The sequence below is a fragment of the Burkholderia sp. Bp9016 genome (genome assembly GCF_003857765.1).
GTDB lineage: Bacteria > Pseudomonadota > Gammaproteobacteria > Burkholderiales > Burkholderiaceae > Burkholderia.
Genome location: NZ_QTPY01000011.1, coordinates 165,645 through 214,698, shown reverse-complemented (window position 1 = coordinate 214,698; position 49,054 = coordinate 165,645). Strand labels below are relative to the sequence as shown.

At 65.5% G+C, this 49,054-nt stretch carries 40 protein-coding genes and 1 pseudogene; 23 read left to right on the top strand and 18 right to left on the bottom strand.

The window, feature by feature from the left end; translation table 11 throughout:
- The 15 genes and pseudogenes from DIE13_RS16010 to DIE13_RS15940 all read left to right on the top strand — a co-directional run.
- Positions 1-237 (top strand): annotated as a pseudogene (locus DIE13_RS16010) (glucose-1-phosphate thymidylyltransferase); the annotation flags it as partial.
- Complete coding sequence (rfbC, locus tag DIE13_RS16005; RefSeq protein WP_124828084.1) at positions 222-773, top strand: dTDP-4-dehydrorhamnose 3,5-epimerase; 552 nt, start codon at positions 222-224, stop codon at positions 771-773. The pseudogene DIE13_RS16010 and the gene rfbC, both read left to right, overlap by 16 nt.
- Positions 766-1,662, top strand: coding sequence for a dTDP-4-dehydrorhamnose reductase (gene rfbD, locus DIE13_RS16000; protein ID WP_124828083.1), 897 nt, complete (start codon positions 766-768; stop codon positions 1,660-1,662). Before rfbC ends, rfbD begins: the two co-directional genes overlap by 8 nt.
- A gap of 73 nt (positions 1,663-1,735) precedes the next feature.
- On the top strand, positions 1,736-2,941 hold the full coding sequence (locus tag DIE13_RS15995) for a sulfotransferase family 2 domain-containing protein (protein ID WP_175751268.1): 1,206 nt from the start codon (positions 1,736-1,738) through the stop codon (positions 2,939-2,941).
- Between the two features lie 255 nt (positions 2,942-3,196).
- The gene (locus DIE13_RS15990; protein ID WP_124828081.1) at positions 3,197-4,642 is read left to right on the top strand and encodes a mannose-1-phosphate guanylyltransferase/mannose-6-phosphate isomerase; all 1,446 of its coding nucleotides are present in this window, start codon (positions 3,197-3,199) and stop codon (positions 4,640-4,642) included.
- Complete coding sequence (locus DIE13_RS15985; RefSeq protein ID WP_124828080.1) at positions 4,642-5,436, top strand: ABC transporter permease; 795 nt, start codon at positions 4,642-4,644, stop codon at positions 5,434-5,436. Before DIE13_RS15990 ends, DIE13_RS15985 begins: the two co-directional genes overlap by 1 nt.
- On the top strand, positions 5,436-6,656 hold the full coding sequence (locus DIE13_RS15980) for an ABC transporter ATP-binding protein (protein ID WP_124828079.1): 1,221 nt from the start codon (positions 5,436-5,438) through the stop codon (positions 6,654-6,656). The genes DIE13_RS15985 and DIE13_RS15980 overlap by 1 nt, the downstream gene beginning before the upstream one ends.
- Complete coding sequence (locus tag DIE13_RS15975) at positions 6,656-8,113, top strand: bifunctional 2-polyprenyl-6-hydroxyphenol methylase/3-demethylubiquinol 3-O-methyltransferase UbiG (RefSeq protein WP_124828078.1); 1,458 nt, start codon at positions 6,656-6,658, stop codon at positions 8,111-8,113. The genes DIE13_RS15980 and DIE13_RS15975 overlap by 1 nt, the downstream gene beginning before the upstream one ends.
- Positions 8,113-11,757: a glycosyltransferase family 1 protein gene (locus DIE13_RS15970; RefSeq protein ID WP_124828077.1), complete on the top strand. Its 3,645-nt coding sequence runs from the start codon at positions 8,113-8,115 to the stop codon at positions 11,755-11,757. Before DIE13_RS15975 ends, DIE13_RS15970 begins: the two co-directional genes overlap by 1 nt.
- A gap of 101 nt (positions 11,758-11,858) precedes the next feature.
- Positions 11,859-12,893 (top strand): GDP-mannose 4,6-dehydratase, encoded by a 1,035-nt coding sequence (gmd, locus tag DIE13_RS15965; protein WP_124828089.1) that lies wholly within the window; start codon positions 11,859-11,861, stop codon positions 12,891-12,893.
- Entirely contained in the window at positions 12,871-13,788 is a 918-nt protein-coding gene (locus tag DIE13_RS15960) for an NAD-dependent epimerase/dehydratase family protein (protein ID WP_096503411.1), read from the top strand. The genes gmd and DIE13_RS15960 overlap by 23 nt, the downstream gene beginning before the upstream one ends.
- On the top strand, positions 13,785-14,936 hold the full coding sequence (locus DIE13_RS15955) for a glycosyltransferase family 1 protein (RefSeq protein ID WP_124828076.1): 1,152 nt from the start codon (positions 13,785-13,787) through the stop codon (positions 14,934-14,936). Before DIE13_RS15960 ends, DIE13_RS15955 begins: the two co-directional genes overlap by 4 nt.
- Before the next feature lie 25 nt (positions 14,937-14,961).
- Positions 14,962-16,038 (top strand): glycosyltransferase family 4 protein, encoded by a 1,077-nt coding sequence (locus DIE13_RS15950; RefSeq protein ID WP_124828075.1) that lies wholly within the window; start codon positions 14,962-14,964, stop codon positions 16,036-16,038.
- Positions 16,035-17,243, top strand: coding sequence for a glycosyltransferase (locus DIE13_RS15945; RefSeq protein ID WP_124828074.1), 1,209 nt, complete (start codon positions 16,035-16,037; stop codon positions 17,241-17,243). The genes DIE13_RS15950 and DIE13_RS15945 overlap by 4 nt, the downstream gene beginning before the upstream one ends.
- A gap of 63 nt (positions 17,244-17,306) precedes the next feature.
- On the top strand, positions 17,307-18,428 hold the full coding sequence (locus DIE13_RS15940) for a hypothetical protein (RefSeq protein WP_124828073.1): 1,122 nt from the start codon (positions 17,307-17,309) through the stop codon (positions 18,426-18,428).
- 153 nt (positions 18,429-18,581) lie between these two features.
- On the opposite strand, the gene DIE13_RS15935 is transcribed toward DIE13_RS15940, so the two are convergent.
- The 7 genes from DIE13_RS15935 to DIE13_RS15905 all read right to left on the bottom strand — a co-directional run bounded on the left by DIE13_RS15935 (position 18,582) and on the right by DIE13_RS15905 (position 26,845).
- Complete coding sequence (locus tag DIE13_RS15935) at positions 18,582-19,016, bottom strand: GtrA family protein (RefSeq protein ID WP_096503419.1); 435 nt, start codon at positions 19,014-19,016, stop codon at positions 18,582-18,584.
- Positions 19,013-20,296: an NAD(P)/FAD-dependent oxidoreductase gene (locus tag DIE13_RS15930; RefSeq protein ID WP_124828072.1), complete on the bottom strand. Its 1,284-nt coding sequence runs from the start codon at positions 20,294-20,296 to the stop codon at positions 19,013-19,015. The genes DIE13_RS15935 and DIE13_RS15930 overlap by 4 nt, the downstream gene beginning before the upstream one ends.
- 4 nt (positions 20,297-20,300) lie before the next feature.
- Positions 20,301-21,239: an NAD(P)-dependent oxidoreductase gene (locus DIE13_RS15925; RefSeq protein ID WP_098552681.1), complete on the bottom strand. Its 939-nt coding sequence runs from the start codon at positions 21,237-21,239 to the stop codon at positions 20,301-20,303.
- Positions 21,240-21,282: 43 nt separating this feature from the next.
- Positions 21,283-22,035: an SDR family oxidoreductase gene (locus tag DIE13_RS15920; RefSeq protein WP_124828071.1), complete on the bottom strand. Its 753-nt coding sequence runs from the start codon at positions 22,033-22,035 to the stop codon at positions 21,283-21,285.
- Entirely contained in the window at positions 22,032-23,348 is a 1,317-nt protein-coding gene (locus DIE13_RS15915; RefSeq protein WP_124828070.1) for an FAD-binding oxidoreductase, read from the bottom strand. The genes DIE13_RS15920 and DIE13_RS15915 overlap by 4 nt, the downstream gene beginning before the upstream one ends.
- Positions 23,349-23,351: 3 nt before the next feature.
- Entirely contained in the window at positions 23,352-24,776 is a 1,425-nt protein-coding gene (locus DIE13_RS15910) for a UbiA family prenyltransferase (protein ID WP_124828069.1), read from the bottom strand.
- 71 nt (positions 24,777-24,847) lie between these two features.
- Entirely contained in the window at positions 24,848-26,845 is a 1,998-nt protein-coding gene (locus DIE13_RS15905; RefSeq protein ID WP_124828068.1) for a hypothetical protein, read from the bottom strand.
- Between the two features lie 390 nt (positions 26,846-27,235).
- Here DIE13_RS15905 and DIE13_RS15900 point away from each other — a divergent pair, with 390 nt between their 5' ends.
- From DIE13_RS15900 to DIE13_RS15885, 4 genes are all read left to right on the top strand, one after another.
- A complete protein-coding gene (locus DIE13_RS15900; protein WP_124828067.1) occupies positions 27,236-28,201 on the top strand; it encodes a UDP-glucose 4-epimerase family protein in 966 nt (321 codons plus the stop codon).
- The gene (locus tag DIE13_RS15895; RefSeq protein WP_124828066.1) at positions 28,171-29,223 is read left to right on the top strand and encodes a glycosyltransferase family 4 protein; all 1,053 of its coding nucleotides are present in this window, start codon (positions 28,171-28,173) and stop codon (positions 29,221-29,223) included. Before DIE13_RS15900 ends, DIE13_RS15895 begins: the two co-directional genes overlap by 31 nt.
- A 12-nt stretch (positions 29,224-29,235) precedes the next feature.
- A complete protein-coding gene (locus DIE13_RS15890; protein WP_124828065.1) occupies positions 29,236-31,119 on the top strand; it encodes a nucleoside-diphosphate sugar epimerase/dehydratase in 1,884 nt (627 codons plus the stop codon).
- Positions 31,120-31,509: 390 nt separating this feature from the next.
- Complete coding sequence (locus DIE13_RS15885) at positions 31,510-33,873, top strand: protease pro-enzyme activation domain-containing protein (protein ID WP_124828064.1); 2,364 nt, start codon at positions 31,510-31,512, stop codon at positions 33,871-33,873.
- A gap of 14 nt (positions 33,874-33,887) precedes the next feature.
- On the opposite strand, the gene DIE13_RS15880 is transcribed toward DIE13_RS15885, so the two are convergent.
- Genes DIE13_RS15880 through DIE13_RS15860 form a run of 5 tightly spaced genes read right to left on the bottom strand, consistent with a single transcriptional unit; the run spans position 33,888 to position 39,317 of the window.
- Complete coding sequence (locus DIE13_RS15880; RefSeq protein ID WP_124828063.1) at positions 33,888-34,994, bottom strand: MraY family glycosyltransferase; 1,107 nt, start codon at positions 34,992-34,994, stop codon at positions 33,888-33,890.
- A 27-nt stretch (positions 34,995-35,021) separates the two neighbouring features.
- On the bottom strand, positions 35,022-36,044 hold the full coding sequence (gene galE / locus DIE13_RS15875) for a UDP-glucose 4-epimerase GalE (RefSeq protein ID WP_124828062.1): 1,023 nt from the start codon (positions 36,042-36,044) through the stop codon (positions 35,022-35,024).
- A gap of 15 nt (positions 36,045-36,059) precedes the next feature.
- A complete protein-coding gene (locus DIE13_RS15870; RefSeq protein ID WP_124828061.1) occupies positions 36,060-37,196 on the bottom strand; it encodes a glycosyltransferase family 4 protein in 1,137 nt (378 codons plus the stop codon).
- A 43-nt stretch (positions 37,197-37,239) separates the two neighbouring features.
- On the bottom strand, positions 37,240-38,064 hold the full coding sequence (locus DIE13_RS15865; RefSeq protein ID WP_124828060.1) for a glycosyltransferase: 825 nt from the start codon (positions 38,062-38,064) through the stop codon (positions 37,240-37,242).
- Positions 38,061-39,317 (bottom strand): lipopolysaccharide biosynthesis protein, encoded by a 1,257-nt coding sequence (locus DIE13_RS15860; RefSeq protein WP_124828059.1) that lies wholly within the window; start codon positions 39,315-39,317, stop codon positions 38,061-38,063. The genes DIE13_RS15865 and DIE13_RS15860 overlap by 4 nt, the downstream gene beginning before the upstream one ends.
- A gap of 242 nt (positions 39,318-39,559) precedes the next feature.
- On the opposite strand from DIE13_RS15860, the gene DIE13_RS15855 reads away from it, so the two are divergent.
- The 4 genes from DIE13_RS15855 to waaA all read left to right on the top strand — a co-directional run bounded on the left by DIE13_RS15855 (position 39,560) and on the right by waaA (position 44,455).
- Positions 39,560-40,954, top strand: a complete 1,395-nt coding sequence (locus DIE13_RS15855; protein WP_124828058.1) for a phosphomannomutase/phosphoglucomutase — start codon at positions 39,560-39,562, stop codon at positions 40,952-40,954.
- Positions 40,955-41,141: 187 nt separating this feature from the next.
- The gene (gene waaC / locus DIE13_RS15850; protein WP_124828057.1) at positions 41,142-42,137 is read left to right on the top strand and encodes a lipopolysaccharide heptosyltransferase I; all 996 of its coding nucleotides are present in this window, start codon (positions 41,142-41,144) and stop codon (positions 42,135-42,137) included.
- 43 nt (positions 42,138-42,180) lie between these two features.
- Positions 42,181-43,065, top strand: coding sequence for a Kdo hydroxylase family protein (locus tag DIE13_RS15845; RefSeq protein ID WP_124828056.1), 885 nt, complete (start codon positions 42,181-42,183; stop codon positions 43,063-43,065).
- Between the two features lie 34 nt (positions 43,066-43,099).
- Positions 43,100-44,455, top strand: coding sequence for a lipid IV(A) 3-deoxy-D-manno-octulosonic acid transferase (gene waaA, locus DIE13_RS15840; RefSeq protein ID WP_124828055.1), 1,356 nt, complete (start codon positions 43,100-43,102; stop codon positions 44,453-44,455).
- 67 nt (positions 44,456-44,522) lie between these two features.
- Here the strand turns inward: waaA and ureG are convergent, their stop codons facing one another.
- The 6 genes from ureG to ureA are packed head-to-tail and all read right to left on the bottom strand — an operon-like array spanning position 44,523 to position 48,841.
- Positions 44,523-45,170: an urease accessory protein UreG gene (gene ureG, locus DIE13_RS15835; protein ID WP_124828054.1), complete on the bottom strand. Its 648-nt coding sequence runs from the start codon at positions 45,168-45,170 to the stop codon at positions 44,523-44,525.
- Between the two features lie 14 nt (positions 45,171-45,184).
- Positions 45,185-45,865 carry an urease accessory protein UreF gene (locus DIE13_RS15830; protein ID WP_124828053.1) on the bottom strand — a complete coding sequence of 227 codons (681 nt, stop codon included), beginning with the start codon at positions 45,863-45,865 and terminating at the stop codon, positions 45,185-45,187.
- On the bottom strand, positions 45,852-46,466 hold the full coding sequence (gene ureE, locus DIE13_RS15825; RefSeq protein WP_124828052.1) for an urease accessory protein UreE: 615 nt from the start codon (positions 46,464-46,466) through the stop codon (positions 45,852-45,854). The genes DIE13_RS15830 and ureE overlap by 14 nt, the downstream gene beginning before the upstream one ends.
- Positions 46,467-46,483: 17 nt before the next feature.
- Positions 46,484-48,190, bottom strand: coding sequence for an urease subunit alpha (gene ureC / locus DIE13_RS15820; RefSeq protein ID WP_124828051.1), 1,707 nt, complete (start codon positions 48,188-48,190; stop codon positions 46,484-46,486).
- A 29-nt stretch (positions 48,191-48,219) separates the two neighbouring features.
- Positions 48,220-48,525: an urease subunit beta gene (locus DIE13_RS15815; RefSeq protein WP_124828050.1), complete on the bottom strand. Its 306-nt coding sequence runs from the start codon at positions 48,523-48,525 to the stop codon at positions 48,220-48,222.
- Positions 48,526-48,538: 13 nt separating this feature from the next.
- Complete coding sequence (gene ureA, locus DIE13_RS15810; protein WP_006406310.1) at positions 48,539-48,841, bottom strand: urease subunit gamma; 303 nt, start codon at positions 48,839-48,841, stop codon at positions 48,539-48,541.
- Between the last annotated feature and the right edge of the window lie 213 nt (positions 48,842-49,054).

The following is a 49,054-nucleotide window of genomic DNA, read 5'->3' as shown; positions in this document are numbered from 1 at the left end:
GGCTATGCATGGCTCGACACGGGCACGCACGATTCGCTGATCGAGGCGGCAAGCTTCATCGCGACGCTGCAGAAGCGGCAGGGGCTCATGGTCGCGTGTCCCGAGGAGATTGCGTACCGCAAGCGCTGGATCGACGAAGAGCAGGTGCTGAAGCTCGCGCAGCCGCTGTCGAAGAACGCTTACGGGCAGTATCTCCGGAACCTTCTCACGAATCAGGTCGCATGGTTATCCAGGTAACGGCAACGGCGCTTCCTGAAGTCAGGGTCATCGAGCCGAAGGTGTTCGGCGATGCGCGCGGCTATTTCTACGAGAGCTTCAACGGCCGCGAATTCGCGGAACTCGTCGAGACCGGCGTCGAATTCGTGCAGGACAACCATTCGCGTTCGGCGAAGGGCGTGCTGCGCGGGCTGCACTACCAGATCGAACACGCGCAGGGCAAGCTCGTGCGCGTGGTCGAAGGCGAAGTGTTCGACGTCGCGGTCGACATCCGGCGCAGTTCGCCGAATTTCGGCAAGTGGGTCGGCGTGACGCTGTCGGCCGACAACCACCGTCAGCTGTGGGTGCCGCCGGGCTTCGCGCACGGCTTCGTGGTGCTGTCCGAGTCCGCGCAATTCCTGTACAAGACGACCGACTACTGGTTCCCGGAACACGAGCGCAGCCTGCTGTGGAACGATCCGGAGATCGGCATTCAATGGCCGTTCGACGGCGAGCCGGTGCTGGCGGCGAAGGACGCGGCAGGCAAGCGGCTGAACGAGGCCGAAGTCTATGCGTGACGGCGGCCATCGTCAGCCGACGATCCTCGTGACGGGGGTAAGCGGCCAGGTCGGATTCGAGTTGCTGCGTACGCTGCAGGGGCTCGGCCGCGTGGTGCCGTGCGACAGGTCGATGCTCGACCTGTCCGATCTCGATCGCGTGCGGGCCGTCGTGCGCGAGCTGAAGCCGTCGCTGATCGTGAACCCGGCGGCGTATACCGCGGTGGACAAGGCCGAGACCGACATCGACGCCGCGCGGAGGCTGAATGCCGACGTGCCGCGCGTGTTCGCGGAAGAACTGGCGCGCATCGGCGGTACGCTGATTCATTACTCGACCGATTACGTGTTCGACGGCACGCAGGCGAGCCCGTACACGGAAAGAGACGCGACGAATCCCGTGAACGTGTACGGCGCGACGAAACTGGAAGGCGAGCAGGCGATCGCGGCCACCGGCTGCGCGCATCTGATTCTGCGCACGAGCTGGGTGTACGGCCGGCGCGGCAGGAATTTCCTGCAGACGATGCTCAAGCTCGGCGCCGAGCGCCCGGCGTTGAGCATCGTCGCCGATCAGGTCGGTGCACCGACCTGGGCGAACACCATTGCCGCCGCCACGGCACACATCGTCGCGCAGGGCGCGGCGACAGCCGACGCGCACTGGTGGGCGCATCGCACGGGCGTATATCACCTCACGTCGGCCGGCGCGACTTCGTGGTGCGGCTTTGCCGACGCGATCTTCGCGACCGCGATGGCCGGACGCGTGCCGACGGTTGTGCCGATTGCGTCGAGCGACTACCCGGCGCCGGCGAAGCGACCGGCCAATTCGAGGCTGGCGCTGGACAAGCTGACCGCAACGTTCGGTCTGCGGATGCCGGACTGGCGCGATGCGCTGCAACTGTGTCTGGCCGAGTGATTCAAGGGTTGGGGGTGTACGAGGGGCGCGGGTTGGGCGGTTTTGCCGCGACTCTCATTTTCGATTGGTGACAATGCATACGGATCCGGTTTATTTCCTTCATATTCCCAAAACGGGAGGATCGTCGCTCATTTCTTTCCTCGAGGATCAGTACGACAGGGAAGACGTGTGCCCGGCGCAGGTCCTCGAGGAGCTGTTCGCGCTGCCGCGGGAATCCGTCGACAGGTACCGGCTGTTTCGCGGACATCACTGGCACGGCATCGAGTCGTTCGTCGGACGAAACCTGACCCACCTCACGATGCTGCGGGATCCGGTGCAGCGAACGGTGTCGTGGTATCTGCATGCGCAGCGCCACGACGATACGTATCGTCATCGGCGGATGAACGACGAGAAGTGGTCGTTGCTGGATTTCGTTCGGGATCCTGACACGAACTGGGACATCGTCAATACGCAGACCCTCTTTCTCGCGGCCGACTTCGACTACGAGAAGCTGATGCGCGATCCGATCGGCTACGGTCGCGAGGCGGTCAAGGAATACGCATCGCGCCGGCACGACCGGGCGTTGCTCGACCGCGCGAAAAAGCGGCTCGAATCGTTCGCGTTCTTCGGCATCACCGAGCGCATGCGCGACTCGATGAACCTGCTCGCCTATTCGATGAACTTCTGTCCGAGGTTCGCGACGCCGCGGCTCAACACGTCGTCGGATCGGCCGGTCATGCACGAGTTGTCGTTCGAGGAAGTCGACGCGATCAACGAGCTGACTGCCCTCGACCAGGAACTCTATGCGTGGGGTTGCGCACTGTTCGAAGAGCGCCTTGGCGATATGGTTCGCGCGTTGCTGATCGAGCGTTTCGAGCAATCCGACACATTGCGCAAGAATTCCTGGCACGCGCCGCTTTCGGCGCAGGCAAAGGCCGAAATCGCGGTGACGGTGCTCGACGCGCCGTCGACGGTTGCCGCGGGCGCGTCGTTTTCGGTGCGCGTTCGCCTGTCCAACCGGTCGAACTTTCAGCTGGCCAGCCGGGCGCCGACTCCGGTGCACGCGTCGTATCACTGGCTCGACCGCACGCGCTCGCAGGTCGTGGTGTTCGACGGCGAACGAACGAGGCTGAAGGCCTCCATGATGCCGGGCGACGCGCAGGACCTGCTGGTGTCGGTCGTGGCGCCGGCTGCCGCCGGGCGCTACGTGCTGCGGTTGACCCTGGTTCAGGAGGGCGTCGCGTGGCTCGACGACGGTCGATCGGGCGTGTTCGGCGATGTCGAGGTGGTCGTCCGGTAAGGCCCGCTCGGCGGGTGCGACGCGTTTGTCCCTGCCGGCGCAAGCCGGGCAGCCCGATCGCCCGGCAGGGGCGCCCGGGCCTTGCGTGGCGGCGGTTCCCGGCGCCCGACCGGTTCCGAAGGCGGCAGTTCGCCGGCTATAATCCCCGCTTGGTCCGGCCGGTCGCGACCGGCCGGCAGGCACGCCGGTGGTGGTTTGATGTAAGTGGCGAAGGCATTGGCTTCGCCAGCGGATACTAAATCTGGAGTGAATGTGATGTTAATCCCCGTCATCCTGTCCGGTGGTGCTGGTACGCGGCTTTGGCCCGTCTCCCGCGAAGGGCATCCCAAGCCGTTCATGAAGCTTGCCGATGGCGAGAGCCTGTTGCTGAAGACGTACCGACGGGCAGCCGCGGCGGTCGGCCAAGATGCCGAGTCGGCATGCGCGGAGCTGCTGACGGTCACGAATCGCGACTACTACTTCATGAGCAAGGACGAGTTCGTCTGCGCGGCGCTCGATGATCAGCAATCCGGCGTATTCATGCTCGAGCCGTCCGGCCGGAACACGGCGCCCGCCGTCGCGATGGCGGCACACCACGTGGCGGAAAAGTACGGGCGCGATGCGCTGATGCTGGTGCTCGCGGCCGATCATCTGGTGCAGGATCAGCAAGGATTCTCCGCGGCTGTCGCAAGCGCGGTCGAACTGGCGAAGCAGGGCAAGCTGGTGACGTTCGGCATCGTGCCGACGTGCCCGGATACCGGCTTCGGCTACATCGAGGCCGGCGAGCAGATCGGCAATGGCCGGGTCGTGCGGCGTTTCGTCGAGAAGCCCGATGCGGCGAAGGCTGCCGAATACCTGGCGACGGGCAATTATCTGTGGAATTCCGGCATGTTCTGCTTCTCTGCGGGCGCCATTCTCGACGAGATGGCCCGTCACGCGCCGGACGTCGCGGCGGCTGCCGAAGCATGTTGGGCGTCGCTGCAGGCCGACAAGGCAACCGCGCAGATGCTCGAGATTCCGGCCGAATCGTTCCAGAAGATGCCCGACATTTCGATCGACTACGCGGTGATGGAGCGCTCGTCGAACGTGGCGGTGGTGCCGTCCAGCTTCGGCTGGAGCGACATCGGCTCCTGGGGCGCGGTGCGCGACCTGGTCGCGCCGGATCAGGACAGCAACCGCGTCGTCGGCGATGCGATCTTCGTCGATAGCCGCAATACCTACGTGCAAAGTCCGGATCGCGTGGTCGCGGCGGTCGGCGTGGCTGATCTGATGATCATCGATACGCCGGACGCATTGCTGGTCGCGCATCCCGATCGCGCGCAGGACGTGAAGCAGGTCGTCGCCCGGCTGAAGAAGCGCAATCACGATGCGTACAAGTTGCATCGCACCGTGAGCCGGCCGTGGGGTACCTACACGGTGCTGGAGGAGGGGCCGCGCTTCAAGATCAAGCGCATCGAGGTCAAGCCGGGCGCGAGCCTGAGCCTGCAGATGCACCATCACCGCAGCGAGCACTGGATCGTCGTGTCGGGGATGGCCAAGGTCGTCAACGGCGACCGCGAAATCTTCGTGCGCACCAACGAGTCCACCTATATCCCGGCCGGCCACAAGCACCGTCTCGAGAATCCGGGCGTGCTGGATCTCGTGATGATCGAGGTGCAGAGCGGCGAATACCTCGGGGAGGACGACATCGTTCGTTTCCAAGATGTGTACGGGAGGGCTTGATGCTGGGCATGCTGAGAGCCCTGTGGTCGTATCGCGGCTTCATCCTGGGGAGCGTCAAGCGGGAATTCCAGTCCAAGTACCGTAATTCCCTGCTGGGCGCCGCGTGGACCGTCATCAACCCGCTCGCGATGATCGTCGTCTATACGGTGATCTTTTCGCGGGTGATGCACGCCCGGCTGCCGGGCGTCGACAGCAGTTTCGCGTACAGCATTCACCTGTGCGCGGGGGTGCTGCCGTGGGGGATGTTCGTCGAGATCGTCAGTCGCGCGCAGAACGCGTTCATCGAGAACGCCAACCTGATCAAGAAGCTGAACTTTCCCCGGCTGTGTCTGCCGGTGATCGTGGTGGCGAACTCGCTGATCAACTTCGCGATCGTGTTCGGGCTGTTCGTGCTGTTCCTGCTGGTCACCGGCAACTTCCCCGGCGTGGTGTTCGTGGCCGTCGTTCCGCTGCTGATTGTGCTGACGCTGTTCGCGATCGGCCTGGGGATCACGCTCGGCGTGCTGAACGTGTTCTTCCGCGACGTCGGGCAGTTCTTCAACATCGTGCTGAATTTCTGGTTCTGGCTGACGCCGATCGTCTATTCGGTCGACATCCTGCCCAAGCGGATCCAGGCCGGCATGCAGTTCAACCCGATGGCATCGCTGGTCGAGGCGTTCCAGGTCGTGATGATGCAGGCCAGGTGGCCCGACTGGTCGCAGCTCTGGTTCGTGACGGCGCTGGGCGTCGGCCTGTGCCTGCTCGGCTTCAGCCTGTTCCGCAAGCATGCGGGCGAAATGGTGGATGAACTCTGATGGGCACCATTACCGTTACCAATCTGGGCAAGGCCTACAAGCAGTATCCGACGCGCTGGTCGCGTCTCGTCGAATGGATGGACCCGCGCCGCAAGCAGCATCACACGCTGCACTGGGTGCTGCGTGACGTGAGTTTCTCGGTGAAGGCCGGCGAGGCGCTGGGCATCATCGGCATCAACGGCGCGGGCAAGAGCACGCTGCTGAAGATGATCGTCGGGACCACGCAGCCGAGCGTCGGCAGCGTGACCATGACCGGCCGCGTCGCCGCTCTGCTGGAACTCGGGATGGGGTTCCATCCGGACTTCACCGGGCGCCAGAACGTGATGATGGCCGGGCAACTGCTCGGCTATTCCGTCGACGAACTGCTCGCGCTGATGCCGGAAATCGAGGCGTTCGCCGAAATCGGCGAATACATCGACCAGCCGGTGCGCGTGTATTCGAGCGGCATGCAGGTGCGTCTGGCATTCAGCGTCGCGACCGCGCGGCGGCCCGACGTGCTGATCGTCGACGAGGCGCTGTCGGTCGGCGACGCGTATTTCCAGCACAAGAGCTTCGACCGGATCCGCGAGTTCCGCAAGCTCGGCACGACGCTGCTGATCGTCGCGCACGACAAGGCGGCGATCCAGGCGATCTGCGATCACGCGATCCTGCTGAATGCGGGGCGGCTGGAGATGGAAGGGCCGCCGGAAGTGGTCATGGACTACTACAACGCGATGCTGGCCGACCGCAAGGATCACGAGGTCCGGCAGGAGAAGCTCGAGAGCGGCGCGGTGCAGACCGTGTCCGGCACCGGCGAGGCCGTGATCGACGCGGTCGAGCTGCTGGACGAATCCGGTCAACCCATCGAGGTTGCGGGTGTAGGGCAGTCGGTCGCGTTGCGCGTCAAGGTCCGGTGCGTGGAGGCGATCCCCGAGCTGGTGGTCGGCTACATGATCAAGGACCGGCTCGGGCAGACGGTGTTCGGCACGAACACGTATCACCTGAAGCAGGTGCTGGTCGGTCTCGACGCGGGACAGGCGATCGAGTTGCGCTTTGAATTCACGGCCAATCTCGGCGTCGGCAGTTATTCGGTCGCGGTCGCGCTGCACACGGGCGACGCCCATCTTGCCAACAACTACCAGTGGCGCGACCGCGCGCTGGTGTTCAACGTCGTCAACATCAAAATGCAAGACTTCGTCGGCGTAGCCTGGTTGCCGACGACGGTGCGGAGCTTGCCATAGTGGATAGTTTTTATCGTGCGTTTGAAGATCGGTATCGGGGATCGCGCAAGCTGATCAAAAGCCGGCTGACGAACTACTCGCCCTTCTTTGAGCCGCTCGCGGCGCGTTATCCGGGCGGGAAGACCTTCGACCTGGGGTGCGGCCGCGGCGAGTGGCTGGAGCTGATGGCCGAGGCCGGGTTCGAACCGATGGGGGTCGATCTCGACGCGGACATGCTGGAAGCCTGCCGCGAGCGCGGGCTGCCGGTCCAGCAGGGCGATGCGATCGCGTATCTCGCGTCGCTCGAATCGGATAGCCACGCGCTGATCTCGGCGTTTCACGTCGTCGAACACGTGAGCTTCGAGCAGTTGGGCGTGATCGTCCGCGAAGCGCTGCGCGTGCTGAAGCCGGGCGGCCTGCTGATTCTCGAGACGCCGAATCCGGAAAACATCTCGGTGGCGACGACCAATTTCTACATGGATCCGTCACACCAGAAGCCGATTCCGCCGCTGTTGCTGTCGTTCGTCGCCGAGCATGCGGGCTTCGATCGCGTGAAGGTGGTCCGTCTGCAGGAATCGCCGGAACTGCGCGATGCCGCGACGCCGGTTCAGTTCCTCGACATCGTGCGCGGCGCGAGCCCCGACTATGCGATCGTCGCGCAGAAGGACGTGGAATCGACCGAGGGCGCATTCGACGAAGCGTTCGGCGCGGAATACGGGCTGACGATCGATACGCTGATCCAGCGCTACGAAACCCGGCTGACGTCGGACGTTTCGCAGATCGGCGGTCGCGTGCAGCAAATGGGCGCGCGGCTTCAATCCATAGAAGGTCAACTGCGGCTCGCGGAAGGGCGGTTGCAGCTCGCCGAGGATCGCAGCCGGTTCGCCGAAGAACAGCGCGTGCTGGCGGAGCAAGTGCTGCGCGAGGTCGAAGCGCGCGCGCAGCATGCCGAGGAACTGGCCCGGCTGGCCAGCTCGCGGGTCGTCGATACGCAACTGCTGCATGTCGAGGATCGGTGCCGGCAGCTCGAGGCGCAGCTCGCACTGGCCGAGAGCAAGCTGCACGAGGCCGAGGCGCGTGCGCAGCACGAGCAGGCCGTGGCCCGGCAGACCCATGCGCATCTGCAGGCCGTCTATCGGAGCACGTCGTGGCGCGTCACCGCGCCGCTGCGGTGGGTGAGCCTCGGCCTGCGCGGCAAGGGGCTCGGGCCGCTCAAGCGGACCGTGAAGCAGCAGGTGAAGCGGGTGGTGCGCTACGCGTACCGGCAGCCCGCGCTACGCCGGCTCACGGTGGCCGTGCTCAATCGCGTGCCGGGCCTGAAGGCGCGTCTCGTGCCGTACGTGGCGGCCGCGGCGGCCAGCCAGCCCGTCGGCACCGCGTCGACGCATATTCGTATCGACAATCTGGACGCGCATGCGAATCGCATTCACGCCAGCCTGGTCGCTGAATTCGACCGGCTGAAGCAGGAGAAGAACTGATGCGCATTGTTATCGACATGCAGGGTGCGCAGACAGAAAGCCGATTCCGCGGAATCGGCCGCTACGTACTGGGTTTTGCGAAGGGCGTCGCGCGCGTGCGCGGCGAGCACGAGGTCGTTCTGGCGCTGAGCGGCATGATGTCCGATTCCATCGATGCGATTCGGGCGGAATTCGAGGGGCTGCTGCCGCAGGAGAACATCCGTGTCTGGCAGGCCGTGGGGCCTGTCGAGGAAATCAGCGACGACAACATCGCACGTCGCGAGATCGCCGAGTTGAGCTGGGAAGCGTTCCTGTCGAGCCTGGAGCCTGACGTCGTTCACGTCGGCAGCCTGTTCGAGGGGGTCACGGGGTACGGTGTGTCGAGCATCGGGCAGTTCGATCGGGCCACCCCGGTCACCGTGACTTTGCACGACCTCATTCCGCTCGTTCATGCGAAGCGTTACCTCGATCCGCATCCGGTCACGGCGCGCCACTATTACCGGAAAATCGATTACCTGAAAAAGGCCGCGCTTCTGCTGTCGAATTCCGAATTCTCGCGCCAGGAAGGTATCGAATATCTGGACTATCCGGCCGAGCGGATCATCGCGGTTTCTTCCGCTATCGAGGATTCGTTCAAGCCGCTCTCGATCGATGCCGCGGAGGCGAATCGCCTGCGTCGGCAATTCGGAATCAACGATGCGTTCCTGTTGTACACGGGCGGCGCGGACGAACGCAAGAACCTGCCGCGCTTGATCGAGGCCTATTCGCTACTGGCGAAGGACATTCGCGCTCGCGTTCAACTGGTACTCGTCGGCAAGATTCCCGAAGGCGTGATCGCCGAGTTGCGTCGACATGCACAACAGTTCGGCGTCACCGATGTCGAACTGAAGTTCACGGGCTACGTGAGCGACGATGACCTGCATGCGCTGTACGCGATTTGCGAAGCGTTCGTGTTTCCTTCGTGGCATGAAGGCTTCGGGTTGCCCGCGCTCGAAGCGATGGCCTGCGGCGTGCCGGTCATCTGTGCGGATGCCGGTAGCCTGCCGGAAGTGATGGGCTGGCAGGACGCGATGTTCGATCCGCTGGATACGTCCGCGATTTCCCGCAAGATCGCGCAGGTGCTGACCGACGCGAACTTCCGCGAGCAATTGCGCGAACACGGTCTCACGCAAGCGACGAAATTCTCGTGGGAGGCGGTTGCCCGCCGCGCGATCGACGCATGGGAAAAGCTCGATCGGCCCGCCGCGAAATCCTGGATCGAACGATCCAGCGAGCAGGAGCGTCTGCTCAAGTTGATCGCCGCGAAAGCCGCCGGAGCAAACGATTCGGACCTGCTGGTGCCGCTGGCCGACTGTCTGGCCCAGAATCAGAAGTCTGGCCGCGTCCGCCAGATCCTCGTCGATGTATCGGAGTTCTGCCACAACGATGCCGGCACGGGCGTGCAGCGGGTCGTGCGGAATCATCTGCGTTGTCTGCTCAACGATCCGCCCGAGGGCTACCGGATCGAGCCGGTGTATGCGACGTCGGGCGACGGGTATCAGTACGCGCGGCGCTTCACCCAGAAATTCCTCGGCGCGGCATCGGACGAGACCGTCGCGGACAGCCCGGTGCAATGGCAGCGCGGCGACGTTTTCTTCGGGCTCGACATGCAGCATTCCGTGCAGATCGCGCAGGCCGAGTTCTATCAGACGCTCCGAAGGCAAGGCGTGCTCGTCAAGTTTCTGGTTCACGATCTGTTGCCGATCGAGTTTCCGGAGCACTTCTTCGATCCGAACTTGAAGGTCATGCACGAGAAGCTGCTCGCGACAATCGCCGCGACGGACGGCGCCATCTGCGTGTCCCAGGCGACCGCGGATGCGCTGAACGCATGGATTCGCGAGAGCAAGACGCCGACCTCGTCGACGTTCCGAACGTCGTGCGTGCACAGCGGCGTCGAATTTCAGGAAGCTGAAGCCGGTGCGTTGCCGGCCGACGCGTCTGCCGTGCTCGCCGCGATGAAGCGGTGCCCCAGTTTGTTGTGCGTATCGACGATCGAGCCGCGCAAGCAACAGGAGCAGTTGCTGGCAGCGGTCGAGCTGCAGTGGGCGGCCGGTGAGGATGTCTGTCTGACCTTCGTCGGTCGTCTGGGCTGGAAGATGGAGGCGTTCGCGAAGAAGGTGCATGCGCATCCCGAATTCGGCCGGCGCCTGTTCTGGCTCGCGGGTATCGACGACAATTACCTGGTCAGTCTGTACAAGGCGGCGAGCGGACTCGTTGCGGCGAGCGTCAACGAGGGTTTTGGCCTGTCGTTGATCGAAGCGGCTTACTATGGAATCCCTGTCATTGCGCGCGACATTCCGGTGTTCCGCGAGGTGGCGGGAGAGGGTGCGTACTATTTCAGCGGCGATTCGGCCGAGCAGTTGAGTGCGGCACTGACGCAATGGCTCGTACTGTACAGGGCGGGGCAGCACCCCAGGCCGGAAAACATCTCGTGGTCGACGCTCGAGGAAAGTTCGACGGCGCTCAAGGCCCGGCTGCTCGAAGGCGCGGACGACACTCGGCAACTGCTGGTGGATATCTCCGAACTGGTGCAGCGCGATGCAAAGAGCGGCATTCAGCGGGTAGTCCGCAGTATTCTTCGAGAGTGGTTGTCGAATCCGCCCGACGGATATCGTCTGGAGCCCGTGTATGCGACTGCGGACCAGCCGTATCGTTACGCGCGAAAATACATGGCCCGTTTCCTTGGGCAGGATGACAGTCAGCAGCGCGACGAAGCGATGGAATATGGCGTCGGCGACGTCTTTCTCGGGCTCGATCTCGCACCGGCGGTCGTGCCGCACTACGCGAGCTTCTATCAGAAGATGCGCGACCAGGGCGTGCGGGTCAAGTTCGTGGTCTACGATCTCCTGCCGCTGCGGGACAACCATTTCGAGCAGCACGTCGTCGACCACTTCGTGCGCTGGCTGGACGTTGTCGCCGAAAGCGATGGCGCAGTGTGCATTTCGAAGGCGGTGGCGGACGAGTTCGAGGAATGGATGACCGGGCGCAAGATCGTGCGCCAGCGTTCGTTCGCGCTGAACTGGTTCCATCTGGGCGCGGATATCGCGAACTCCGTCCCGACCACCGGCATGCCGAAAAATGCGGCAAGCGTGCTGGAGGCGTTGGCGGCGCGGCCGAGTTTCCTGATGGTCGGCACCCTGGAGCCTCGTAAGGGGCATGCGCAGGTACTGGAGGCGTTCGAGCAGCTGTGGTCGAGCGGCGTCGACGCGAATCTGGTGATCGTCGGCAAGCAGGGGTGGATGATGGATGCGCTGGCGAGCCGCTTGCGTGCCCATGCTGAACGGGATCGCCGGCTGTTCTGGCTGGAGAGCATCAGCGACGAGTTTCTCGAGAAGGTGTATGCAGCGAGCGGTTGCCTGATCGCCGCGTCCACCGGCGAGGGTTTCGGGCTTCCATTGATCGAGGCAGCCCTGCACGGCGTGCCGATCATCGCGCGCGACATTCCGGTTTTTCGTGAAGTGGCCGGCGAACATGCATGGTATTTCCAGGCCGGCAAATCGGCGGATCTGGCAAACGCCGTGCGCGAGTGGCTGATGCGCCGCGAGGCGGGTACGGTTCCGGCCTCGACCGGGATGCCGTTCCTGTCGTGGTCGCAGAGTGCCGTGATGCTTGCCGGGAAAGTGTAGAGCAGGGCGCGTCGAATGCCCGGTTTTGCTGACAAGTCAGAGAACCAGCGACACGAATTGCATGTGTTGGATCGTTATGTTGGAACGAGTTTGAGGGGATGATGAAGACTTCCATTATTACTGGCATCACCGGTCAGGACGGTGCCTACCTTGCGCAGATTCTGCTCGAGAAAGGCTACACCGTTTACGGCACCTATCGCCGCACGAGCTCGGTCAACTTCTGGCGCATCGAGGAACTCGGGATCGCCAAGCACCCGAACCTGCATCTGATCGAGTACGACCTGACCGACCTGTCCGCGAGCATTCGTCTGCTGCAGACCACGGGCGCGACGGAAGTCTACAACCTGGCCGCGCAGAGCTTCGTCGGCGTGTCATTCGACCAGCCGGTCACCACCGCGGAAATCACCGGGATCGGCCCGCTGAACCTGCTCGAGGCGATCCGCATCGTCAACCCGAAGATCCGCTTCTACCAGGCGAGCACGTCGGAGATGTTCGGCAAGGTGCAGGCGATTCCGCAGATCGAGTCGACGCCGTTCTATCCGCGCAGCCCGTATGGCGTGGCCAAGCTGTATGCGCACTGGATCACGGTGAACTATCGCGAGAGCTACGATATCTTCGGCTGCAGCGGGATCCTGTTCAACCACGAGTCGCCGCTGCGCGGTCGCGAATTCGTCACGCGCAAGATCACCGACTCCGTCGCGAAGATCAAGCTCGGCCAGCTCGACGTGCTCGAACTGGGCAACATGGACGCGAAGCGCGACTGGGGCTTCGCGAAGGAATACGTCGAAGGGATGTGGCGCATGCTGCAGGCCGACGAGCCGGACACCTACGTGCTGGCCACGAACCGGACCGAAACCGTGCGCGATTTCGTGCGCATGGCGTTCAAGGCGAGCGGCGTCGACCTCGAGTTCAAGGGCAGCGACGTGAATGAAACCGGCGTCGATGTCGCGACCGGCAAGACGCTGGTTCGCGTCAATCCGAAGTTCCATCGCCCGGCCGAGGTCGATCTGCTGATCGGCAATCCGGAGAAGGCGAAGCAGAAGCTCGGCTGGGAGCCGAAGACGACGCTCGAGGAGCTGTGCGCGATGATGGTCGAAGCGGATTTGCGTCGAAATGAACGCGGCTTCTCGTTCTGACGCCCCGCGCGCCCTGGTGACGGGGCTCGGCGGCTTTACCGGAGATTACCTCGCGCAGTCGCTGCGTGCGGCCGGCTATCGCGTGTTCGGCACCGCGCACGGCGCCGAAGCGACGGGCGCCGACATGTACCGCGTCGACTTGTGCGACCGCGCCGCGCTCGCGCAGGTCGTCGCGGACGTGCAGCCTGACGTGGTGGCGCATCTGGCCGCGATCGCATTCGTCGCGCATGGCGACGCCGATGCGATCTATCGCACCAACGTGGTCGGCACGCGCAACCTGCTGGAGGCGCTCGCGAACCTGGAGAACCGTCCGAAGGCGGTCCTGCTGGCGAGCAGCGCCAACATCTACGGTAACGCGGCGGTCGAGGTCATCGACGAATCGGTCGAACCGAATCCGGCGAACGACTACGCGGTCAGCAAGCTGGCGATGGAATACATGGCGCGTCTTTGGCGCGACAAGCTGCCGATCGTCGTTGCACGTCCGTTCAACTACACGGGCGTCGGCCAGTCGCCGCAATTCCTGCTGCCGAAGATCGTCGGCCATTTCCAGCGCGGCGAGCGCGTGATCGAGCTCGGCAATATCGACGTCGAGCGCGATTTTTCCGACGTTCGGCGCGTGGTGGACGCCTATCGGCGCCTGCTTCAACTGGCGCCGGCCGGCGGCGTGTTCAACGTATGCTCGGGCCGGGCCGTATCGCTGAAGGCGGTGATCGCGATGATGGAACAGATCGCCGGCTATTCGATCGAGGTGCGCGTCAACCCGGCATTCGTGCGGGCGAACGAGGTACGCCGCTTGCAGGGTGACGGTGCGCGCTTGCAGGCCGCCGTCGGGCCGCTCGAGGACATTCCGCTGGAAAGCACCCTGCGCTGGATGTTTGGCGGAGGGCGGGGGTGAAAGTCGGTTTCGGCACGACCGCCCTCGCGCGCAGCAGCGCGCATGGCGGTGTCGACGGCATCGGGTCGTATACGCGTGAACTGGGGCGGGCGCTGCTGGCCCACGGCGGGGTCGACCTGGTTCCCGCTGGCTTCGGCGCGGTCGTCGGCAGCGATGCATTTCCGGGCGCCCGGCCGCCCGTGAATCTGGGCGGGCACGCGGTCGCGACGGTGCTGGGCGCCGTCACGCCGTGGTCCTGGGTCGACACGCAGGCGTTGCGCGCCGAGCGCGTCGACGTTTTCCACGCGACGGATCACTTGATTCCGAAGCTGTCGGGCACGCCGGTGATCGCGACGCTGATGGATGCGATCCCGCTGTCGCATCCTGAGTGGACGACGGTCCGCCTGGCTGCGCTGCGCCGCTGGCTGTTGCGGCGTTCCGGACATTGGGCCGATCATGTGATCACGATCTCCGATTATTCGAAGCGCGAAATCGTCGAGCATTTCGGCATCGCGCCCGACCGGATCTCGGTCGTTCCGCTGGGCGTGCATCCGCGCTTCTTCGAGCGGATCGACGCAGCCGAGCGGGCAGCAGTGCTGAAGCGGCTCGGCCTGCCCGACCAGTTCTTCCTGTGCGTCGGCACCTTGCAGCCGCGCAAGAACCTCGAGCGGGTGGTCGATGCCCACGCGAGCCTGCCGGCCGCACTGCGCCGCGACATCCCGCTGGTGATCGTCGGCCGCGCCGGGTGGGGCTGCGATCAGCTCGTCGCGCGCCTGGGCGCGGACGAAAGCGGCAGCGTGCGCTGGCTCCAGTATCTGCCCGACCACGACGTGCGCGCGCTGATGCAGTCGGCCAGCGCGCTCGTGTTCGCGTCGCTGTGCGAGGGTTTCGGGCTGCCGGTCGTCGAGGCGTTCGCGTCGGGGCTGCCGGTGATCGCATCGAATACGACGTCCGTTCCCGAAGTCGCGGGCGACGCGGCGATCCTGGTCGACCCCGCCAGCACCGGCGACATCGCCGACGGGATGCGCGTGATCGTCGAGCAGCCGGGCCGGGCCGCCGCGTTGCGCGAAGCCGGGCTTGCGCGTGCGCGCGAACTGAACTGGCCGGCCTGCGCGGCGCAGACCCTGGCCGTCTACGACACCGTCCTGCGCGGGACGCGTCGTTCATGAATGAATTTGCTGCGAGGAGTACCGCGTGAAGTTGGGGGTGGATATCACCTGGATGGTGGGCAACTACCGCGGCATGGGGCGGTTCGCCCGGCAACTGGTGGCGCCGGTCGGCGCATCGGTCCTGGGCCTTGCGCCGGACGGCGTGAACGCCGACGAATGGCGGTGCGTGAGCGGCGGCCGCGGTTTCTTCCCGTGGTGGGAGCAGGTCGAGCTGCCGCGCCTTTGCCGGGAACAGAAGCTCGACTACCTGCTGTGCCCGTACAACACCGGGCCGCTGCGATCGATCGGCAACACGCGGCTGATCGCGGTCGTTCACGACCTGATCTACATGAAGCCGTGGAGCGTGCTGCCGCCGGCAAGATCGCTGTACCAGACCGCCGGACGCGTCTATCGCCGGCACGTGGTGCCACGGCTCGCGCGCCGGGCGGACGTCGTGCTGACCGTTTCGCGATTCACGCAGCGTGAGCTGGTGGAGACGTTCGGACTGCGTGAGGCGGACGTGCAGGTCATTCCGTGCGCGATTTCGGACGACTGGTTCGCACCGCCGTTGAGTCGCGCGGAGCGCGCGCCGTACCTGTTTACGGTGGCGGGCGAGGTGCCGAGCAAGAACGTCGACCGGTTGCTGCAGGCTTTCGCGATCGCGCGGCCGGCGCTGGACGACGATGCGCGGCTCCGGATCGCCGGCATCAACGTCGAGCATCACGCGCATTTTCGCGAGCGGGCGAATGCACTCGGGCTCGCGCGCCACGTCGAACTGCTCGGCTACGTGTCGCGCGACGAACTGCGCGAGCAGTACCGGCGAGCGCGTGCCTTCGTGTTTGCTTCGCTGTTCGAAGGATTCGGAATTCCGCCGCTGGAAGCGATGGCGTCCGGCACGCCCGTCGCGTGCAGCAACACGACGTCGATCCCCGAGATCGTCGGTGCGTGCGGCCTGCAGTTCGATCCGTATTCGGTGGAAGACATGGCGGAGCAGATCCGCCAGGTATGGTGCGACGACACGCGCTTCGAGGTGGCGTTCGGCGACGGGATGGATCGCGCGCGCACCTTTTCGGAATCCGCTGTCCGTCCGAAGATCGAGGATTTCTGGGCGCGCCTGTCATGAGCGAAAACAAGAAGAAGCTGCTGGTGCTGACGCCCCGGTTTCCGTATCCGGTGATCGGCGGCGACAAGCTGCGGATCTATCACCTCTGCAGGATGCTGTCGCGCCATTACTCGCTGACGTTGCTGAGCCTGTGCGACAGTCAGGAAGACATGCATGCCGAAGTGCCGGCCGACGGCGTGTTCGACCGCGTCGAACGGGTCTTTCTGTCCAGGGCGCGTTCGTACGTCAATACGCTGCTCGCGCTGCCCACGCGCACGCCGCTGCAGGTGGCGTATTACCGCAGCCGCGCGTTTGCGGCGGCCGTGTCCCGGCTGCTGCCGTCGCATGACGGCGCGTTCGTGCACCTGGTGCGCTGCGCGGAGTACGTGCGCAAGTCGGACAAGCCGCGCGTGCTCGAAATGACCGACGCAATCTCGCTCAACTACAGCCGCGTCAAGCAACTCAGGAAAGCGCGGGGGCTGAAGTCGCGCGTGTTCGGCATCGAGGCGAAGCGCCTGCTCGACTACGAGCGCACGATCGTCGACGACTTCGACCTGTCGGTACTGGTGTCGAAGACCGATCGAGATTACCTGTTTCCCGGCGAGTCCGGCAAGCGGGTGATGGTGTGTTCGAACGGCGTGGATCTTTCCGGCCTGCCGTATGCGGCGCGCAGCATGGCGAGCCGCTTGCTGGTGTTCATCGGCGACATGCGCACGGTGCAGAACCAGGACATGTGCCACTACTTCGCCGAAGCGGTGCTGCCGTTGCTGCGCCGGCGTGCCGACTATCGCTTCCGGATCGTCGGCTCCATTGCCCCCGCGCTGGCCGAGCAATTCCGCGCGTACGACGGCGTCGAGGTGACCGGCCGCGTCGAATCGGTCGCGCAGGCCGCGGCCGACGGCGCGATCGGCGTGTGCCCGATGCGGATCGGCGCCGGCGTGCAGAACAAGATCCTCGAATACATGGCGCTCGGGCTGCCGGTCGTCACGACGTCGCTGGGGCACGAAGGGCTGGGTGCGAAAAGCGGGGAGGACCTGCTGATCGCCGATACGCCGCAGGAATTCGTCGACTGTATCGAAATGCTTGTTAGCGACGAGGATGCAGCGGTCGGGATGGCTGAGCGAGCGAGGATGTTCGTCGAGCGCGAGCACGGGTGGGAGCGGATGGTTGCGCCGCTCTCGGGACGAGTAGATGAGTTGACGGGGCGAATGCGTGGAAAGGATTAGGCATTTAAAAGCATGATATTAACGGGATGTACTACGCGCCCACAGAATAATTGATGAGACCGCATGAAAATTCTGAACATTGCAGAGCGATTCGTTTTTGAGAGTCGTCCATCGCGGCTTATTGCCGTCGTTTTGGCCGTTTCCTTGATGAAGACTGGAGTTTGGGCGATTCCCAATCTTGGTGCTTCTCAGTTGCTGGCTCAAGATCCCTTCCATAATCCGTTCTCCGATCCGGGGGCGCAGTACCTGTTCTGGAACTGGTTGGGGCCATTCATCGCATGGTTGCTTCACGCCACGTCGACAGAAAGTTTTTTCATACTTCATTTGGCGTTTTCGTGTGCTTTTACACTGATTTTCATTTGGACGTTGTTTTCCAGGCTTGATGGTCGCTCCGCGCGTATTGCACTATTGATTTTTGCGGCGCTTCCGGTGTCGACGACGGCTTATTATTGGGTATCCTACGATTCGCTCACACTGTTGCTGATGACATGCGCACTTGCACTGCCGAATGGCCGAGTCATTGTCGTGTTGATCGGGGCGGCACTTGGGATGCAGCATTTTGAGCAATCCATCGTTGGTAGCATGGCGGTCTTTGGCGCGATGGTCGTGGGGAAGATATATCGCGATGAGAAAGCGTACACATGGCAATGGCTCCTAAGCCTGATTGCTGGCATCGTTATCGGAAAATTGATATTGATGGGTATTGTGCGGCACTGGGGTATCGAAGTGAATTCTGGTCGCACCTTTTGGCTGGAAAAGAACTTGTCAATGACGCTGCATCAGTTTCTTTACCATCCGTTCGTCACGGTATTTTCGGCTCTTGGTACTGCCTGGTTGATCGCATTCAAGCAGTTCGATGCCGGTAGAAAAGCTGTCCCAATGCTTCTGGGGCTGGGGGCGCTCTTGCTGCTACTTCCAATTTCAGGGGATCAGACGCGCGTTTTCGCTGTATCGAGTTTCTTTCTGCTGAGCGTCTACTGGTTACTTAATTCGAGCTTCCTTGGTTCCATTGACGATCGAACTGCAGCAGTTTTATTCGTTGCATGGCTGGTGGTGCCTTGGGCTTGGGTATGGGGCGCAGTGCCACGAGCATCCGCGTTCCCGATGGATGTGGTCTATGTGCTGCACCATGCTTTTGGATGGTTCACCATGAAGTACGACATGCTCAATTGGCCGTTTTACTGATTCGAGACGCAGTTGAGTTCGAACGTATCCCGACAGGCGCGTAGATCGTTTTGCCACTCAACCTGCTCGGGAACGAGTTGTGCACAATCAAGACGATGCCCAGGCTACGCTGTTTGACGATATCGTCGACAGTGGATAGGCCGTTTCGACGGCTCAGCTTTCGTGATGCCGGAAGCTGAACTTCTTGTGCCCGATGTAGCTGGAGAAAACCGGGACGATCACGCCGACCAGGTGTGCGATGTCCCGGTCATGCCAGTGCAGGCCGAGTCGCGGAAAGACGTAGTACGCAAGACCGACGCTGACGAGCCACGTCTGAAACACAGCGACCAGGTTCACCAGCGTGAAGAAAAACGCCGAGCGCCCGGTGGACTGCGTACTTTTCTTGAAGACGAACAGCTTGGCCAGGATGAACGCCGTGATCATGCCGGTCACATAGGCGACGACGATCGCGGCCGAGTAGGGCATCCACAGGTTGTAGAGAATCCGGCTGCCCCAGTTGACGGCCGCGGCGAAGCCGCCCGTCAGCAGGAACAGCAGGAATTCCCGGGAAACGAGGCCGCGCTTCGCGGTTCGGGCAATGTCGGTCATACCATTCTGGCCATTTCGCGTGCGAGCCCGATACTCTCGGAGATGCCGCGGTCTTCGGGGTAGTAATACGACGTGTCGGCGACCAGCAGGCCCTGCACGGGCAGCTGGATCGGCGGCAGGCGATCGGCGAAGCCCGGCTCGCACACCGGTTGCGCGAAGCGGTAGCGGCTCGCGCGCACGTCGATGAAATCGTCGGGCGTGATCGCGGGATTGATCTTCATCAGGTAGCGCTTCACCTTGTCGATGAAGGCCGTATCCGGCTGCTGGTAGACCGGGTGTTCGCCCGGCACGTAGAACGGAACGTACACGACGTGCGCATCGAGCGGACGCAGGTTCGTGTATTCGACGATCCCCGGAATGTCCATCTCCGGATCGTTGGTGTTGAGCCAGAAGTTCTCGGTGACCGGCTTGCGCAGCTTGGCGATCACGCACACCACCGCGACGTTCTTCACGCTCGCGAATTTTTCCAGGATGTCGGTCGGGAGATCGGGCATCACGCGCGGCACGTACGGCAGCGGAATGGTGCTGATGACCTTGTCGAACGCGAGCGACTCGCCACCCGCCTCGACGCCGGCGACCTTGCCGTTCTCGATCAGCACCTTGCTGACCGGCGTGCCGAGCCGGAACTCGCCGCCGTTCGCTTCGATGTAGCGGCGCATGCCTTCGAGCAGCGTATCCGAGCCGCCGTCGAGGTAGCCGAGCTTTTCCTTGAAGAGGTTGTAGCGCGACCGGCCGATCCGGCGCACGCGGCTCCAGATCCACGCGGCGGAGAGGCTGCGCGCGTGATCGTAGAACTTGTAGTCGAACAGGCGGCGCCACAGCACTTCCCACGCTTCCTCACCCACCCAGCGGCGAATCCAGCCGGTCGCCTCGAGCTTGTCGAGCGGCTTCCAGTCGTCCCGGCGCGTGCAGAGAAACGCGTGCAGCCCGTAGCGGATCTTCGCGGTCAGGCCGAGTCCCTTGAACTTCAGCAGTGCGATCGGATTGCCCCACGGCTGCACGCGATCCTGGTAGAAGTACCCCATCTTCGTCTCGCGCCAGTGCATCTTGTCTTCGAGGCCGAGCTCCTGCAGCACCTTCAGGAACGCGTGATCGGAAATCGCGTGGAAGTGGTAGTAGCGCTCGATCGAGAGCCCGCCGAAGTCGAAGCATGCGGCCATGCCGCCGACGCGGTCGTCTGCCTCGAAGATCACAGGCTTGCGCCCGTCCTTGACGAGCTGGTAGGCAACGCCGAGCCCCATGGGGCCGGCACCGAGGACGGCAATACGGTCTGCGCTCATGGCTTTAGAACTCTAGTGCGATGTGGCTGTAGGTCGGGTCGTTGAAGGTTTCGGTCATGGCCTTGTCGAGCGGTGTGGCCTGGATGCCGAAGATGCCTTCCCAGTCGATCACCTCGAACTCGTCGCCGGCGGTGAGCGCCTTCAGCTGGTCCGCGGTGAACGGCGGATTGCTGTCGAACAGCGCGTAGATCTTCAGCAGCACGTAGAACAGGCCGTACGGGATCTTCACGATCGCGCAGCGTGCGTGGGTCGCGCGCTTGATCTGGCGGATGAGGTCGATGTAGTCGACGCGCTCGAGTCCCGTGATGTTGAAGGCCTGTCCGGCCTTGCCGGAGCGGATGCAGCTGATGATCACGTTGCAGAAATCGCCGACGTAGAGCGGCTGGCGCATGTAGCGGCCGCTGCCCGGGATCGGGAACACCGGCACGCGGTGCATGAAGCGCGACAGCCAGCCGAGGTGCTTGCGGTCGAACCAACCGAACATCAGCGTCGGGCGCAGGATCACGCAGTTGATGCCCGATGCGGCGACGATCTCTTCCTGCTCGCGCTTGGTTTCCGTGTACCAGTCGTCCCCCACGGAATTGACCACTGACGAGCTGATGTGCACCGTATGGGGAATGGCATAGCGCTTGATCACCTCGAGCACGTGCTTCGTCGACGTGATGTTGTTGCGCACGAACGGCTCGCGGGTCGGCGCGCCGATCTGGGCCTGCAGCATGACGACCGTGTCTGCGTGTTCGAAATGCTTGTCCCAGTCGCCCGGCTCGGCGAGATCGGCGAACACGGCGGTGACGTCCGGATGCACCTGGCGCAACACGTTCAGGTTCGCTTCGTGCTTGTCGAGGACGACGATGTTCGAGTAGCCCTGCTGCTTCAGGCGGGCGACGAGGTTCTGACCGACCAGGCCGGCGCCGCCAGGGAGGACGATACGGGTTTGATTCATGATGTCGGGTGTCTGCATGAGAGGGGCGGGCGCGTCGCGGTCGTTACAGGGACAGGCGCTTGAAGACGAACTGCGGCACCGAGCGGATGATCAGCATGATCAGCGACCAGAAGCACGGCGTATACAGCACGTTCTTCTTCTTCTCGATGGCGCGGGTGATGTCCTTCGCGACTTTGTCCGGCGACGCGACGAGCGGGCCGGGCAGCGGCAGCCCCGCCGTCATCGCGGTGGCCACGAAACCGGGCTTGATCGTGACGAGGTGGACGCCGGCCTTGTAGAGCCGTGCGCGCAGGCCTTCGCAGAACGCGGCGAGCGCGGCTTTCGCGCTGCCGTACAGATAGTTGGACGGGCGGCCGCGGTCGCCGGCGACCGAGCCGATCACCGCGATCGCGCCGCTTCGTGCCGCCTCGAGCGTGTTCGCGATCGTGGTCAGCAACGCGATCACCGACGTCGCGTTGGTGTTGAATTCGCGCACGGCAACGGCAGGGTCGGCCTGGCACAGCGCCTGGTCGGGCAGCGTGCCCGGTGCGACCAGCACGATGTCGGGCGCGCCGTCGAACGCGCGCCGGCAGTCGTCGAGCATCGCGGCGTGCTGTCCCAGCGCGTTGATGTCCAGCGTGTGCGTGGCCGCGAGCGTCGCGCCACGAGCGAGCAGGTCGTCGGCCACTTGTTGCAGGCGCTCAGCGTTGCGCGCGACCAGGAACAGCCGGGCGCCCTGAGCGGCCCAGACGCGTGCACAGGCCATCGCAATGCCTGAGGTCGCACCTACTATCAGTATCTTTTTCTGCATGGTCATGTACGGGTGACGCGATCCCAGAAACGGGAAAGCAGCGCGGGATCGCGCAGGGTTTCGACCTGTTCCCAGTCCGGATAGGCCGTTCGGAAGTCCTGACCCGTCATATGGGCGTCCTTCGCCGGATAGATTCTTCCCGCGGCGTCGCGGACGATGGTGTCGAGGACGGCAAAGAGCCGGCGGTTCTGTTCGTCGCGCTGCGGAAAGTCGAGCGCGAGCGACGTGCCTTCCATCGGGAACGACAGCAGCCCGGGCGACCGGACGTCTCCGCAACGCTTCAACACGGCCAGAAACGATCCGGTTCCGCTGTCGGCGATCGCGCGCAGCATGTCGCGCGTCGCATCGCGGGCCACCGCGCGCGGCACGACGCATTGATACTGCTGGAAGCCTTGGCGCCCGTAGATCCGGTTCCACTCGAGCAGGCCGTCCAATGGATAGAAGTACTGGTCGTAGCTGACGGTGGAGCGGGCTTCGCGGGTCTGCTGGCGGTGATAATACAGGCCGTTGAACGCGCGCAGGGTCACCTTGTTGAAAACCGGCGCCGGAAAGGTGAACGGCACCGTGCGTTTTCCGCGCCGGTCGACTTCCAGCGGCCCTTCGCTCGCATGGTCGCCGACCATGAAGATGCCGCGCCCGAGCTGCTCGCCTCGACCGAGGCAATCCACCCAGGCGACGCTGTATTCATGCACGGGATCGTAGGCTTCCGACAGCGCGAAGAATTCGTCGAGATCGCCGAAGCGGATGCTGGTCACGTCGATTCGGCTCGACCGGATGGGCATCAGCTGGATCTCGGCCCACTGGATCAATCCGGTCAGGCCCAGGCCGCCGATTGTCGCGGCATGGAGTGCCGCGTTCGTGTCCGCCGCGCATTCGAGCATGGTGCCGTCGCTGCGGGCCAGCATGAAGCGGCGTACATGACGGCCGAACGTGCCGCGCACGTGATGGTTCTTGCCGTGCACGTCGTTCGCGATGGCTCCGCCGAGCGTCGCGTATTTGGTCCCGGGCGTGACGGGCAGCATCCAGCCGCGCGGTATCGCGACGTCCAGAATCTGCTCGAGCGTGATGCCGGGCTCCGCGCGCAGCACGCCCGCTTCCCAGTTCGCGCCGATCAGCCGGTCCAGCGAGCGGGTTCGCAGCACGTGGCCGGACGCGGCCAGGCAACTGTCGCCGTAGCTTCTGCCGTTGCCGTAGGCGAGCGTGGTTTCATGCGCACCGACGACCCCTGCCCAGGTGCCGGGCAGGTCGTTGCGCCACGCAACGTCGTGCGGGGTTTGCGGGTGGGCGGGGTAGCGTCCCCATGAAAGCACCGTGCGCATGGTTCAGATCGCCGCCCAGAAAACCAGGCCGCACAGGCCGATCACGACCAGGCTCACCCGGTCGCGGACCGCGAAGATGATCGGGTCGTCGTGCATGTGGCCGCGGTGCGCGAGGATCCAGGTCCGGCTGATCCAGTAGAGCAGCAACGGACACGCGAGCCAGATCAGCTGCGGGTGACGGTAGAGATGTGCGGTCTTCGGGTCCTGGATGTACATCGCCAGCACGAGCACGGACAGATAGCCCGATGCGCTGCCCAGCGACGAGACCAGTTCGAGATCGCTCGCGACGTATCCGCGGCCGCGCGACTGGGTCAGCCCGCGCTTTTTCATCGACAGTAGTTCCGCGTAGCGCTTGACGAGCGCGAGGCTGAGGAAGATGAACATCGAGAAGGCCAGCAGCCAGAACGTCAGATGCGTCGCGATGGCCGTTGTGCCCGCAACGATACGCACCGTATAGAGCAGTGCGAGCACGACGACGTCGACCATCACCAGGCGCTTGAGCACCGCCGAGTAGGCCAGCGTCAGTGCGTAGTAGCCGAGCAGCACCGCCGAGAAGCGCCACGGCAGTGCGACGTATGCGAGCGCGAACGCGCCGACCAGCAGCGCGGGAAACGCGGCCAGCCCCCACGCGAGCGGCAGCGCGCCGGATGCGAGCGGGCGCCGGCATTTGGTCGGATGGTGGCGGTCGTCCTCGAGATCGAGCAGGTCGTTGAGCAGATAGACGCTCGACGCGCAGAGGCCGAAGGCGACGAATGCCAGCGCCGCATTGACGATCAGGTGGGGCGAGCCCAGCATGTGTCCGGCAAGCAGCGGCAGGAAGATCAGCAGGTTTTTCAGCCACTGATGCATGCGCAGCGACCGGGCCCACGTCTTCAGCGCCGGCGGACGGGATTCGAACACACGCTCGACGTTGCCGGCTTTTTCCGCCGCGCGTTTGACGGCGGCCGGTGCGTTGACGACGTACGCACGCTCGGCGGCCTGCCAGACCGGAAGATCGTCGCGCGAGTTGCCGGCATAGTCGAAGCCATGTTCGCCGAAGCGGGCGACGAGCCGGTCCCGTTTCCGATGCGCGGACAGGTTGACCTGGTCGTTGGTCGCCAGGACTTCGTCGAACAGCGCGAGATGCTCGGCGATCGCGTGCGCGTACTTCTCGTGGCTGGCGGTGGCCAGCACGATCGTGCGTCCGTTCGCGCGTTCGTCCTTGAGCCACTCGACGATCTGCGGATCGAACGGCAGCACGCTGACGTCGAGATCGGTCTCGGCGGCCAGCCGCGACTTGAGCACGGGCTTTCCGCCGCGGAGCAGCCACGCGAGCGGCGCGTGACAGCGAAGCGGCGAAGACTTCAGGTAACAGAACCCGGATTCGATCAGGACGTCCGAACGAAGCAGGGTGCCATCGAGGTCAACAACGAGCGGTCTGCCGATCATAGTTAGGTGCTGCAGTGGCGGGTCGAATCAAACAGCATGAGCAGACGGTTGCAAGTACCTTCGAGTTCGCCTCAACGGGCGAGGCCGAGTCCGTATAACGACACGCCGAGAGTGCGCGGATCGTTGGATACGCCCAGGGATCTGGGCGACACGATGTCGGGATCGACGAAGCGGATATCGAGCCGGCCCTGATCCACCCGTTCAATCGGGATGCGAATCGTCTGCCGCGGCGTGCCGGCATCGAACGTGGCGTGGTAAGGCGGGGCGTTGTTCACATGGATCGTCAGATGCTGGGCGGAATTCGGGCGCGGCAGGAATGCGCCGAGATCCAGTTGCAGGGTGCCCGAGTATCCGTTGTGTACCTTCAGTAGCAGGTGGGCTTCGTTTGCTTGCATCCAGACGGATTCCGGCTCCACGAACGACCAGCCGTCGCCGAGAATGATGCCGAAGATGCCCGGGTTCTTTGCGACCGACAGGTAACCGACATCCGAAAAGTCGTCAGGGTATTTTCTGATCAGCAGGCCCGCGGCTTCGATATCCGCCGGTGTGCGATTGTCGGCCGTCGCGCCGGAAACCTCGTATTGCGTGTGATTCGCGATCTCGTCCGGGGTGCACCGCGCGTCCTTCGTAAACAGGATATGCCAGTTCTGCCGGACGCAGAACAGATTGTTCCCGCGGCGCTTGGCATAGGCCTCCAGGCCGACGACCGTCATCCATACCTTGTCCAGGCTGGGGCGGTTGTTGAGGTTCAGGACGATGCGCCCGTCCGGTTTGATCTTTTCCAGCTTGTTGTACAGGTCGACGACGTCGGGGCGCGTATAGGCATCGGCATAAGCCGGCGTGTTGTCGATTTTCCGGGCGGTGACGATCAGCAGAACGGGGATTGCAATTGTCGCCAGCATCGCGAACGACCTGGGCGACGACACATGCATGATCCACACGACGATCAAGCTGGCGGCCAGCGCGGGAACCGCATAGTAGAAGTACCCGATGTATTTCTGGTCGAGCATGTCGACCCCGAACTTCGAGTAGACGAACATGGCCGCCGTGGCGGCGAGCAGCGTGGCCAGCAGGCCGAGTATCTCGACGGGCATCGTCCAGTGTTTGCTGGACAGGCCATGAACGAACAACGCGCCGATCACGAATATCGCCGCAATGAAGATCGCGTTGCCACCCCAGAATTGGGCAGCATACTGAAGCGATTCGCTGAGCGTATTGGAGCGGTGCTGTTTGCCGAACGAGATGTAGTCGGCTATCGGGCCTGGCGGATGGCGCAGCGTCTCGATTGCCAGCGGAACGAAGAACAGCAGCAGAACGCCCACGGCCCGGGCGATCCGCCCGGCGTTCGTTCGCCAGTATTCCAGACCGAACATCACCTGATCGGCGGGCAGCTTGCGATGCACGAGCGCGTTGTAGAGCACGAGCAGCACGAAGATGATCCCGAGCGTCGACAGGAACGACACGTGCCCGTTGATCAGAAAGCCCGCACTCAGTGCCAGCGGCATGAGCATGTCGGCTTTCCCGGACGCGAACCGGGATGCGGCGACGAGCGCGGCCGCGAACGGGAAGAAATAGAGCTCCGGAAACCACATGCCGGCGAAGAACTGGAAGTTCTGATACGCGACGATGCAGAGGAATGTGGCCGTCACGAGACCGGCGCCGCGTACGGATCCGACGATGGTCCGGAGCATCCGGAACACGACCGCGATCCACGCTGCGTTGTACAGGATCGACGCAACCATCTGGCCGGAAAACGGCGATGCGACGACATGCAGCCAGTCGTACAGGAACAGCTCGCCGAATGCCTGCACGTACAGGATCGCGGGGCCGGGGTGGTTGAACCCGACCCGCGAGTAGTTTCCGACGAACAGATCGAGATGTTTCGCTTTCTGGATCAGCAGGCTGTTGGCAGCGAAGTCCGAAATCTCGATGTGATTGACGTTGATCAACGGCCAGTTGATCAGCAGCAGCGCGAACGCAAGGACACCGAAAATCAGCAGATCGGGCAGGCAGGGGTTTTTAGCAATGGAATTTTGAGTTGATGGGTGCTTCTCGTTTGCGTCCAACATGGATCCCATTGGTCTCACTTGTTCTATGACTCGTCTTGGCGCACAAGCGGTTCGCGCACCGGTTTTCGGCGTTCCAGGCGGGCGCTATCATGCAGGAAAAAGCGTGATATTTCAACCTCTTGCGTGCGTGTCGAATGTGTGTTGCGATGAATTCGGGATAGCACCCGGAGGGCCGCGCGAGGAGCGCGCATCGCCTGTTTTGCTCCTCGGGCGAGGTTGCCGAAGCGTGTCCGAACCGTGCGATCGAAACCCGGGACCTAAACGGTATACTGCGGGTCTATTAGGCATTCGAACATCATTCATGTATCGAATGAGCATGGGTGTCCGCCGACCGGGTCGCGCGCCGCGCCCATGCGTCTTCCTCAACCGCTTTGCCTGGAAACATCGCCGATGCATGTCGTGGTAACGGGGGCGAGTGGCTTCGTGGGCCGCGTCCTCTGCCGTACCCTGGTCGAGAACGGTCATCGGGTGACCGGCCTCGTGCGCCGCGCCGGCACCGCGCCGGCCGGCGTCGACGAGTGGGTGTACACCGGCCCCGAATTCGCCGATATCGAAACGCAGTGGCCGGCCTCGGCCCGTGACGCCGACTGCGTCGTGCATCTCGCCGCGCGCGTGCACGTGATGAACGACGCCGCCGCGGATCCCGACGCCGCGTTTCGCGCGATGAACGTCGATGGCACGCTGCGCGTGGCCGCCGCCGCGCACCGGCATGGCGTGCGTCGCATCGTGTTCGTCAGCAGCATCAAGGCCATCGCCGAAACCGACGGCGGCCAGCCGCTGCGCGAAGACAGTCCCGCCCGCCCCGAAGATCCGTACGGCCGTTCCAAGCGCGATGCCGAAGTGCGGCTTCGGCAATTCGGCGACGACACCGGCCTCGAGACGGTGATCGTCCGGCCGCCGCTGGTGTACGGTCCCGAGGTCCGCGCGAACTTCCTGAGAATGATGGACGCCGTATCGCGCGGCGTGCCGCTGCCGCTCGGAGCAATCACCGCGCGCCGCAGTGTCGTCGGCGTCGACAATCTCGTGGACGCGTTGCTGCGCTGCGTGATCGATCCGCGCGCGGCGCACGCGTGTTTCCACGTCGCCGACGACGACGCGCCGTCGGTCGCCGGCCTTCTGCGCATGGTCGGCGACGCGCTCGGCCGGCCGGCAAGGCTCTTTCCGGTCCCGCTCGCCGTGTTGCGGCTCGCCGGCCGCCTGACCGGCCGCAGCGCCGCGATCGACCGCCTGACCGGCGGCCTGCAGCTCGATACGAGCCGCATCCGGCGCGTGCTCGGCTGGCAACCTCCCCATACGACCCGGCAGGGTCTCGAGGCGACCGCCGCATGGTATCGTTCGCGCGATACCCAGAACTAACCGACATGTCTTTCCCGATCTCCACGTGGCCGGCCGCGCTCGCGCTGGCCCTGGCCGCGGCCGTCGCATCGACGGCCATCCTGCGCGTGCTGCTTGCGACCGGTCTCGCATGGCGGCTGGCCACCGACATTCCAAACGATCGTTCGCTCCATACGCTGCCGACACCGCGCGTCGGCGGCTGGGGCATCGTGCCCGTGTGCGTCGTCGCGCTGCTGGCGCTCGCACCGCGGCTGGGGCTGATCGCGGCCGCGGCAGCCGGGCTCGCCGCGCTGTCCCTGATCGACGACCGGCGCGGGCTGCCGGCGCGCGTGCGGTTCTCCGCGCACCTCGCGGCGGTCGTTGCGCTGGTCGCCGTCTATCCTGCCGCTGCGCCGTGGTGGCTGCTGGTCGGCGTGGGCTTCGTGATGGTCTGGCTGACGAACCTGTACAACTTCATGGACGGCGCGGACGGTCTCGCGGGCGGGATGGCGCTGTTCGGCTTCGGCGGCTATGCGGTCGCGGCGCTGGGCGGCGCAAATCCGTCGCCCGACCTGGTCGTGGCCGGCGCGGCGGCTGCCGGCGCGGCGCTCGGCTTTCTTCTGCTGAATTTCCATCCGGCGCGGCTGTTTCTCGGCGACGCCGGTTCGATTCCGCTCGGCTTTCTCGCCGGCGCGCTCGGCTACTGGGGCTGGCGCACGGATGTGTGGCCCATCTGGTTTCCGGCGCTGGTGTTCTCGCCCTTTATCGCAGACGCATCTGTAACACTTTCGAGACGTCTGTTACGCGGAGAAAAGTTCTGGCAAGCGCACCGGGAGCATTATTATCAAAGGATGGTGCGATCGGGGATTGGCCACCGTCGTACCGCTCTTTGTTGGTACCTCATCATGCTCGCAGGCATAATCGTCGCCGTGTGGGCAAAGGGCCGCCCTGAACTGCAGCAGTGGCTGTCGTTCGTCGCTTGGTACGGCGTCCTGGCATGTCTCGGATTGGTGATCGACATGCGTTGGCGCCGGTTTCAGTCGGCCGCCAAAAACAACTCGTGAGGTTTCCCGCCGATGTTGCGATCCAAAGCATCATGGCTGTCGCTGAGTGCTTTCCTGTTCGACCTGATGGCGGTTGTGGCCGCCTGGTTGTTCGCCTATCTCGTCCGTTTCAACGGCAGTATCCCGCCTGACTTCCTGAGCGGAGGCTCGACCGCGCTCTTCTGGGTGCTGCCGGTCTACGCGCTGATGTTCCACGTGTTCGGCCTCTATCGCGGCCTGTGGGTGTTCGCGAGCCTGCCCGATCTGATGCGGATCTCGAAGGCTGTGATCGGTGGCGGCGTGATCGTGATGATCGGCGCCGTGATGTTCCAGCCGTCGCCGATCATTCCGCGCTCGGTGCTGCTCGTGTCCCCGCTGATGCTGTTTCTCGTGATGGGCGGCGCGCGTGCGCTGTATCGCGCGACCAAGGAGTTCTACCTGTACGGCGGACTCGTCGGGCAGGGCAAGCCGATACTGGTGCTCGGCGCGGGCACGGCCGGCGCGAGCCTCGCGCGCGAACTGTCGCGCTCGGGCGAGTGGCGCCTTGTCGGCCTGCTTGACGACGACGTCACCAAGCAGGGGCGCGAAATCTACGGCTACAAGGTGCTCGGCTCGTTCAACGACCTGCAGCACTGGACCGACGCGATGAAGGTCGAGTACGCGATCATCGCGATTCCGTCGGCATCCGTCGAAACGCAGCGCCGCGTCGCGACGCTGTGCGTGCGCGCCGGGATCAAGGCGATGGTGCTGCCGTCGCTGACCGCGCTGATGCCGGGGCAGGGCTTCCTGTCGCAGGTGCGGAACATCGACCTCGAGGATTTGCTCGGCCGCGACGCGGTGACGATCGACACGCCGCACGTCGAGGCGCTGCTGCGCGGGCGCGTGGTGATGGTCACGGGGGCGGGCGGCTCGATCGGTTCCGAACTGTGCCGGCAGATCCTCCGCTTCAAGCCGGCGCAACTGGTCGCGTTCGATCTCTCCGAATACGCGATGTACCGGCTCACGGAGGAACTGCGCGAGCGCTTCCCCGACCAGCCGGTGCTGCCGATCATCGGCGATGCGAAGGATTCGCTGCTGCTCGATCAGGTGATGTCGCGCTATGCCCCGCACATCGTGTTCCATGCGGCCGCGTACAAGCACGTGCCGCTGATGGAGGAGCACAACGCGTGGCAGGCGCTGCGCAACAACGTGCTCGGCACGTACCGCGTCGCGCGCGCGGCGATCCGCCACGACGTGCGCCATTTCGTGCTGATCTCGACCGACAAGGCCGTCAATCCGACCAACGTGATGGGGGCGAGCAAGCGGCTGGCCGAAATGGCCTGTCAGGCGTTGCAGCAGACGAGCGGTCGCACCCAGTTCGAGACGGTGCGGTTCGGCAACGTGCTAGGCAGCGCGGGCAGCGTGATTCCGAAGTTCCAGCAGCAGATCTCGAAGGGTGGCCCGGTGACGGTCACGCACCCCGAGATCACGCGATTCTTCATGACGATTCCTGAGGCGTCGCAGCTCGTGCTGCAGGCATCGAGCATGGGGCGCGGCGGCGAGATCTTCATTCTCGACATGGGCGAGCCGGTCAAGATCGTCGATCTCGCGCGCGACCTGATCCGCCTGTACGGTTTCTCGGAAGGGCAGATCCGCATCGAGTTCACGGGGCTGCGCCCCGGCGAAAAACTCTACGAGGAACTGCTCGCGGACGACGAGGCGACGACGCGCACGCCGCACCCGAAGCTGCGCATCGCCCGCGCGCGCGAAGTGCCGAACGGCCTGCTCGACGAACTGCTGCCGTGGCTGATGCAGAACCGCGTGCTGAGCGACGACGAGGTGCGGCGCGATCTGCGGCGCTGGGTGCCGGAATATCAGTCGACGGTGGCGCCGGTGCTGCAGAGCGTGCCGGACGTGCGGGTGGCCTCGAACGAGTGACGATCGTCCCGCCCGATGCGAATACCGGGTACGTTGCCCGACAGAAAAGCGCCGCGAGGCGCTTTTTTTCATTCAGCGCCGGCGGTTGACACGGCGCTTCGCTCGAGGCCGTCGCGCAGCGGATGCAACCCTCGCTCATGGCCGATTTCGGTCTCGCTCGGTCATTTGACTGCCGGCCGATTCCTGCATATGTTTGATCAAGGTAATCAGACGATTCGGTCAGCCCCCACGTCGACGCAATGTCGCTGAAAGCTGCCACGCTCGCTCGCCGCATCGTCCCGCCGGCGCCGTGCCATTCAGCGCCAGCCTGAATGCCGGACAGCGATCGGATGCCGCAGTAAAGAGCGATGTGAAAAGTTAAACAAGAAGCCCACAGTCGATACCGATCCGATGAAAGCGGAGCATATTGTCAGGGGAATCGGCGCGGCATGCATGCTGCTCGCGCTGACCGGTTGCGGCGACGACGCGGATCCGGCGGCGGCGGCCGTGCAGGCCGGCAAACTGTCGGCGCTGCGAGCCGCGGGCAACGTGGTGAGCGTGACGCCGTTGAGCGCGACGGCGTCGATCCACGTTGCGCTGGTGCTCCGGCTGAACGACGCATCCGGACTGAATCGCTTCCTGCGGCAGGCACGAACGCGCGGCAGCGCGAGCTTCGGCGCCGTGCTGAGCTCCGCGCAGATTGCCGCCCACTACGCGCCGCGCGCCGCGCAGGTCGCCACCGTGAGGGCCTATTTGGGCAACAAGGGTTTCACGAACATCGCGGTGGCCGGCAACAACATGATCGTCGAAGCCGATGCGCCGTCCGGTGTGGTGTCCGGCGTGTTCCGGACGACCCTCGTGCCGGTCGCGATGGCGGACGGCAGCCGTGCGCACATCAACACCACGCCGGAGACGGTGCCCGATGCGATCAGCGGAGTCGTTCAAGCCGTCCTGGGGCTCGATACCGCGACGCGCCTGCATCCGCACTTCGTGCGCGCTTCCGCTGCCGCCGGTGCGCGAACCGCCGGCACGTCGCCGCTGACCGACGCAGTCACGATCGGCCATAGCCCGACGGCGTTTCCCGGCATCTATTCGATGGGTAACGCACCGACGGCCGGCAACATCACCGTGGGCATCATCTCCGAAGGCGACGTGACGCAGCCGGTCAACGACCTGACGACATTCGAGACTAACAACCAGTTGCCCGCCGTCCCGGTTGTCGTGATCAATGCCGGGACACCAGGCACCGACACGAGCGGAAACACCGAATGGTCGCTCGACAGCCAGACCGTCGTCGGGATGTCCGGCGGCCTCAAGCAACTCGATTTCTACGTTGCGCCGTCGTTCTCGTGGAGCGACATGGCGCTCGCGATCAATCGCGCGGTGACGGACAACACCGCGCGGGTCGTCAACATGTCGATCGGCGGATGCGAGAACTGGGCGCCGACGGCATCGATCGACACACTGTTCGAACTCGCCGTTGCGCAAGGGCAGACCTTTTCGGTCAGTGCGGGGGATTCGGGCAGCACGGCGTACGGCTGCACTGGCACGTCGGTGCAATACCCGGCCAGTTCTCCCTACGTCGTGACCGTCGGCGGCACCACGCTCTATACGAACGGCGATGGCAGCTACGCCGGAGAAACGGCCTGGAACTCGGGCGGCGGCGGCATCAGCGGCATCGAGCCCCTTCCGTCGTGGCAGTCGAACGTGGCGGCGCTCGCCGGGAAAGCCTTTCGCGGCCTACCGGACCTGGCGTTCGACGCCGATCCCGACAGCGGCGAACTGGTCATCGTCGGCGGGCAGCTCGAGACGCTGGGGGGCACCAGCCTGTCCGCGCCGCTGTTCAGCGCGACCTGGGCGCGCATCCTGTCCGGCAGTTGTGCGACGAACCTCGGCTTCGCGGCGCCGACGATATACGGTACAGAGGCAACGACGCCAGCCGTCTTTCGCGACATCGCCAGCGGCAGCAACGGCGCTTACAGCGCGGCTTCGGGGTGGGATTTCGTGAGCGGCTGGGGCACGCCGGTCGTCAGCGCGCTGCATTCGTCGATATGCGCGCCGACGTCGCCGATCTACGGCGGCAACCTCAATGAAGGGACGACGCTCGAGCCGGGGCAGATACTGTACTCGCCGTCGAAGAGCCACGAACTCGCGATGCAGGAGGACGGCAATCTCGTGCTCTACAACACGGCCCGCGGCACCGCGGTGTGGAGTTCAGGCACCTCGGGAAACACCGGGGCCTATGCCGCGTTCCAGACCGACGGCAACTTCGTGGTCTACGGTGCGAGCGGCAGGGCGCTCTGGGCGTCGTCGACCAATGGCGCTTCCGTGCGGCAGTTTCTTGCCGTGCAGGACGACGGCAACATGGTGATCTACCGGACCTACGTCCCGATATTTGCGACGGGGACCGCGACGACCGGATATGCGAACTCGTCGACCGGTTCCGCCGTGTGGAAGGGCGGCGTCAGCATCGGCAACGGCCAGAGCTTCACGTCAGGCAACGGCGCCAACGTGCTGGTCATGCAGGCGGACGGCAATCTGGTGTTGCGCCGTCAAGGCCTGGCCGAATGGAGTTCCGGGACCTTCGGGCATCCGGGCGCCTATGCGGCGATGCAGGGGGACGGCAATCTGGTCGTGTACGGTTCCACGAACGTCGCGCTATGGAGTTCAGGCACCAACGGCAATCCGGGGGCGGCTGCTTATGTGCAGGACGACGGCAACGTCGTGATCTACACGCAACAGGCACGCTGGAGCACGAATACCTCGGGCAGCTAGTATTCCCGCCGCGCTCAATGCCCCCGCTTTTCCTTCCTCACGACCATCCACCGCGGCACCCGGAACCGCACGATGCTGATGTACAGCCACACGTAGGTGAGCGCGAACAGCACGACGAACACGAACAGGTGCACCGTGTGCCGCCAGAACAGCGTCGCGGGAATCACCGCGATCAGGCACAGCAGCCACAGGTACGGCGACGTCAGCGAGTTGCGGCGCGTGAGATCGTGCGCGTGCTTCGTGCCGACGGCCCAGCGCATCAGCCGCTTGTACACCAGCATGTGCAGGTGCACGCCGTCCGGAATGCCGGGCGACATCCCGCGAATGAATTTCTTCCGGTAGATCGAGAAGCAGGTCTCGAAGATCGGGTACATGAACAGCAGCACCGGGTACCACGCGGACACTTCGCGGTTGCGCATCACGAGCATGATCGCGAGTTCGGCGAGCATGAAGCCGATGAAATAGGCGCCGCCGTCGCCGAGAAAGATCAGCCCGGCCGGGAAATTCCACAGGAAGAACCCGAGCACCGCGCCCATCATGATGATCGACGCGGACATCACGACCGGGTCGCCGACCTCGAACGCGACGTACGCGAGCGACGCGAACATCATGAAACTGACCATCGACGCGAGCCCGTTGAAGCCGTCGATGATGTTGATCGCGTTCGCCAGCGCCGCGACCGCGAGCACGGTCACGAACGCCGAAATGGCCACGTAGCGGAGCAGGAAGTCGAGCGGCGGCACACTGATGCGCGTGACCGCGATGTTCAGCAGCCAGAACGCGAGCGCGGCCGCGGCCATCGTGCAGAGCAGCCGCGCGCGCGGCGATACCTTCTTGGTGAGGTCCTCGACGAGGCCCGACAGGAACGCCGGCATCCCGCACGCGACGATGCCGAGGATGCTGCCGGCGATCGTCGGGTAGCGCTGCGTCAGCAGCAGCGCCGACGCGACGACCCCGGTGAGGATCCCGATGCCGCCGACGCGCGGCACTGGCCGCACGTGGAATTTCTGCACGCCGGCCAGATCGCTGTCGATCGAGAATTTCTCGTGCAAATGCGCATAACGCACGATGAACAACGTGACGAGCAGGGAGACGATAAAGCCGGACGCGAAGCTGAGCATGGGATCGCTCGAAAAATGGACAGCGGATTATACAAAACCGCGGGGGTTCCCCTCCTGCCATCTCCAGTGATCGGCACACATTTCCTCGATTCCGAGCCTTGCGCGCCAGCCGATGAGGTCGGCCGCGGCCTGCGGGTTCGCGTAGCACTCGGCGACGTCGCCCGGGCGGCGCGCGACGAGTTCGTACGGCACCGGGCGGCCCGATGCCTTCTCGAACGCGCGCACGACTTCCAGCACGCTGTAGCCCTGGCCCGTGCCGAGGTTCACGACGAAGCTCGCGTCGCGCTTCGCGAGCGCGTCGAGCGCGGCGATATGCCCCTTCGCGAGATCGACGACGTGAATATAGTCGCGCACGCCGGTGCCGTCCGGCGTCGGATAGTCGGAGCCGAACACGCGCAGCTTCTCGAGCTTGCCGACGGCGACCTGCGCGACGTACGGCATCAGGTTGTTCGGGATGCCGGCCGGGTCCTCGCCGATCAGCCCGCTCGCATGCGCGCCGACCGGGTTGAAGTAGCGCAGCGTCGCGATCCGCCACGACGGATCCGATACCTCGAGATCGCGCAGGATCTGTTCGGCGATCAGCTTCGACTGGCCGTACGGGTTGGTCGCGGAGAGCGGGAACGACTCGTCGATCGGCGAGCGCTCCGGCACGCCGTACACGGTCGCCGACGAGCTGAACACGAACTGCCGGACGTTGCGCTCGCGCATGACCTTGAGCACGGCGAGCAGGCCGCCGAGGTTGTTCTGGTAGTACTCGATCGGCTTCGCGACCGACTCGCCGACCGCCTTGAGCGCCGCGAAATGGATCGTGCCGGTGATCGGATGCGCGTCGAACACCTTCGCGAGCGCGGCTTCGTCGCACACGTCGACCTGGTGGAACGCGGGCGTTCTGCCCGTGATCTGCTCGATGCGCCGCACGGACTCGGCCTTGCTGTTGACGAGATTGTCGACGATCACGACGTCGTAGCCGTTGTCGAGCAGCTCGACGGCCGTGTGCGAGCCGATGTAGCCCGCACCGCCGGTGACGAGGATGGTGCCTTTAGCGGTCATTGCTGATGCGCTCCTTCAAAGTGTGATGCCCGTCAACGAATGGATGGTCTGGCGGTAACGTTCGACGACGTGCTGCTCGTCGAATTCTGCCGCGACTTTTTGTCGGCCGCGTGCACCCATGGCTTCGCGCCCGGCCGTGCCGAGCTCGACCATGCGAATCAATTGTTCCGCGAGGCTCGCGCTGTCGCGCGCGCGGCACAGGAAGCCCGTTTCGCCGTCGGCGACGACGTCGCGGCAGCCCGGCACGTCGGTCGCGACGATCGGGCGGCCCATCGCGGACGCCTCCATCAGCGTGCGCGGCACGCCCTCGCGGTACGACGGCAGCACGACGCAGTCGGCCGCCGCGATGTGCGGGCGCACGTCGTGCACCTCGCCGAGATAGTCGACGACGCCTTCGCCGACCCATGCGTCGACATCCGCACGGCCGATCGCGCTCGGGTTGTCCACGCCCAGCGGCCCGAGCAACTGGAAGCGCGCGTTCGGATAGCGCTGGCGCACGACGCGCGCGGCTTCGACGTATTCGCGCACGCCCTTGTCCCACAGCAGCCGGCCGATCAGCACGAATACCGGCGCGTCGCCGGCCGGCAGCGGCACTGGCGCGAACTGTTCGAGATCGACGCCTTCGCCGTGCAGCAGGCGCGCGCGCTCGGGGTGGGCGAGCAGCTTCTCGTCGGTGAAGGTGGCGAGATCGTCGCGGTTCAGGAACCAGACTTCACGCGGGAAGCGGAACGCGAACCGGTACAGGCGCTTGGCGACGCTTGCCGCGCGGCTTTTCTGGATGAACACGTAGCCGAGGCCCGTGGTGACCGCGATCGACGGCACGCGCGCGAGCCATGCGGCGATCGACCCGTAGATGTTGGGCTTGATCGTGTAATGGAACACGAGATCGGGCGCGAGCGCACGGTAATGGCGCACCAGCGCGGCCAGCGTGCCGAGGTCCTCGCGCGGGCTCGTGCCTTTCGAAGCGACCGCGAGCGCGACGTAGCGGCAGCCCATCTGCTCGAGCAGCGGCACGGTGCGGTCGTGCGGTGCGATCACGATGACCTCGGCGCCGCGCGCGACGAGCATCCGGATCAGCCCTTGGCGGTAGGTGTAGATCGCCCAGGCCGTGTTGCACACGAGCGCGATGCGCAGCGGGGAGGTAGCGGACATGAAAAAAAAGAAAAAATAAAGCGTCGAAAATGCCGGCTATCGGCTAGGCGGACGGCCGCGCGGCGAACAGCGCCTGCTTGATCCGCTGCAGCGTCCGGTACGGCGTCACGAAATGCAGCAGGTTCTTGGCGAGGCCGGCCCAGTCGTACGGATTCAGCGCGTTGAAGTGGCGCAGCAGCAGCGACAGGGTCGACATCAGCTGGCGGCGGCGCTTGGTCGCGCTGATCCCGCCCTCGTTGAGCTCGTAGTAAAGGCCGAGCTCCGGCAGGTTCGCGCAATCGTAGCGTTGCATTAACCGTAAAAAAAGATCGAGATCCTCGGCCGCGCGGTACTTCGCGCGATAGTTGCCGACTTCGCGCACGGCATCGACGCGCAGCATGACCGACGGATGCACGAGCGGCGAGCGCAGGAAGCGCGTGCGGCGCAGCGCGCGCGGATCGGCGGGCGGCGTCAGCATGAAGCGCGGCTCGCCGGCGCGCGACACGACCTGGGTCCACATGCCGACGCAAGCCACGCGCGGGTGGGACTCGAGATACGCACGCTGCTTTGCGAGGCGCTGCGGCGCGGCGAGGTCGCCCGCGTCGATACGGGCCGCATAGCGGAAACCGCGCGCGGCGAGCGCGTCGATGCCGGCCTGGAGCGCGCGCTCGATGCCGCCGTTCTGCGGCATGCGCAGTACCTCGATCTCGAGGCCGGGCAGCGCCGGCGCGACGATCGGCGGCGTGCTGCCGTCGTCGACGATCAGCACGTGAACCGGCGCGTCCTCGCGAAACGACGCGAGGGTGCGGGCAACGTCGTCGTGCCCGTTGTAGGCCGGCATCAGCACGGCCACGTCGTCGAGCGGGAGCGGGCAATCGGGAGACGTCATGGGCGCAGCTTGAAACGAATGTAATAAAAATTGACGGCGGCAGCCGCGACATAGCCGGCCGCGAGCCCGACGAGCGCGCCGTACAGGCCGAGCCGGGGGATGGCGAACACGTTGACGAGCGCGGCGATCGCGAGCGCGAGCACCCATTTCGCCAGCAACACGAATTTTGCTTGATATTTGAGAACGATAAGATTGCCTATCGCCTCGATGCCGGCCGGCACGGACAGCCAGACGGCCCAGCGGAAGATGTCGACCGACGCCTCGTAGCCGTGGCCGAACACCTTGCCGACGATGAGCGGGGCGGCCGCATCCAGCACCAGCGCGCCGGCCGTCATCAGCGCGGCGGTCATCGCGATCAGCCGGACGATGTTGCGGCGCAGCCGCGCGACGTCCTGCACGCGGTACACGAACGCCGGCGCGATGGTCTGCGCGAGCATCAGCGCGAGCGTGATCCAGTTCTCGTTGAGCTGCTGGGCCGCCGCGTAGCGGCCGAGGTCGGCGAACGACACGTGACGCTCGAGCATCAGGCGGTCGAGCTTCAGGAACAGGTACATGCAGATCAGGCCGAGCCAGAACACGGTGCCGGCAGTCGCAAAGTGCCTGAACAGCGGTTTGTCGAACGTCCAGCCGAGCGTGCCCCCGTTACGATGGCGGTAGTAGAGCAGCAGCGCGAAGCCGATCGCGGCGGCCTCCAGCGCCCACAGCCACGCGAAGCGGGCAGGGCCGGCGGCCGCGCGGACTAGCAGCCACACGAGCAGCGCCTTCGCCAGCGCCGTGACCATGCTGGTCACGAGCTGCGGCTTGCTGTAGGTCATGCTCTGCAGCCACGCGTTGATCACGCCGACGAACGGCTCGCGAAACACCATCGTGACTGCGAGGCCGGCAAGCATCGCGCCGACGAGCGGATCGAACGCGCCCGCGCCGATCGCGATCCAGGTCGCGGCCAGCGCGACGGCGGACACGCCGATCCGCAGCGCGAACGCGCTGCCGAGCACCGCGCCGAGCTGGGCCGGCGGACGCTGGACGATGGTCGGAACCAGGATTTCGGCGCCGCACACCCAGGTGAGCGGCGCCAGTACGAGGAGAAGCGTATTCGCATACTGCCATTTGCCGAACACGTCCGGCCCGAAATAACGGGCCAGAAGACCGCTGATCGCGATCGCGACGCCGATCTGCGTGAGCCGTTCGAGCCCCAGCCAGACGAGATTCGCGACGGCCTTCGCGACGTCCGGGTTGCCGAATCGTTTCAGCATGCGGGACAGCCATATGCGCGCGAAGCGGCCGGGAAGGCGCCCGGGGGCGGCGGATTGGCGGCGGCGGAACGGCTAGGCATTAAAATGGGCGCAATGCGCGTCATCAAAACCCGCGATTATAAGTTGGATCGGGGCCGCTCCCGCCGTCCCGTTCCTCGTTGCGCGGAGCCCGCATGTATCATGCCGGGCACACGCAAGAGGCGGCCAGATTACTTTTCATGCATGCAACCGAGAGAGAATCGATGATCTCCCAATCCATCTTCAAGGCATATGACATTCGCGGTGTGGTCGGCAAGACGCTCGACGCCGACACGGCGCGCGGGATCGGCCGGGCCTTCGGCAGCGAAGTGCGTGCCCAGGGCGGCGACGCGGTCGTCGTCGCGCGCGACGGCCGCCTGTCGGGGCCCGAGCTCGTCGGCGCGCTCGCCGACGGCCTGCGTGCGGCGGGCGTCGACGTCGTCGACGTCGGCATGGTGCCCACGCCGGTCGGCTATTTCGCGGCGAGCGTGCCGCTCGCGCTGAAGGGCGGCGAGCGCCGCGTCGATTCGTGCATCGTCGTCACGGGCAGCCACAACCCGCCGGACTACAACGGCTTCAAGATGGTGCTGCGCGGCGCGGCGATCTACGGCGAGCAGATCCAGGCGCTGTACCGGCGCATCGTCGACGAGCGCTTCGAGGCGGGCAGCGGCTCGTACGAAGCGTTCGACGTTGCCGACCAGTACATCGAGCGCATCGTCGGCGACGTGAAGCTCGCGCGCCCGATCAAGCTCGTCGTCGACGCCGGCAACGGCGTCGCGGGCCCGCTCGCCACGCGCCTGTTCAAGGCGCTGGGCTGCACGCTGGTCGAGCGCTTTACCGACATCGATGGCACGTTCCCGAATCACCACCCCGATCCCGCCCACCCGGAAAACCTGCAGGACGTGATCCAGGCGCTGAAGGACACCGACGCCGAGCTCGGCTTCGCGTTCGACGGCGACGGCGACCGGCTGGGCGTCGTCACGAAGGACGGCCAGATCATCTATCCGGATCGTCAACTGATGCTGTTCGCGGAGGAAGTGCTGTCGCGCAACCCGGGCGCGCAGATCATCTACGACGTGAAGTGCACGCGTCACCTCGCGCAATGGGTGAAGGCGAAGGGCGGCGAGCCGCTGATGTGGAAGACGGGCCACTCGCTGGTGAAGGCGAAGCTGCGCGAGACGGGTGCGCCGCTCGCGGGCGAGATGAGCGGCCACGTGTTCTTCAAGGATCGCTGGTACGGCTTCGACGACGGCCTCTACACGGGCGCGCGGCTGCTGGAGATTCTCACGAAGACGGCCGATCCGAGCGCGCTGCTCAACGGGCTGCCGGATGCGATGAGCACGCCCGAACTGCAGTTGTGGCTCGACGAAGGCGAGAACTTCCGCCTGATCGAGAAGCTGCAGAAGGAAGCGAAGTTCGACGGCGCCGACGAAGTCGTGACGATCGACGGGCTGCGTGTCGAGTATCCGGACGGCTTCGGCCTCGCGCGTTCGTCGAACACGACGCCGGTGGTGGTGATGCGATTCGAAGCGGAGACGCGCGAAGGGCTCGAGCGCATCCAGGCGGACTTCCGCCGGGTGCTGACGGCCGCGAAGCCGGACGTCGAGCTGCCGTTCTGAGTTCGCGCGGCCAGCGGGCCGCGACCGGCGCGACGCCCGGGCCGACGGCCGGGCGATTCGTCGCGCCATTTCCGAAAAAGCGGCGCACGCGTCCTGCGTGCGCCGCTTTTTGCCTGTGTGGTTCACCGGGCGCGATAAAATCGCGTCTTTATGCCTGTCGCCGGCTGTCCGCCGGCGTTTTTTCAGCGTGCAAAAGATCCTGATCGTGCGTGTGTCGTCGCTGGGCGACGTCGTGCACAACATGCCGGTGATCGCCGATATCCGGCGACGCCACCCCGACGCGCACATCGACTGGCTCGTCGAGGAGAGCTTCGTCGACCTCGTGCGGCTCGTCGACGGCGTGCGTGAAGTGCTGCCGTTCTCGCTGCGCCGCTGGCGCAAGAAGCCGTTGTCGGGCGCGACGTGGCGCGAGATCCGCGCGTTCCGCAAGCGCCTCGCGGCCGAGCAATACGACCTCGTGATCGATTGCCAGGGTCTCATCAAGACGGCCTGGGTCGCGAGCTGGGCGCATGGCCCGCTCGTCGGCCTCGGCAACCGCACCGACGGCGCGGGCTACGAGTGGCCCGTGCGCTTCTTCTATCGCAAGCGCGTGCCGATCGCGCCGCGCACGCACGTGGTCGAGCGTTCGCGCCAGCTCGTCGCGGCCGCGCTGGGCGACCCGGCGCCGACGCCGGCCGACCCGGTCGACTTCGGTCTCGACACGCGTGCGGCAGCGCTCGCGGTCGCGGCGCTCGGGCTGAACCTGCCGGTGCCGTACGTGGTGTTCGTGCACGCAACGTCGCGCGCCGACAAGCAATGGCCGGACGCCGCATGGATCGAGCTCGGCCAGGCGCTCGTGCGGCGCGGCGCGTCGCTCGTGCTCCCGTGGGGCAACGACGCGGAACGCGCGACCAGCGAGCGGCTCGCGAAGGAATTCGGCGCGGCGGCGATCGTGCCGCCGAAGCTGTCGCTGCCGGCCGTGGTCGGTCTGATCGACGGTGCCGCCGCGACGGTGGGGGTTGATACAGGTCTGGTTCATATCGCGGCCGCGCTGAAGCGTCCGACGGTCGAACTGTACAATTTCTCGACGGCCTGGCGTACCGGCGGCTACTGGTCGCCGAACGTCGTCAATCTCGGCACGGCGGGGCAGCCGCCGTCGATCGCGCAGGTGAAGGCGGCGCTCGCGGGCTTCGGTCTGCTGTAATGCCCGTCATGCCTGCCTTGTCTGTCACGCACGCGAATCGACCATGAGCGAATCCCAGATCATCGAAGTCCCGTCCGCCGACTGGAGCGGACACAACCTGTCAGCGCCGCGCGAGCGGTTGCTGGCCGCGGTCGAGGAAGGCAAGGTGCTGTATTTCCCGCACCTGCGCTTCGCGATCGAAGGTGGCGAGGAAGCGCTGCTCGATCCGGCGCTCGCCGATCCGAAACGCAAGAACATCAGCCTCGCGCCGAACGGCGGCGCGCTCGCTGGCGTGCTCGGCGACAGCGTCACGCAGTCGGCCGTGCGCGCGCTGGTCGCGCGCTTCCAGCATCAGGCGGGCACGCTCGTCGACGGCCTCTTTCCCGAATACCGCGGCAAGCTGCGCGTCGCGCCGACGAGCCTGCGGCTGATGCAGGTCGAGACGCGCCAGACGTCGTGGCGCAAGGACGACAGCCGGCTGCACGTCGACGCGTTCCCGTCGCGGCCGAACTACGGCGAGCGGATCCTGCGCGTGTTCACCAACGTGAACCCGGCCGGCCAGCCGCGCGTGTGGCGCGTCGGCGAGCCGTTCGAGGACGTCGCGAAGCGCTTCCTGCCGAAGATCCGGCCGCAGTTGCCGGGTTCCGCGTGGCTGCTCAACCTGCTGCACGTGACGAAGTCCCCGCGCAGCGCATACGACCACCTGATGCTGAACCTGCACGACGGGATGAAGGCCGATCTCGACTACCAGAAAACCTGCCCGCAGCAGACGATGCCGTTTCCGCCTGGCAGCGTGTGGATATGTTTCTCGGATCAGACTTCGCACGCTGTGATGTCCGGCCAGTTCATGCTCGAGCAAACCTTCTTCCTGCCGGTCGACGCGATGGTGCGCCGCGAATGCGCACCGCTCGGCATTCTCGAACGCCTGCAGGGCAGGGCGCTGGTTTGAGCGCGCACCGTATTCGCCGCTCCGGAGCCCGTGCATGCTGAGGGCGATCTATCGCGCGCTGTGGTGGCTCGTCGCGCCGGTCGCCGTTATCCGGCTCTTCGTGCGTTCACGCAAGGAGCGCGGCTATCGCGAGCATATCGGCGAGCGCTTCGGCCACGTCGCGGGCCGCTCGCCGGACGATCGCGCGCCGCTGGTGTGGGTACATGCGGTGTCGGTCGGCGAGACGCGCGCCGCCCAACCGCTGATCGATGCGCTGATGCGCGCGCGTCCCGACGCGCGCATCCTGCTCACGCACATGACGCCGAGCGGGCGCGCCACCGGCGAACAGATTTTCGGCGCTCGCGTGCTGCGTTGCTACCTGCCGTACGACATGCCCGGCGCGGTGCGGCGTTTCCTGCGCGCGTGGCGGCCGACGCTCGGCCTCGTGATGGAAACCGAGGTGTGGCCGACGCTGATCGACGAGTGCCGCCGCGCGGACGTGCCGCTCGTGCTGACCAATGCGCGGATGTCCGCGCGTTCGTTCCGGCGCGCGGCTAAGTTCGGCGCGGCGACGCGCGACGTGTTCGGCGGTTTCGCGCGCGTGCTCGCGCAGAGCCCGGCCGACGCGGAGCGGCTGTCGTCGCTTGGCGCGCGCAACGTGACGGTGCTCGGCAACCTGAAGTTCGACATGACGACGCCGCCGGAGCTGGCGGCGCGCGGCCATGCGTGGCGCGACGCGATCGGCGTGCGGCCCGTGTGGGTCGCGGCCAGCACGCGCGAGAACGAAGAAGCGCTGGTGCTGCAGGCGTTCGCCGCGATGCGTACGCCCGGCGCGTTGCTGATTCTGGTGCCGCGTCATCCGCAGCGTTTCGCCGAAGTCGAGGCGCTGGTCGAGCGCGGCGGGCTCAAGTGCGTGCGGCGCTCCGCGTGGGCCGCCGATGCGGCCGCGCTCGCCGCCGGGCGCCCGGCGGCCGAACCGCTGCCGGCCGACGTGACGGTGCTGCTCGGCGATTCGATGGGCGAGCTCGGCGCGTACTACGCGGCCGCCGACATCGCGTTCATCGGCGGCAGCCTGCTGCCGCTCGGCGGGCAGAACCTGATCGAAGCGTGCGCGGTTGGCGTGCCGGTGTTGATCGGGCCGCACATGTTCAACTTCACGCAGGCGAGCGCCGATGCGGTCGCGGCCGGCGCGGCGATGCAGGTCGCCGATCCGCTCGATCTCGCGCACGTGCTCGACGCGCTGTTCGCCGACCATGCGCGACGCGTCGCGATGGGCGCGGCCGGCGCGGCGTTCGCGTCGCGCCATCGCGGCGCGACCGCGCGTTCGGTCGACGTGCTCGCGGCGCTGTTGCCGCCGGCCGAGCGCGGCGCGCGCATGGCGGAGGATGCGCAGGACGCGTCCGGCGATTAGACGCAGGCGGCGCAATGCCGCCGGAGCAGGCGAGGCGGCCGCGTGTGCCGCCCTGCAGCCTTGCCGCTCAGACCGTCAGCAATCCCTTCTTTTCGATGAACGCGACGACGTCCGCGACGCCGTCGAGCGCCTTCAGGTTCGTCATCACGTAAGGGCGCTCGCCGCGCATCTTCTTCGTGTCGGACGCCATCACGTCGAGGTTCGCGCCGACGAGCGGCGCGAGGTCGGTCTTGTTGATCACGAGCAGGTCGGACTTCGTGATGCCGGGGCCGCCCTTGCGCGGAATCTTCTCGCCGCCCGCGACGTCGATCACGTAGATCGTCAGGTCGGACAGCTCGGGGCTGAAGGTCGCCGCGAGATTGTCGCCGCCCGATTCGATGAACACGATGTCGGCATCGGGAAAGCGCGACAGCATCCGGTCGACGGCCTCGAGATTGATCGACGCATCCTCGCGGATCGCCGTGTGCGGGCAGCCGCCCGTCTCGACGCCCATGATGCGCTCCTCGGGCAGCGCACCCGCGACGGTCAGCAGGCGCTGGTCTTCCTTCGTGTAGATGTCGTTCGTGATCGCGACGAGGTCGTACCGGTCGCGCATCGCCTTGCACAGCATTTCGAGCAGCGTGGTCTTGCCGGAGCCGACCGGGCCGCCGATGCCGACGCGCAGCGGCGGCAGTTTCTTGGTGCGGCGGGCGGAGGAGGGAGCGAATGCGTTCATGGCGGGTATCGGATTCAGGATCGGAACAAGCGCGAATACTGGGTTTCGTGCCGCGCGGACAGGATGCCGAGCTGCGGCGCAAAGGTGTTGATCGAGTCGGGCGGCGTGGCGAGCGCGCGGCGCACGGCCGCGTCGATCGCGCCGCGCAGCGCGACGATGATGCGCTGGCCCGCGAGCTGGCCGAGCGGCACGGCTTTCAGCGCGGCCGACGTCTGGTTTTCGACCCAGCCGAACGCGTACGCGGCGAGCGTTGCGTCGGCGCTGGCGTCGTGTGCGGCGGCTGCATAGGCGAATGCGGTCGGCAGCGCGATCGGCGACAGCGACGCGAGCGTCGCGCGGCGAGCGGCATCGCCCCATTCGAGCGACGCGCAGAGCTGCGCGAGCGACCAGCCCATCTGTTCGGTCTCGCGGCGCAGCTCGGCGGATTCGCGGCTCGCGACGAACCACGCGTTCTCGCGTACCAGCGTGTCGGCGTCGTGCGCGTGCCAGCGTGCGAGCTGGTGTGCGAGGAACGGCAGCTCCCCGTGCGCGAGCACGTCGGTCAACCCGCTCGCGATCCAGTCGCGCGCGGAGTCGGCATCGCGGATCAGGTTCGCGTCGAGCGCGGCCTCGAGTCCCTGCGAATAGCTGAACGCGCCGATCGGCAACGCGGGCGACGCGAGATGCAGCAGCGCGACGAGCTCAGTGGTGGTCATGGCCGTGGTGGCCGTGCGTGCAGCCCGGACCATGCTGATGATCGTGATCGTGATCGTGATCGTGATCGTGCGAGTGGTCGTGGCCGTGGTGCTCGCCGAATACCTGCTGCGCGAGCGCATAGTCTTCGGCGAACGTCGCATCGTGCCCGTGCTTGTGACCGCCGCCGTATGCGCCGGCTTCCGGCTGGAACGGCGCGCGCGTCTCTTCGACCTGCGTGCCGAGCCGGCGCAGCATGTCCGCGAGCACCGGGTCGGCTTCGAGCTTCAGGTAACCGTCGCCGATCTCGACCGGCGTATGGCGGTTGCCGAGGTGATACGCGGCGCGCATCAGCGTGAGCGGATCGGCCGCGTGCACGCGCAGCACCGTTTCGGGAGCGGCGGCGATGCGCACGAGCCCGCCGTCGTCGGCGACCAGCACGTCGCCGTCGCGCAGCACCGTGCCGCGCGACAGCAGGACCGCGACGTCCTCGCCGGTGTCGAGCGTCGCCGCGAGGCGGCTCTTGCAGCGGGCGTCATAGGCGAGCGTGAGCGTCGGCGCGCGCGCGACGAGCGACGCGGCGAGCTTCACGTTCGGGGCAATGCGTTTGTCGAGGGTGCGCATGGAACGAAAACCGGAAATCAGAACAGGAAATAGCGCTGCGCCATCGGCAGCACCGACGCCGGCTCGCAGGTGAGCAGTTGCCCGTCGGCGATCACGTCGTAGGTTTCGGGATCGACGCTGATCGACGGACGCCACGCGTTGTGGATCATGTCGGCCTTCGTCACGTTGCGGCAGTTGCGCACCGGCACGACGCGCTTCGCGAGTCCGTAACGTTCGGCGATGCCTGCGTCGGCGGCCATTTGCGACACGAAGGTCAGCGACGTGCGCGCGAGCGCACCGCCGCGCGTGGCGAACATCTCGCGATAGTGGACCGGCTGCGGCGTCGGGATCGACCCGTTCGGGTCGCCCATCTGCGCGACCGCGATCATCCCGCCTTTCAGGATCATCGACGGCTTGATCCCGAAGAACGCCGGCTCCCACAGCACGAGGTCGGCCCATTTGCCGGGTTCGATCGACCCGACTTCGTGCGCGATCCCGTGCGTGATCGCCGGGTTGATCGTGTACTTCGCGACGTAGCGCTTCGCGCGGAAGTTGTCGTTGCGCGCGCCGTCCTCGGGTAGCGCGCCGCGCTGCACCTTCATCTTGTGCGCGGTCTGCCACGTGCGGATGATCACCTCGCCGACGCGGCCCATTGCCTGCGAGTCGGACGACAGCATCGACAGCGCGCCGAGATCGTGCAGGATGTCCTCGGCCGCGATCGTCTCGCGGCGGATTCGCGATTCGGCGAACGCGAGATCCTCGGCGATCGACGGATCGAGATGGTGGCACACCATCAGCATGTCGAGGTGCTCCTCGAGCGTGTTGATCGTGTACGGACGCGTCGGGTTGGTCGACGACGGCAGCACGTTCGCCTCGCCGCACACCTTCAGGATGTCGGGCGCATGACCGCCGCCCGCGCCTTCGGTGTGGTACGTGTGGATCGTGCGGCCCTTGAACGCGGCGACCGTCGATTCGACGAAGCCGGCTTCGTTCAGCGTGTCGGTGTGGATCGCGACCTGCGTGTCGGTGTCGTCGGCGACCGACAGGCAGTTGTCGATCGCGGCGGGCGTCGTGCCCCAGTCCTCGTGCAGCTTCAGGCCGATCGCGCCGGCGGCGATCTGCTCGACGAGCGGCTGCGGCAGGCTCGCGTTGCCCTTGCCGAGAAAGCCGAGGTTGATCGGCCAGCCGTCGGCCGCCTGCAGCATCCGCTCCATGTGCCAAGGGCCCGGCGTGCAGGTCGTCGCATTGGTGCCGGTGGCCGGCCCCGTGCCGCCGCCGAGCATCGTCGTGACGCCGGACGCGAGCGCCTCGTCGATCTGCTGCGGGCTGATGAAGTGGATGTGCGTGTCGATGCCGCCCGCGGTGACGATCAGCCCTTCGCCGGCGATCACTTCCGTCGCTGCGCCGATCGCGATCGTCACGCCGGGCTGGATGTCGGGATTGCCGGCCTTGCCGATCGCGGCGATGCGGCCGTGCTTGATCGCGATGTCGGCCTTCACGATGCCCCAGTGATCGAGGATCACCGCGTTCGTGATGACCGTGTCGGGCACGTCGGCGGCCACGCGCTGCGACTGGCCCATCCCGTCGCGGATCACCTTCCCGCCGCCGAACTTCACTTCCTCGCCGTAGATCGTGTAGTCGCGTTCGATCTCGATCAGCAGTTCGGTATCGGCGAGCCGGACGCGGTCGCCCGTCGTCGGCCCGAACATTTCCGCGTACGCGCGGCGGCTCAAGCGTAGTGTCATGTTGCTGTTCCTGAAGAGCGGGGCGTGGCTTACAGCGGCCCCATCACCTTGCCCTGAAAACCGTAGACGATGCGCTCGCCGGCCAGCGCGACGAGCTCTACGGTGCGCGTCTGGCCCGGCTCGAAGCGCACGGCCGTGCCGGCCGCGATGTTGAGCCGGAAGCCTCGCGCGGCCGCACGGTCGAACGACAGCGCGTCGTTGACTTCGAAGAAGTGGTAGTGCGAGCCGACCTGCACTGGGCGGTCGCCGGTGTTCGCGACGACGAGCGAGCGCGTCGCGCGGCCCGCGTTCAGCTCGTGTTCGCCGTCGTCAGTGAGGATTTCGCCGGGGGTCATGCGGGGGCCTCGGTCACGGAATCGGATGGTGGACGGTGACGAGCTTCGTGCCGTCGGGGAAGGTTGCCTCGACCTGGATGTCGGGGATCATCTCCGGCACGCCGTCCATCACGTCGTCGCGCGTGAGCAGCGTCGTGCCGTAGTGCATCACCTCGGCGACGGTCTTGCCGTCGCGCGCGGCTTCCATCAGCGCGGCGGTGATGAACGCGACCGCTTCCGGATAGTTGAGCTTCAGTCCGCGCGCACGGCGGCGCTCGGCCAAAAGGGCTGCCGTGAAGATCAACAGCTTGTCCTTTTCTCGGGGAGTCAGTTTCATGAAGGCAGTCGTTCAGGAAAACGTAATTTTTATCGGTGCGCGGGGTTCCGGCGAATGCGCGGCTCATCGTAGCATCGCGCCGTTTTTCGTGCGTCGTGTATCCGTTATGTAAGCAGCAAGGTATGTGCCATGTCGTTGGCGCGCATGGCCATGCGCGTTCATGGTGCGCCATGCACGAAGCGCATGCGGCGCCGACGCCGTGCTGCGCCGAAG

Bases quoted from the DNA above. Each gene is read 5' to 3' on its own strand.
- DIE13_RS15980 (WP_124828079.1), top strand. From the start codon at position 5,436: ATGGGCACCATTACCGTTACCAATCTGGGCAAGGCCTACAAGCAGTAT.
- ureE (WP_124828052.1), bottom strand. From the start codon at position 46,466: ATGCGCACCCTCGACAAACGCATTGCCCCGAACGTGAAGCTCGCCGCG.
- DIE13_RS15940 (WP_124828073.1), top strand. From the start codon at position 17,307: ATGAAAATTCTGAACATTGCAGAGCGATTCGTTTTTGAGAGTCGTCCA.
- gmd (WP_124828089.1), top strand. From the start codon at position 11,859: ATGAAGACTTCCATTATTACTGGCATCACCGGTCAGGACGGTGCCTAC.
- ureA (WP_006406310.1), bottom strand. From the start codon at position 48,841: ATGAAACTGACTCCCCGAGAAAAGGACAAGCTGTTGATCTTCACGGCA.
- DIE13_RS15900 (WP_124828067.1), top strand. From the start codon at position 27,236: ATGCATGTCGTGGTAACGGGGGCGAGTGGCTTCGTGGGCCGCGTCCTC.
- DIE13_RS15990 (WP_124828081.1), top strand. From the start codon at position 3,197: ATGTTAATCCCCGTCATCCTGTCCGGTGGTGCTGGTACGCGGCTTTGG.
- ureG (WP_124828054.1), bottom strand. From the start codon at position 45,170: ATGAACGCATTCGCTCCCTCCTCCGCCCGCCGCACCAAGAAACTGCCG.
- DIE13_RS15860 (WP_124828059.1), bottom strand. From the start codon at position 39,317: ATGCTGAAACGATTCGGCAACCCGGACGTCGCGAAGGCCGTCGCGAAT.
- DIE13_RS15960 (WP_096503411.1), top strand. From the start codon at position 12,871: ATGAACGCGGCTTCTCGTTCTGACGCCCCGCGCGCCCTGGTGACGGGG.
- DIE13_RS15925 (WP_098552681.1), bottom strand. From the start codon at position 21,239: ATGAATCAAACCCGTATCGTCCTCCCTGGCGGCGCCGGCCTGGTCGGT.
- DIE13_RS15905 (WP_124828068.1), bottom strand. From the start codon at position 26,845: ATGTTGGACGCAAACGAGAAGCACCCATCAACTCAAAATTCCATTGCT.
- DIE13_RS15815 (WP_124828050.1), bottom strand. From the start codon at position 48,525: ATGACCCCCGGCGAAATCCTCACTGACGACGGCGAACACGAGCTGAAC.
- DIE13_RS15985 (WP_124828080.1), top strand. From the start codon at position 4,642: ATGCTGGGCATGCTGAGAGCCCTGTGGTCGTATCGCGGCTTCATCCTG.
- DIE13_RS15920 (WP_124828071.1), bottom strand. From the start codon at position 22,035: ATGACCATGCAGAAAAAGATACTGATAGTAGGTGCGACCTCAGGCATT.
- DIE13_RS15910 (WP_124828069.1), bottom strand. From the start codon at position 24,776: ATGATCGGCAGACCGCTCGTTGTTGACCTCGATGGCACCCTGCTTCGT.
- DIE13_RS15935 (WP_096503419.1), bottom strand. From the start codon at position 19,016: ATGACCGACATTGCCCGAACCGCGAAGCGCGGCCTCGTTTCCCGGGAA.
- DIE13_RS15995 (WP_175751268.1), top strand. From the start codon at position 1,736: ATGCATACGGATCCGGTTTATTTCCTTCATATTCCCAAAACGGGAGGA.
- DIE13_RS15865 (WP_124828060.1), bottom strand. From the start codon at position 38,064: ATGACGTCTCCCGATTGCCCGCTCCCGCTCGACGACGTGGCCGTGCTG.
- DIE13_RS15845 (WP_124828056.1), top strand. From the start codon at position 42,181: ATGAGCGAATCCCAGATCATCGAAGTCCCGTCCGCCGACTGGAGCGGA.
- DIE13_RS15945 (WP_124828074.1), top strand. From the start codon at position 16,035: ATGAGCGAAAACAAGAAGAAGCTGCTGGTGCTGACGCCCCGGTTTCCG.
- DIE13_RS15970 (WP_124828077.1), top strand. From the start codon at position 8,113: ATGCGCATTGTTATCGACATGCAGGGTGCGCAGACAGAAAGCCGATTC.
- DIE13_RS15830 (WP_124828053.1), bottom strand. From the start codon at position 45,865: ATGACCACCACTGAGCTCGTCGCGCTGCTGCATCTCGCGTCGCCCGCG.
- DIE13_RS15895 (WP_124828066.1), top strand. From the start codon at position 28,171: ATGGTATCGTTCGCGCGATACCCAGAACTAACCGACATGTCTTTCCCG.
- DIE13_RS15855 (WP_124828058.1), top strand. From the start codon at position 39,560: ATGATCTCCCAATCCATCTTCAAGGCATATGACATTCGCGGTGTGGTC.
- DIE13_RS15930 (WP_124828072.1), bottom strand. From the start codon at position 20,296: ATGAGCGCAGACCGTATTGCCGTCCTCGGTGCCGGCCCCATGGGGCTC.
- DIE13_RS15870 (WP_124828061.1), bottom strand. From the start codon at position 37,196: ATGTCCGCTACCTCCCCGCTGCGCATCGCGCTCGTGTGCAACACGGCC.
- rfbC (WP_124828084.1), top strand. From the start codon at position 222: ATGGTTATCCAGGTAACGGCAACGGCGCTTCCTGAAGTCAGGGTCATC.
- waaA (WP_124828055.1), top strand. From the start codon at position 43,100: ATGCTGAGGGCGATCTATCGCGCGCTGTGGTGGCTCGTCGCGCCGGTC.
- DIE13_RS15880 (WP_124828063.1), bottom strand. From the start codon at position 34,994: ATGCTCAGCTTCGCGTCCGGCTTTATCGTCTCCCTGCTCGTCACGTTG.
- DIE13_RS15885 (WP_124828064.1), top strand. From the start codon at position 31,510: ATGAAAGCGGAGCATATTGTCAGGGGAATCGGCGCGGCATGCATGCTG.
- galE (WP_124828062.1), bottom strand. From the start codon at position 36,044: ATGACCGCTAAAGGCACCATCCTCGTCACCGGCGGTGCGGGCTACATC.
- DIE13_RS15890 (WP_124828065.1), top strand. From the start codon at position 29,236: ATGTTGCGATCCAAAGCATCATGGCTGTCGCTGAGTGCTTTCCTGTTC.
- rfbD (WP_124828083.1), top strand. From the start codon at position 766: ATGCGTGACGGCGGCCATCGTCAGCCGACGATCCTCGTGACGGGGGTA.
- DIE13_RS15915 (WP_124828070.1), bottom strand. From the start codon at position 23,348: ATGCGCACGGTGCTTTCATGGGGACGCTACCCCGCCCACCCGCAAACC.
- ureC (WP_124828051.1), bottom strand. From the start codon at position 48,190: ATGACACTACGCTTGAGCCGCCGCGCGTACGCGGAAATGTTCGGGCCG.